At 31.2% G+C, this 57,671-nt stretch carries 48 protein-coding genes (1 of these 48 running past the window's edge); 40 read left to right on the top strand and 8 right to left on the bottom strand.

Features of this window, described 5'->3' with window-relative positions; genetic code table 11:
- The 4 genes from RDK80_RS13570 to RDK80_RS13555 form a co-directional block, all read left to right on the top strand.
- Positions 1-194: the 3' end of an ABC transporter ATP-binding protein gene (locus tag RDK80_RS13570; protein ID WP_201259809.1), read on the top strand. It extends 787 nt beyond the left edge of the window; the window shows 194 of its 981 coding nt (coding positions 788-981); the start codon falls outside the window, past its left edge; its stop codon occupies positions 192-194.
- Position 195: 1 nt separating this feature from the next.
- Positions 196-1,179: a dipeptide ABC transporter ATP-binding protein gene (locus RDK80_RS13565; protein ID WP_308524557.1), complete on the top strand. Its 984-nt coding sequence runs from the start codon at positions 196-198 to the stop codon at positions 1,177-1,179.
- Between the two features lie 94 nt (positions 1,180-1,273).
- Positions 1,274-3,106 (top strand): ABC transporter substrate-binding protein, encoded by a 1,833-nt coding sequence (locus tag RDK80_RS13560; protein ID WP_308524556.1) that lies wholly within the window; start codon positions 1,274-1,276, stop codon positions 3,104-3,106.
- An 88-nt stretch (positions 3,107-3,194) separates the two neighbouring features.
- Complete coding sequence (locus tag RDK80_RS13555; RefSeq protein ID WP_308524555.1) at positions 3,195-4,493, top strand: L-serine ammonia-lyase, iron-sulfur-dependent, subunit alpha; 1,299 nt, start codon at positions 3,195-3,197, stop codon at positions 4,491-4,493.
- 266 nt (positions 4,494-4,759) lie between these two features.
- On the opposite strand, the gene RDK80_RS13550 is transcribed toward RDK80_RS13555, so the two are convergent.
- Entirely contained in the window at positions 4,760-5,992 is a 1,233-nt protein-coding gene (locus tag RDK80_RS13550; protein WP_256311089.1) for a PocR ligand-binding domain-containing protein, read from the bottom strand.
- Positions 5,982-7,070: a response regulator gene (locus RDK80_RS13545; RefSeq protein WP_308524554.1), complete on the bottom strand. Its 1,089-nt coding sequence runs from the start codon at positions 7,068-7,070 to the stop codon at positions 5,982-5,984. Before RDK80_RS13545 ends, RDK80_RS13550 begins: the two co-directional genes overlap by 11 nt.
- A gap of 418 nt (positions 7,071-7,488) precedes the next feature.
- Between RDK80_RS13545 and RDK80_RS13540 the strand changes: the two genes are divergently transcribed.
- From RDK80_RS13540 to RDK80_RS13520, 5 genes are all read left to right on the top strand, one after another.
- Positions 7,489-8,859 carry an APC family permease gene (locus RDK80_RS13540; protein ID WP_256311092.1) on the top strand — a complete coding sequence of 457 codons (1,371 nt, stop codon included), beginning with the start codon at positions 7,489-7,491 and terminating at the stop codon, positions 8,857-8,859.
- A gap of 83 nt (positions 8,860-8,942) precedes the next feature.
- On the top strand, positions 8,943-9,848 hold the full coding sequence (locus tag RDK80_RS13535; protein ID WP_308524553.1) for an acetamidase/formamidase family protein: 906 nt from the start codon (positions 8,943-8,945) through the stop codon (positions 9,846-9,848).
- 192 nt (positions 9,849-10,040) lie between these two features.
- Positions 10,041-11,255: a Tm-1-like ATP-binding domain-containing protein gene (locus RDK80_RS13530; protein WP_216560303.1), complete on the top strand. Its 1,215-nt coding sequence runs from the start codon at positions 10,041-10,043 to the stop codon at positions 11,253-11,255.
- Positions 11,256-11,281: 26 nt separating this feature from the next.
- On the top strand, positions 11,282-12,103 hold the full coding sequence (locus RDK80_RS13525; RefSeq protein ID WP_216560299.1) for a phosphoenolpyruvate hydrolase family protein: 822 nt from the start codon (positions 11,282-11,284) through the stop codon (positions 12,101-12,103).
- Between the two features lie 219 nt (positions 12,104-12,322).
- On the top strand, positions 12,323-13,300 hold the full coding sequence (locus tag RDK80_RS13520; RefSeq protein ID WP_308524552.1) for a stalk domain-containing protein: 978 nt from the start codon (positions 12,323-12,325) through the stop codon (positions 13,298-13,300).
- An 86-nt stretch (positions 13,301-13,386) separates the two neighbouring features.
- Here the strand turns inward: RDK80_RS13520 and RDK80_RS13515 are convergent, their stop codons facing one another.
- Complete coding sequence (locus RDK80_RS13515) at positions 13,387-13,944, bottom strand: cupin domain-containing protein (RefSeq protein WP_308524551.1); 558 nt, start codon at positions 13,942-13,944, stop codon at positions 13,387-13,389.
- Between the two features lie 115 nt (positions 13,945-14,059).
- Between RDK80_RS13515 and RDK80_RS13510 the strand changes: the two genes are divergently transcribed.
- From RDK80_RS13510 to RDK80_RS13495, 4 genes are all read left to right on the top strand, one after another.
- Positions 14,060-15,271: a DUF819 domain-containing protein gene (locus tag RDK80_RS13510; RefSeq protein ID WP_094901118.1), complete on the top strand. Its 1,212-nt coding sequence runs from the start codon at positions 14,060-14,062 to the stop codon at positions 15,269-15,271.
- 44 nt (positions 15,272-15,315) lie between these two features.
- Positions 15,316-16,287, top strand: a complete 972-nt coding sequence (locus RDK80_RS13505; RefSeq protein ID WP_308524550.1) for a membrane dipeptidase — start codon at positions 15,316-15,318, stop codon at positions 16,285-16,287.
- Positions 16,288-16,422: 135 nt separating this feature from the next.
- Positions 16,423-16,980 carry a sigma-70 family RNA polymerase sigma factor gene (locus RDK80_RS13500; protein WP_308524549.1) on the top strand — a complete coding sequence of 186 codons (558 nt, stop codon included), beginning with the start codon at positions 16,423-16,425 and terminating at the stop codon, positions 16,978-16,980.
- Positions 16,970-17,896 carry a DUF4179 domain-containing protein gene (locus RDK80_RS13495; RefSeq protein WP_094901124.1) on the top strand — a complete coding sequence of 309 codons (927 nt, stop codon included), beginning with the start codon at positions 16,970-16,972 and terminating at the stop codon, positions 17,894-17,896. The genes RDK80_RS13500 and RDK80_RS13495 overlap by 11 nt, the downstream gene beginning before the upstream one ends.
- 222 nt (positions 17,897-18,118) lie before the next feature.
- On the opposite strand, the gene RDK80_RS13490 is transcribed toward RDK80_RS13495, so the two are convergent.
- Positions 18,119-19,699, bottom strand: coding sequence for an IS3 family transposase (locus RDK80_RS13490; RefSeq protein ID WP_308524548.1), 1,581 nt, complete (start codon positions 19,697-19,699; stop codon positions 18,119-18,121).
- A 151-nt stretch (positions 19,700-19,850) separates the two neighbouring features.
- On the opposite strand from RDK80_RS13490, the gene RDK80_RS13485 reads away from it, so the two are divergent.
- The 23 genes from RDK80_RS13485 to RDK80_RS13375 all read left to right on the top strand — a co-directional run bounded on the left by RDK80_RS13485 (position 19,851) and on the right by RDK80_RS13375 (position 43,806).
- On the top strand, positions 19,851-20,147 hold the full coding sequence (locus RDK80_RS13485) for an ATP-binding cassette domain-containing protein (RefSeq protein ID WP_201259812.1): 297 nt from the start codon (positions 19,851-19,853) through the stop codon (positions 20,145-20,147).
- A gap of 839 nt (positions 20,148-20,986) precedes the next feature.
- Positions 20,987-21,823 (top strand): hypothetical protein, encoded by an 837-nt coding sequence (locus RDK80_RS13480; protein ID WP_094901130.1) that lies wholly within the window; start codon positions 20,987-20,989, stop codon positions 21,821-21,823.
- 1 nt (position 21,824) lies between these two features.
- Positions 21,825-25,229, top strand: a complete 3,405-nt coding sequence (locus tag RDK80_RS13475; protein WP_308524547.1) for a DEAD/DEAH box helicase — start codon at positions 21,825-21,827, stop codon at positions 25,227-25,229.
- Between the two features lie 267 nt (positions 25,230-25,496).
- The gene (locus RDK80_RS13470; RefSeq protein WP_308524546.1) at positions 25,497-26,267 is read left to right on the top strand and encodes a 5-oxoprolinase subunit PxpA; all 771 of its coding nucleotides are present in this window, start codon (positions 25,497-25,499) and stop codon (positions 26,265-26,267) included.
- A gap of 15 nt (positions 26,268-26,282) precedes the next feature.
- Positions 26,283-27,032: a 5-oxoprolinase subunit PxpB gene (pxpB, locus tag RDK80_RS13465; RefSeq protein ID WP_308524545.1), complete on the top strand. Its 750-nt coding sequence runs from the start codon at positions 26,283-26,285 to the stop codon at positions 27,030-27,032.
- Positions 27,019-28,047, top strand: a complete 1,029-nt coding sequence (locus tag RDK80_RS13460; protein WP_308524544.1) for a biotin-dependent carboxyltransferase family protein — start codon at positions 27,019-27,021, stop codon at positions 28,045-28,047. Before pxpB ends, RDK80_RS13460 begins: the two co-directional genes overlap by 14 nt.
- Positions 28,048-28,062: 15 nt before the next feature.
- The gene (pcp, locus tag RDK80_RS13455; protein WP_308524543.1) at positions 28,063-28,668 is read left to right on the top strand and encodes a pyroglutamyl-peptidase I; all 606 of its coding nucleotides are present in this window, start codon (positions 28,063-28,065) and stop codon (positions 28,666-28,668) included.
- Between the two features lie 300 nt (positions 28,669-28,968).
- Entirely contained in the window at positions 28,969-30,099 is a 1,131-nt protein-coding gene (locus RDK80_RS13450) for a glycosyltransferase (RefSeq protein ID WP_256311108.1), read from the top strand.
- Positions 30,089-31,195, top strand: a complete 1,107-nt coding sequence (locus tag RDK80_RS13445; protein ID WP_308524542.1) for a glycosyltransferase — start codon at positions 30,089-30,091, stop codon at positions 31,193-31,195. The genes RDK80_RS13450 and RDK80_RS13445 overlap by 11 nt, the downstream gene beginning before the upstream one ends.
- 22 nt (positions 31,196-31,217) lie before the next feature.
- The gene (locus RDK80_RS13440) at positions 31,218-31,955 is read left to right on the top strand and encodes a polysaccharide deacetylase family protein (RefSeq protein WP_308524541.1); all 738 of its coding nucleotides are present in this window, start codon (positions 31,218-31,220) and stop codon (positions 31,953-31,955) included.
- Positions 31,927-32,469 carry a hypothetical protein gene (locus RDK80_RS13435; protein ID WP_216560256.1) on the top strand — a complete coding sequence of 181 codons (543 nt, stop codon included), beginning with the start codon at positions 31,927-31,929 and terminating at the stop codon, positions 32,467-32,469. Before RDK80_RS13440 ends, RDK80_RS13435 begins: the two co-directional genes overlap by 29 nt.
- Complete coding sequence (locus RDK80_RS13430) at positions 32,466-33,491, top strand: lysylphosphatidylglycerol synthase transmembrane domain-containing protein (protein WP_308524540.1); 1,026 nt, start codon at positions 32,466-32,468, stop codon at positions 33,489-33,491. Before RDK80_RS13435 ends, RDK80_RS13430 begins: the two co-directional genes overlap by 4 nt.
- A gap of 249 nt (positions 33,492-33,740) precedes the next feature.
- Positions 33,741-34,748: a LacI family DNA-binding transcriptional regulator gene (locus RDK80_RS13425; RefSeq protein WP_308524539.1), complete on the top strand. Its 1,008-nt coding sequence runs from the start codon at positions 33,741-33,743 to the stop codon at positions 34,746-34,748.
- A 67-nt stretch (positions 34,749-34,815) separates the two neighbouring features.
- Positions 34,816-35,850 carry an autoinducer 2 ABC transporter substrate-binding protein gene (locus tag RDK80_RS13420; protein WP_308524538.1) on the top strand — a complete coding sequence of 345 codons (1,035 nt, stop codon included), beginning with the start codon at positions 34,816-34,818 and terminating at the stop codon, positions 35,848-35,850.
- 73 nt (positions 35,851-35,923) lie between these two features.
- Positions 35,924-37,444 carry a sugar ABC transporter ATP-binding protein gene (locus RDK80_RS13415; protein WP_308524537.1) on the top strand — a complete coding sequence of 507 codons (1,521 nt, stop codon included), beginning with the start codon at positions 35,924-35,926 and terminating at the stop codon, positions 37,442-37,444.
- Positions 37,437-38,444: an ABC transporter permease gene (locus RDK80_RS13410; protein ID WP_256311115.1), complete on the top strand. Its 1,008-nt coding sequence runs from the start codon at positions 37,437-37,439 to the stop codon at positions 38,442-38,444. Before RDK80_RS13415 ends, RDK80_RS13410 begins: the two co-directional genes overlap by 8 nt.
- Before the next feature lie 20 nt (positions 38,445-38,464).
- The gene (locus RDK80_RS13405) at positions 38,465-39,499 is read left to right on the top strand and encodes an ABC transporter permease (RefSeq protein ID WP_216560238.1); all 1,035 of its coding nucleotides are present in this window, start codon (positions 38,465-38,467) and stop codon (positions 39,497-39,499) included.
- A 16-nt stretch (positions 39,500-39,515) separates the two neighbouring features.
- Positions 39,516-40,073: a 6-phospho-3-hexuloisomerase gene (gene hxlB / locus RDK80_RS13400; protein WP_256311116.1), complete on the top strand. Its 558-nt coding sequence runs from the start codon at positions 39,516-39,518 to the stop codon at positions 40,071-40,073.
- A gap of 34 nt (positions 40,074-40,107) precedes the next feature.
- The gene (xylB, locus tag RDK80_RS13395) at positions 40,108-41,580 is read left to right on the top strand and encodes a xylulokinase (RefSeq protein ID WP_216560232.1); all 1,473 of its coding nucleotides are present in this window, start codon (positions 40,108-40,110) and stop codon (positions 41,578-41,580) included.
- 149 nt (positions 41,581-41,729) lie between these two features.
- Positions 41,730-41,909 carry a hypothetical protein gene (locus RDK80_RS13390; protein WP_216560228.1) on the top strand — a complete coding sequence of 60 codons (180 nt, stop codon included), beginning with the start codon at positions 41,730-41,732 and terminating at the stop codon, positions 41,907-41,909.
- Between the two features lie 161 nt (positions 41,910-42,070).
- Positions 42,071-42,412 carry a zinc ribbon domain-containing protein YjdM gene (locus RDK80_RS13385; protein WP_216560226.1) on the top strand — a complete coding sequence of 114 codons (342 nt, stop codon included), beginning with the start codon at positions 42,071-42,073 and terminating at the stop codon, positions 42,410-42,412.
- A 100-nt stretch (positions 42,413-42,512) separates the two neighbouring features.
- Entirely contained in the window at positions 42,513-42,659 is a 147-nt protein-coding gene (locus tag RDK80_RS13380) for a hypothetical protein (protein ID WP_201259814.1), read from the top strand.
- 199 nt (positions 42,660-42,858) lie between these two features.
- Positions 42,859-43,806: an ROK family protein gene (locus tag RDK80_RS13375; protein ID WP_216560224.1), complete on the top strand. Its 948-nt coding sequence runs from the start codon at positions 42,859-42,861 to the stop codon at positions 43,804-43,806.
- A gap of 279 nt (positions 43,807-44,085) precedes the next feature.
- On the opposite strand, the gene RDK80_RS13370 is transcribed toward RDK80_RS13375, so the two are convergent.
- Positions 44,086-45,267: a DHHW family protein gene (locus tag RDK80_RS13370; RefSeq protein WP_216560222.1), complete on the bottom strand. Its 1,182-nt coding sequence runs from the start codon at positions 45,265-45,267 to the stop codon at positions 44,086-44,088.
- 171 nt (positions 45,268-45,438) lie between these two features.
- Here RDK80_RS13370 and RDK80_RS13365 point away from each other — a divergent pair, with 171 nt between their 5' ends.
- The gene (locus tag RDK80_RS13365) at positions 45,439-47,193 is read left to right on the top strand and encodes a methyl-accepting chemotaxis protein (protein ID WP_216560220.1); all 1,755 of its coding nucleotides are present in this window, start codon (positions 45,439-45,441) and stop codon (positions 47,191-47,193) included.
- A gap of 46 nt (positions 47,194-47,239) precedes the next feature.
- Here the strand turns inward: RDK80_RS13365 and RDK80_RS13360 are convergent, their stop codons facing one another.
- The 3 genes from RDK80_RS13360 to RDK80_RS13350 form a co-directional block, all read right to left on the bottom strand.
- Positions 47,240-47,383, bottom strand: a complete 144-nt coding sequence (locus RDK80_RS13360; RefSeq protein WP_094901170.1) for a YvrJ family protein — start codon at positions 47,381-47,383, stop codon at positions 47,240-47,242.
- A 98-nt stretch (positions 47,384-47,481) separates the two neighbouring features.
- Positions 47,482-47,700 carry a DUF2922 domain-containing protein gene (locus RDK80_RS13355; protein ID WP_094901172.1) on the bottom strand — a complete coding sequence of 73 codons (219 nt, stop codon included), beginning with the start codon at positions 47,698-47,700 and terminating at the stop codon, positions 47,482-47,484.
- 47 nt (positions 47,701-47,747) lie between these two features.
- Positions 47,748-47,969 (bottom strand): DUF1659 domain-containing protein, encoded by a 222-nt coding sequence (locus RDK80_RS13350; RefSeq protein ID WP_216560217.1) that lies wholly within the window; start codon positions 47,967-47,969, stop codon positions 47,748-47,750.
- A gap of 777 nt (positions 47,970-48,746) precedes the next feature.
- Here RDK80_RS13350 and RDK80_RS13345 point away from each other — a divergent pair.
- The 3 genes from RDK80_RS13345 to RDK80_RS13335 all read left to right on the top strand — a co-directional run.
- Entirely contained in the window at positions 48,747-51,743 is a 2,997-nt protein-coding gene (locus tag RDK80_RS13345; protein ID WP_216560214.1) for an S-layer homology domain-containing protein, read from the top strand.
- Positions 51,744-51,833: 90 nt separating this feature from the next.
- Positions 51,834-56,099: a S8 family serine peptidase gene (locus RDK80_RS13340; RefSeq protein WP_308524560.1), complete on the top strand. Its 4,266-nt coding sequence runs from the start codon at positions 51,834-51,836 to the stop codon at positions 56,097-56,099.
- 324 nt (positions 56,100-56,423) lie between these two features.
- Positions 56,424-57,671, top strand: a 1,248-nt coding sequence (locus tag RDK80_RS13335) for a S8 family serine peptidase (protein WP_308524536.1), incomplete at its 3' end; no start/stop codon positions are given.

Below are 57,671 nucleotides of genomic sequence, written 5' to 3'. Positions count from 1 at the left end.
ACGAAGATAGTGAAAAGCTCATTCCGATTCCTGGCTCTGCTCCTAACTCTGCTGATTTACCAACGGGATGTCCATTTCATCCGAGATGTAAGTACAAACAAGATATATGTGCAGAATTAGCTCCAACGGTTAAAGGCAAGGAGCATCAATATAAATGCCATTTTTCATTATTTGAAAATGGGGAGGGCAACTAAGATGAAACATATACTGGAAGTAAATAATTTAAAAAAATATTTTAGTGTACCTAATGGAAATCTTCATGCAGTTGATAATGTAAGTTTCACCATAGATAAAGGCGAAACCTTAGGTATAGTTGGAGAATCAGGATGTGGAAAAAGTACTTTGGGGAGAGTGATACTTAGACTTCACGAACCCACTGCTGGAAGCGTCCTCTATGATGGCATAGATATTACAACCTTTGATAATGAAGAGATGCGTCAAATGAGAAAATATATGCAGATTATCTTTCAAGATCCATATGCTTCATTAAATCCTAGGTTTACTATATCACAGATTATTGAAGAGCCACTTAAGCTTCATAACATATATAAGAATGAGAAGGAAAGAAGAGAAAAGGTAGAATACCTCATGGAGCAGGTAGGATTATCCAAAAGGGCATATAATCTTTATCCTCATGAATTTGATGGAGGCAGACGTCAAAGAGTAGTTATAGCAAGGGCCTTATCTGTAGATCCATCATTTATAGTATGTGATGAGCCAGTATCTGCATTAGATGTTTCTGTACAAGCTCAAATTTTAAACTTATTAATGGAACTTCAACAGAAGTTAGGATTAACCTATATATTTATTTCCCATGATTTATCAGTAGTAAAACATATATCTGATAATATTGGTGTTATGTATTTAGGACAACTTATTGAAAAAGCTCCGAAGAAAGAAATATTTAGGCAGCCATTACACCCATATACTGTAGCTTTATTATCGGCAATACCATCTATAAATATAGAGGCTAAAAAGAAAAAGATTATTCTTGCTGGAGAAATAGTTTCACCTATTAATCCACAGCCTGGATGTAGATTTGCCGCTAGGTGTCCTTTTGCAATAGAACAATGCAGAAATGAGAATCCATCCTTAAATGAAGTTGAAAAGGATCATCATGTAGCTTGTTTTAGATATAAAGAAATTCAAGATGGTACTCTATGCTTTGAGACAAAATAATGAGTTCTGTTTTGTTTTAACTAAAGGAGGGGGTATCGGAAATAATAGATGTTAATAGGAAATGATATTAATTATATAAAAGGAGAGATGAATAATGAAAAGATTTATATCTATACTGTTAATTTTAGTGATGGTATTAGGTGTTGCAGGATGTAATGTAAAGACTAAGGATGATGTAAAAAACAACACTCAGGATACAGCAGCTTCTGGAGATTCATCAGTTAAACCAGTAGATATTCAGATATTATCTATGAGCTCAAATGAAAAAGATGTAAATATAGTAAGAGATCAACTTGCAAAGGCAGGTTTCAATGTTAAACTAAATATTCAACCTGATTATGGTAGCTTTACAGGACAAAAGGAAGCAGGAAACTATGATATAGCAATCTCTGGATGGACAACTGTTACAGGAAACCCTGATTATGCAGTAAGATCTATATTTACAACAGGTGGAGACTATAATGATTATGGATTATCAAATCCTGAGCTTGATAAATTAGTTGAAGAAGCTGCTTCTGAAACACCAGAACAATATAAAGAAACTTATAAAGAATTTGAAAAGGTTCTTGTAGAGGATAATGCATATATAATTCCACTTTATTCCAGTCTTAAGAGTCAAGCTATAAATAAAGATGTATTAAAAGCTGATAGTGTTAGATTGAGTAAATCTCGTTCATTGCCTTGGGAAGAAATTGATTTTGTAGACCAAAGTAAAAGAACTTCTTCACCATTTATAATGAGCCAGACACTATCATCATTAACATCCATGGACCCTATCAAGGGAAATGACGGTTCAATCAATATAATAAATACAAATATGCATGTAAGATTAGTTAATTTAACAGACGATGATGAAGTAACCTCTAAGGGTTCTCTATCTTATAATTATGTTATTGAAGAAGGAAATCAAGAGTATTACTTTATACTAAGAGATAATGTAAAGTTTGCTAAAGTTGTTGATAAAAAGGCTGTAGATACTGGAGAATTAGTAGCTGCAGAAGATGTTGTATTTTCCATGAATAGAGCAAAGGACAAGAATTCAGTTCCAGACCATAGAACTTATAGTTTGCACTCAAGTATGGATAAAATCGAAATTATTACAGACTTAGCATCATTAGAAAGCTTCAAGGAGTCAGGAAAAGAAACATCAGTAAAGTCTGCACTAGAAGCAGGTTTACCAAGTGAAATTAAAGAACTTGTTGCAGATAAAAAAGATGTAAATAATGCAGCTGGAAAATACCAGGTAGTTAAAGTTACAACAACTCATCCTTTCCCACAGGTATTAAATTATTTAGCACATCAATCAGCAGGTATTGTTTCAAAGAAACAAGTAGAAGCAATTAATACTTATGATGTTGCAAAATATGATAAGAATAAAGATATAGCTTATGGAGATCAATCAACTGTAACTGAGGGTGCAACATATAATAACACTCTTGCAGTTAGTGGACCATATATTATGCTTTACAAAAATGACTATGAAGTAGTATTTGAAAAGAATCCTGGATATATGGCAGGAACAGAACACGAGCCAAGAATAAATAGAGTAGAAGTTAAATTTATAAAAGACCTAGACAGCTCACTTTCAGCACTTAGAAGTGGTGAGATTCATTTATTATATAGTGTACCAGAAGATAAATATCCATTAGTAGAAGGAGATTCTAAGCTTACTCTACAAAAAAGACCAAGTAATGCAGTATCCTATGCATTCTTTAATCTACTAGGAAATAGTGAGTTTTCAGATGAAAACTTAAGAAAAGCAGTATTAAATGCAATAGATCAAGATCAAATCTTAGCAGTATACAATAATTTAAAGATCAAGGCTTATTCAACAATTAGTACATTAGTAGATACTGGAAATGTTCATAAGGCTGATCCAGCAAAAGCAAAAGAGTATATACAAAAATATTGGGATTCAAAGAAATAATAGTATAACAAGATGGAATTCATCCTTTACACCTTATAAGTAAGGGATGAATTTTATCTTTGCTAAGGCAGATAAGGAGGGGACATATATGGATATTAAAAGACATATTATCGAAATATTAAATAGAGAAATTAAACCTGCTATCGGATGTACTGAACCTGTAGCTGTTGCATTAAATACAGCCTATGGAGTATCAATATTACCTAATGATTCCAAAGAAATTTCAAAAATCACAGTAGAAGTAAGTAAAGGAATATATAAAAATGGTATGGATGTAGGAATACCAAATACCAATAAGATAGGCTTACATATTGCTGCATCATTAGGGGCATCAATAGGAGATCCAAAATGTGGATTAGAGATATTGGGGAAGATTACGAATGAAGAATTAAAATACTCGGAGAAAATATTAGAGTCTTGCGAAATTAATGTTAAGGTTGATAAAGATAATAATAAGCCGGTTTATATAAAGACCACTATAGAAAACAAAGATCATGTTTCAATTGCCATAACAGAAGATAAACATGATAATATTGTCTTATTATCAATAGATGGTAATGAAATATTGAATAAGAGAAATGGGGCAAACAAGGAAAATAATAATGATAATGAGGAGCAAAACTTCTATAATCTACCGATAAATACTATAGTAGAAGAAATTGAAAAATTAGATTATGAAGATATTAAGTTTTTATTAGACGGTATGGAAATGAATATGAATATAGCTAAAGAAGGATTAGACAAAAAGCATGGCTTAGGGGTAGGATATAGTTATAATAGCAATATGAAAAATGGTTTAATCTCAAAAGATTTTGTGAATTTGGCATATGCTTTAACTGCGGCTGCATCAGATGTTAGAATGTCAGGATATTCTATGCCAGTTATGAGTTCAAGTGGAAGTGGAAATAATGGATTAACTGCTATATTGCCTTTAGCTGCATATAAAGAGATTATGAAGATAAGTGATGAAGATTTAGTAAAGGCGTTAGCAATTAGTCATATAATCACATCTTATGTAAAAAGATATATAGGAAGATTATCTAATTTATGTGGGTGTAGTATAGCTGCATCTATAGGATCAGGAGCAGCTATTGCTTGGTTGTTAGGAGATAAAAATGCTATAACATCTACAATTAACAATATTATAGCAAATCAAGCAGGTGTAATATGCGATGGTGCAAAACCAAGTTGTGCATTAAAATTAGGTACAGCAGCTTCTACAGCTGTGCAGTCTGCTTTATTAGCTATTGAAGGAATAACAATTAAAGATTTTAATGGAATAGTAGATAATCAGGTAGAAAAAAGCATTAGAAATCTTGCAAAACTTAGCGGTGAAGGGATGAAAAATATTGACGATACAGTCATAGAAATAATGTTAAATAGATAAAAGAATAGTATTTTTTATTGATTAATACTATTTAGTTTACTAAGACCCAATGGATATGACAGATTAAATCCATGGGTCTTTTTCACATCATTGTATAGCTATTTATCCTAGAATTATTAAAGATAATATATTAATATTAAAAATCTGATATAATTATTTTGAGGTGTTGATAATGAATGATAATGAAATAAAAATAAGTATTCTTGCACCTTATTAATATGCATTTAGCAATATCTAATTATATTAGAAAGACTTAAATAAGAGTGTCAGTTTATGATATCAGCGTTCCTTGAGATTGTAATATATATCCTTGTACCTTCATTGGGTTTACTATCTATATTAAATGTTGCATTTTCACCATACATAAGTTTAAATCTTCTATAGCAATTTTTAAGACCTATATGATTTGTTGAGCAAGTATCTCTATCAATTTGTAAGATCTTTTTAACTTCTTCTAATTTTTTATCATTCATTCCAATTCCGTTATCTATTATTTCAATACAGTAGAGAGAAGATGTTGTTGAAAAATTTAATTTCAATTTACCACCATTTTCCAATGGGAGAAGGCCATGTTCAATAGCATTTTCTGCTAAAGGCTGCAAAGAGAAATAGGGTATCATTAGTGAGAGTATTTCATTGTCTGCCATAATTTCATAGTCTATTCTTTCAGAAAAACGATTTTTCTGTATAACTAAATAGTTTTGAATATAGTTGAGTTCTTGTTCTAAAGTAATCTTTGATCGTATATTTGACAAACTATAACGTAGCATTTGTGAAAAAGAATTTAGCATATTTGAAGCAGATGAATATTCCTCCATAGAAATTAATCGAGATATAGAGCTGATTACATTAAAAATAAAATGTGGAGTAACTTGTTTTTGGAGTGCATCTAATTCTGCTAGTTTTAGATGATGCTCCATCTCGATTTGTTTTTTCTCATATTCCAAAGTTTTTTGTCGTTCCTCTGCTAATTTTTCCTGAAGCTTGTTATACATAGTATTTTGAATAATATAATTGGCTATATTTTCTAGGGATACTGCTGTAGCTTCAATTTCTTGTCTGGTAAGTATTTTTATATTACTGAAATATTCGGCGGCTTCTTCTGTATCCAGCCAAGGTAGTGGTTTAAACTCTGTATCTTTTGGATAGGTATCCATATCTGAACATAAAACTTGTCCGGCAGTAATTGCTCCTATATATTCTCCTTCATAAGTTAAAGGGATTTCTATATTTATAAGACCTGCATGACATACATATATACTGGCCTTTTTTGTTTTGATAGCTAAATTTATTGCCTTCCGATTAGTTAATGCACAGTAAGAAGCTCCTTCTTCTGTCTTATTAATTGCACTACAAAATTTGGAAAAATTACTTCCTTCTCCTATATGATTACCGTCTAAATCTACAAAAACAACACCAAAACCTGTAGCAAAAGCAAAGGAATCCTGAAATTTTTCTAGAAACTCTTCTGTTAATATATCTGTCAGTTTAATGTCCATTTTCCACGTTTCCCTCCAGTCTGACTTGAGAAGGCTGCTTACCTGTAACCTTTTTAAAACTACGATTAAAGTGTGATACATTTGTGAATCCACAATTTCTTGAAATATCTTTTACTAAAAGAGAAGAATTTTTTAATAAGTAAATAGCATAGTCAATTCGTTTTTGATTCAGAAAATCATTTATAGTGTAACCTTTATCCTGATAAAATTTTCTTGATAGGTATGTGGGATTAAAATGAAATATTTCTGCAAGCATATCTAATGAGATCTGTTTCTCAAAGTTTTCTTCTATGTATTTTTCAACCATATCAGTAAAATTAGAAGATAAAGATAGATTTCCACTGAATAAAAATAAGAATTGCCTAAAGAAATCTTCAGTGACAGCCAGTATATCATACCAATATTGGGATTTGCTTATTTTTTGAAGATACTCATCACCATTTAATAATGATTGTATATCATCAGGTAAAACTTTTTTTAATGATCTCATTATTGAAAAAATAGTATTTACTATATGTAATCTGTATTCTTCTAAATTATGTTGCTGAGAATTTAAAAAGTCAAGATAGTTAAGAGTGTTAAACCTAATAAGTTCAAAATCTCCTGTGAAGATAGAATTGATTAATCTGTCTACTAGTGTATAAGGATATTTATTGTTTAAAGTATTTGAGACATTACAATAGTCACCAATGACTTGTCCTTTCAGACATTTTCTGTGAAGAGAATTAATCATTGTATCAAGTATTTCTTTTTCACTAGCAGGTTTCAATAAATAGGCATCAAGATCATAATGGATGGCTTGCTGTGCAAATTTAAATTCTGAGTAAGCACTATTTAAGATGATAATGGTGTTATGGAACTTTGTCTTTATAGTTTTGGCAGCAATTAGCCCACTTTGAAGAGGCATATTAATATCCATAATTATAATATTAGGTTTCTTTTGAAAGGCTATATTGATAACTTGCTCCCCATTAGTTGCTTCTCCAACTAGAGTAAATTCGTCAGAGTGTTTTTTGAGAACGCTTTTTAGATAATTTCGTTCAATAATTTCATCATCTGCTATTAATACTGTATACATTATGTTTGTCCCTCCTTGAAGAAGATATATTTAACAGATAAAGTCTCTAATTATAGATTATCATTTGCTTATATACATATCAACATATTATAGATTTGCTATTTCATACTTTTGATTTGCAAAATATGATATTAAGATATAAAAAAGAAAATATATGTAAAGGATTTATCGACACTAGAGATGTTACAATATATTTAGAATAATAAAAAAATTCAATTATGTATTCAACAAAGCATCAACAATTTGCAATTGTTTAGGTAGTAATTATATTAAAATAAAGGGAGGAATTATCTATGAGGGTAAATGATAGGCATGTATCTTTTTATTATGAGATGGAAATCTTGAATAATATTTACTGCCATGTTATTAACACAGACGAGCGATTAGAAGTTATTAAATAATTATAGGGGGTATTAATATGTCAGATGTAAAATTAAAAAGAAATCTATCTTTTATGCAAATGATAGCTATAGCTTCAGGAGCAGTAATCGGCGGTTGGCTTGCTGAAGCTCCTTATTGGTTCTCTGTAACTGGAGCAGGAGCAGCAATTATATTTCCTATTCTCGCTGTACTGTTAATACCTGTAGGTCTAACTTTTGCGGAGCTTACTGCAATGTTACCATTTTCATCTGCAGTTGATATCTGGACTACCAATGCATTTGGTCATAAAGCAGGTTGGGCAGCTCAATGGATGATGTTTTTAATACAAGTCGTGGAGCCACCTATGATGGCATTTATTTTTATAACAGCACTTAATTTTTTTATTCCTATTCCGGCTGATATGGTAGTTTGGGTTGCTATTGGAATAATAGTTTTATGGTATATACTATCTAATTTTAACATAGGATTTACAGGAAGATTGGCTAGTATATTTTTCTTCACAATGGTAGTTATATCATTAATTGTTGCTGGAACTTTTTTCTTTAGTGGAAACTGGTCATTTGATAATATTTCTTCTCATGGTGGTATGTTTCCTAGGGGATTCAATGGGATATTTATAGCATTTGCAGTATTTTCCTTGAAGTTTATAGGCTTCGAAATGACTCCCACAATGATAGAAGAAACAAACTTTCCACCAGAGAAAATATGGAAGATTATTCTGTCATCATTGTTTGTTCCTGCGATTCTATATTTTATCATTGTATTAGCAATAGGTGGTATGGCTCCTTGGAAAGAAATAGCAAGTATGAATCTACCAGAACCAGAGCTTGTAGCTAAATTTGGATTACCTAAAATAGTTGGTATAGCAGCTATAGTTTCAGGTATACTACATGCATTTACTACATTGATGGGATTTTGGGTATCATCAGCAAGAGTATTATATGGAGCTGCTCAGCTAAATCAGTTACCTAAAGCTTTTATGAAACTAAACAAGCATGGACAACCGATAGTGGCAAATTTTGTAGTATTATTATTTTCAGTTTTCTTCTGTCTCTTTACTGGAGATAACTGGGTTCAATATATTTATGCAGTTTCCTGTATAGCAGCTGGGTTGGTATACTTTATATGTTGTTTGGATGCAATGGTTCTAAGGAAGAAGTTTCCTGAATGGGAAAGACCTTATAAGGCACCAGGAGGTAATCTATTATTCATTCTAGGAATGATAGTATCTGTATGGATAATCATAGGATCATCTTTGGAATTAGCAATAGGTGGATATATCTCACTTATCATATATAGTTTTATTGGAGTTGTATTATACTTATTGATGGAATCCTATAGAAAGAAACATCCTAATAAGCACGAATTAATTACACTAACACCTGATGATATCAATAGCCTTGAGTAAATAAGAGCTAAGACAGGGGGAGTTTCTCCTGTCTTTTTGAAGTAATAAATATAAATTTCGATATAGATGTGGAGGAGATAAAGATGAAGATAATTTCAGGAAACAAAGTTATTTACAAATTTACAAATTTAATGGATCATGTGGAGGTAATTTCCTCTGGGGATGTAATCAAGGTAAAGACAAATGACTGCTTCTTTCAACAAATCTATAATGAAGAGCAAGTTTTAACAGAAATTGACTATGATAGATTGAATCCTGCTACAGGACCTATTTATGTAGAAGGTGCAGAACAAGGGGATTTACTTCAAGTAAAAGTTATTAGCATTGATGTTGCTAACAAAGGAGTAGCTGCAGTAGTACCTAATGAAGGTGTACTTGGGGATCAAGTTAGTAAACCAATGATTAGAGTTGTGGATATTATAGATGGATATGCAATATTCCATGGAATAAAACTACCTATAAGACCTATGATAGGAGTAATCGGAGTAGCACCAGCTAAAGAAGATGGGGAATGGGCAACTGATAGTCCATGGAAGCATGGTGGAAATATGGATACTAATGATATTACAGCTGGGTCTACATTATATTTTCCTGTAAATCAAAAGGGTGCTTTGCTGGCATTAGGTGATTGTCATGCAATTATGGGAGACGGAGAGATTTGCTTTACTGGATTAGAAGTGCCAGCAGAAGTTACCCTTGAAATCAATTTGATTAAGGACAAAAAAATAAAGTGGCCTTTACTTGAAACAGATGGATATACTATGGTTATTGCTTCCGGTAATAATTTAGACTCTGCTCTATATGAGGCTACTAGTGAAACGGTAAAATATCTTGAGGGTGCTCTAGGATTAGAATGGGAAGATGCTTATATTTTAACTAGTTTGGCTGTAGATTTAAAAATATCTCAAGTTGTAGATCCTAAAAAAACCATAAGAGCTGCTATACCAAAATATATTATATCAACAGAAAGATTGATTCAATCATTATAGTTTTGAGAAATTAAGGGAGCAATTGTAGAAAGTAATTAATAGAGCTAAATAAAAAAGCTTAAAGTAAAAAACATGGGACAAGGTCTAACCTTATCCCATGTTTTTTAGGTAGATTTTCAGAATAATGCAAAAAAATATGTATTTAGGGTATAATTTATTATACTGAATCTAAATAAGAAAGGGGTTTTTTAGATGAAAACCATTGCTATTGCAGGAACCTTTGATTCTAAAGGAAAGGAATTTTCCTATGTAAAGAATATTTTAGAAGGATTAGGTTTAAAGACTCTTACAATACACTGTGGCGTATTTGAGCCTATGTTCGAAACAGATGTATCAAATGAAGAGGTTGCAAGAGAGGTAGGTGCTGATATTAAAGAAATTGCAGCCAAAAGGGATAGGGCATTAGGGACTGAAATATTATCAAAGGGAATGGAAAAGTTAATACCAAGGTTATATGCAGAGGGTAAATTCCATGGAATAATTTCTTTTGGAGGAAGTGGAGGGACTTCTTTAGTTACGCCTGGTATGAGGGCTTTGCCAATAGGAGTACCTAAGGTTATGGTATCTACAGTTGCTTCAGGGAATACCCAGCAATATGTGGGCACTAGTGATATTATGATGTATCCGTCGATTGTTGATGTATCTGGTCTAAACTCAATTTCCACTAAGATTTTTACAAATGCTGCCTTTGCAATTGCAGGAATGGTAAAGTTTGAACATGAGGAAAAGATAGGGAAAAAACCTTTGGTTGCTGCAACTATGTTTGGTGTAACCACCCCTTGTGTAGATAAGGCTAGGGAATATCTGGAAGAGCAAGGTTATGAGGTATTGGTATTCCATGCAACTGGTACAGGCGGAAAGACTATGGAGAGACTTATAGAGGACGGATTCTTTGATGGTGTACTTGATTTAACTACAACTGAGTGGTGTGATGAATTGGTTGGAGGAGTTCTAGCTGCAGGGACTCATAGATTAGAAGCAGCGGGAAAACATAAAGTTCCACAGGTCGTATCTCTTGGAGCTTTGGATATGGTAAACTTTGGTCCTATAGATACTGTTCCTAAAGAATTTGCTGGAAGAAAATTATATAAACATAATCCTACTGTAACCTTGATGCGTACTACTGTAGAAGAAAATAAAAAATTAGGTGAAATAATTTCTGAAAAGCTAAATAGTGCAAAGGGTTCAACTGCTTTAATAGTTCCACTTAGAGGTGTTTCTATGATTGATGTAGAAGGGCAACCATTCTATGGGCCAGAGGAAGATAAGATATTGTTTGATACTATTAGAAAAAATATTGATCAAAATAAAGTAGAGTTAATTGAGATAGATTTAGACATTAATGATAAAGAATTTGCAGTAACAGCTGCGAAAAAACTAGTTGAGTTTATGAAGGCTAATAATTAATTATATAAGATAGGAGGAATAAGATAATGGCTAGAGCTGAAGTACTTAAAAGGTTAAGAGATGAAGTAGCAAAAGGAAATATTATCTTAGGGGCAGGTGCTGGAACAGGTATATCGGCAAAAAGCGGGGAAGCAGGTGGCGTAGATTTAATTATTATCTACAATTCTGGTAGATATAGAATGGCAGGACGTGGATCATTAGCAGGACTTCTTTCATATGGTGATGCAAATCAAATTGTAGTAGATATGGGAAATGAGGTTTTACCTGTAGTTAAGCACACTCCTGTACTTGCTGGAGTTTGCGGTACTGATCCATTCCGAATTATGGATGTTTTTTTGAAACAGTTAAAGGAGCAGGGTTTTGCAGGAGTACAAAATTTTCCAACTGTAGGATTAATAGATGGAGTATTTAGACAGAATCTAGAGGAAACCGGTATGGGTTATGATCTTGAAGTGGATATGATAAGAAAGGCTCACGAATTAGATATGCTTACTACTCCATATGTATTTGACACTGAACAGGCTAAGAAAATGGCAGAAGCTGGCGCAGATATTTTAGTTGCCCATATGGGACTTACTACAAAGGGAACTATTGGAGCAAAGACAGCTTTAACTTTAGATGATTCGGTAAAGAAGGTTCAAGAGATTTGCGATGCTGGTAAATCTATAAACCCTGATATTATGATACTTTGTCATGGTGGACCTATTGCTGAGCCAGAGGATGCAGCTTATGTGCTTCAAAGGACTAAAGGTGTAGACGGTTTCTTTGGTGCATCTAGTATTGAGCGTTTTGCTACTGAAGTAGGAATCAAGAAACAGGCAGAGATGTTTAAGGAAATTAAGAAATAACGAAAAGAAAATAGAGTAGAAGGTAATCGTTAATTTTAATTACTTTCTACTCTATTTTCATTATTTTCTTTTCAGGGATAACCTTTATAATTATGTAAAAGGCTATAGATGAATTTCCCACTTTAGTACTATATCATAGAAACAATATATTTGATATTATCTATATTAAACATAAGTACTAATTTACATTAGTGCATAAAAATAAAGGGAGGAATTGAAGTGAAAAAATTAAAACCAATCCTATCAATAATTGCTCTAACAGCCCTTATCGCTGCGACACCAGTGTTTGGACAAGCAAATAATGGGAAAAACAATTCTAATAATGGTAAGCAACCTGTAAAAGAAGAAAAAGTAAAAGACGAAAAGATAAAAGAGGAAAAAGAAAAAAATAATAATGACAACAATGGGGATAATAACAAAGCCAATCCAGGGAAAGGACAAGATAAGTCTTGGAAAGAGGCAAAGGATTTAGTAGAAGCAGAAAAAGATGCTTTAGAAGTTAAAAAGGATGAACTTGAAACTGAAAAAGATGAGCTTGAAAAACAACTTGAGGAAGCTGAAACTAATGGGAATAAAGAGCTTGCAGAGCAGCTTAAAACTCAAATTAGTGAGATAGAAAAACAAAGATTAGAGATTAAGTCAGAAATGAAAAACACTATAAATTTAATGAAAGAAGTAGTCAAAAATAGATATAGTATTGAAGAACTTGAGGAACTTAGAAAAATTAGTGATGAGCTAAAAGAACAAAATGAAGATATCATAGTTATACCAGTAGAAAATATCAGTATCAATAAAGATATTAAATTCGATACGCCACCAGTAATAAAAGAAGGAAGAACTTTAATTCCTGTCAGAGCATTAACTCAGGGATTTGGAGCTGAAGTAGAGTGGAAATCCGAAGAAAAGAAAGTAACTATTACAAAGGGAGATAAGGAGATAGTATTATATCTTGATAATAAAACTGCCACAGTAAATGGAGAGAAAGTTGAATTAGAAGTTCCTTCAACAGCATATAATAATCGTACTTATGTACCTCTAAGATTTATTATAGAAAATTTAGGGCTAAAAATTGATTATGATGAAGATACAGGATTAATAGAAATAGACGATGAAGATGATAAAGATATTGATAATAAAGACAACGATGATGATGTTGATAATGTAGAAGATATAAAAGAAGATGATTCCCAGGAATAAATTCAATCAAGGACGGACAAGATGAAATCTTGTCCGTTTTTTAGGTATATGAAATTAAATTTTGGATATAAATTGATATGACACTCCTAAAAACTTGGTGGTGTCATAGCCCAAATAGATTCGCAGACTTCGTCACCTACGTTAATATATCTATGTGGAATAGTACTGTCAAAATAAATACTATCTCCTTCTTCTAAGATATATTCTTCATTTTCCATTTTAACCATTAATTTTCCTTTGATTACAAGACCACATTCTTCTCCTTCGTGGGTTACAAAATCCTTAGAAGAGTAGTCTCCAACTTTAATAGTAATATATAGAAACTCAATTTTTCTATTGAGATCAGCAGATAATAACTCATAAATAGCATTGTTGTTGGAAGCTATTATACGTTTTCTGCTATTTTTTTTCACTACAGGACTAGTATTGATTTTAGCTTCTTCTTCAAAAAAATATCCTACAGAAACACCAAGAGATTGTGCAATTTTCCACAAGGAAACTATAGAGGGAGTAACAATGTTCCTTTCTATCTGACTAATTAAACCAGGGCTTAGCTCTGCATTATCGGCCAAATCAGAGATATTCATTTTTTTTAACTTTCTTAATTCTTTTATTTTTGTACCTATGTCTATATCTATGTTCAAAGTTAAAAACCCCCCATTGTTAATTTTATCTATATTTTAACATAAAAAAACTTATAAATAAATTGTATTATATGACAAGAAAGAAATTTCTAAAAATTAAATTAGGGGGAATAATATGGGTACATTAATTAATGCAGATAACACTTGGGCTCTATGGACAATATTAGTTGGTATAGCAGCCATAAGTATTTATCTTGAACAAACCTATAAGTGGGCGTCTAAAGTAACAGGAGCAATAATTGGATTAATAATTGCTATGGTATTAGCTAATTTCAAAGTAATTCCTACAGATGCACCTACATATGATGCTGTATGGGGGTATGTAGTTCCTCTAGGGATACCTCTACTATTATTTAATGCCAATATAAAGAAAATCTGGCGTGAAAGTGGAAGAATTATGATTATATTTTTACTTAGTTCTATAGGCACTCTTTTAGGAACTTTTGTATCTTTTATGCTTTTAAGAAATCATATACCTGACCTATATAAAATGGCTGCAATGATGACAGGATCTTATATTGGTGGGGGAGTAAATTTTGCGGCAATGGCTGAGTCCTTTGGAACATCTGGAGACTGGATTTCTGCCCTGACAGTAGCTGATAACCTATTAATGGCAGTATATTTCTTTGTATTGTTAGCAATACCATCAATTTCATTCTTCCAAAAGAAATTTAAACACCCTCATATGGATGAGGTAGAAGGTAATGTAGATACTGCTGAAGGTGAGACACTAGCAGCTAAATATTGGGGAAGAAAAGAAATATCATTAAAAGATATAGCTTTTGCAGTAGCTATTTCCTTCGCTATAGTATGGGTTTCCACTGAATTAGCAAGTATTTTAGGCAGAGTAATACCCACTGGTAATTTTATTTATAATTTATTTAATGGATTTTTGGGTAATAAATATTTACTTATAACTACTTTCACCATGCTCTTAGCTACTTATATGCCTAATTTTATGTCTAGTATTCATGGTGCACAAGAAATAGGAACATTTTTAATCTATATCTTCTTAGTTGTTATAGGAGTGCCAGCTTCACTACAATTAATACTCACTAGATCACCTCTACTTCTTGTATTTACAGGAATTATAGTTCTTGTAAATATGATAGTTACTTTATTATTAGGGAAATTATTTAAGTTTAATTTAGAAGAAATTCTTCTTGCATCCAATGCTAATATTGGTGGACCTACTACGGCAGTTGCTATGGCCATTGCTAAGGGTTGGAATAAGCTAATAGGGCCTATTATGTTAGCAGGTGTATTTGGATATATTATAGGAAATTATTTAGGAATATTCATGGGCAATTTATTACAATATCTATAAACTAGTACACGGGGCTTCCTGTGCACTATCTTAGGAGGAAACTTATGTTATTTGACATACACGGAGACATATGGACTGATGTAACTGTAAAAAGACAAATGGGTTTAAAAAATATTATTAGAGATTATCATTTAGAAAGATTTAGAAAAGGGAACATGGCTGGAGGCATCTTTGTTATATGGATCGATCCTCCCCATGATGAAAGACCAGAGGAAAGACTTTTAGAAAGCATCAAAGCTATGAGCAGTGAAATATGGGAAAACCAAGATATATTGAAAGTCATATATGATAGCGATGATTTTTATCAAGCTGCTAATGAAAATAAACTTGCAATATTATTAGGATTAGAAGGTTTAAATGCTATTGGTGAGGATGTAGAATCTATTTATACTCTATATCAATTAGGGTTTAGACATACCAGTTTAACATGGAATGAACAAAATGCTTTAGCAACAGGTGCCAGAGGAGACATAAGTAGAGGACTTACAATCTTGGGCAAAGATGCTATTAAGATAATGGAGTCATTAGGAATTATTTTAGATGTATCTCATGCTAATGATAAGACCTTTTGGGATATTTACAATGTGACAACAAAGCCTTTTATTGCATCACATTCTAACTCAAGAGCATTGTGTAATGTTCCAAGAAATCTCACTGACGATCAGATAAAAGCTATTGGAGAAAAAGGCGGTATTGTAGGTATCAATGCCTTCAATGAGTTTGTACATCCAGATCGTGAGAAGAGAACAGTTGATTATTTAATAAATCATATAGAGCATATTGCAAATCTCATAGGAATTGATCACATTGCTTTGGGTTTTGATTTCTTTGAGTATATTGGAAATGATACTTCAGATACCTTTATTGAAGACCCTTATGTAGGTACTGTAGGCATAGAAGATATTTCTAAAGGTAATAATTTAGTACTCAAGCTTCAAGAAAGAGGTTTTTCAAAAGAAGATATAGAAAAGATAGGATATAAAAACTTCTTGAATTTAATGGATAAGGTATTATAACAGACAGGTTTTCCTGTCTGTTTTATTTTTTGCTTTACAAGAATCACCTATACATATATAAGAGTAATAATATGGAAAATATAATTTAATAAAACTTTTTCGGATATATAGTTGTCTAATAAGTAGATAATAAAAATGAGCTCATATTTTATTTGCAAGGAGGAGGTTTCACTGGAAAAATTAGTTCTTAAAGCAATAAAGGGAGATGATGAAAGCTTCGGTCTCCTTATAAATAGCAAAAAAGAAGATTTATATAGAATGGCGTACAGTTATGTGCACAATGAACAGGATGCACTTGATATAGTAGGAGAGTCAGTATATAAAGCTTATATATCAATAAGCAAGTTAAAACAACCAGAATATTTTAACACATGGCTTGTTCGTATAGTTATTAATTGTTCAATAAACTTTATAAAGAAATCTAAGAAAATTTTATATATGGATAATGAGACTATGGAAAATATTTATCATAATAAAAATGATGTTTTGGAAAACATAGATTTAAAAGAAGCCCTAGAAAAGTTGGACTATAACCATAAGGCTGTGATAGTACTAAGATATTCTCAAGACTTGAAACTGAAGGAGATAGCCGAAATTCTAGATATTCCTTTAAGCACAGTAAAAACTCGACTTTATAAGGCAATTGAACTTTTAAAAATAGAACTTAAGGAGGGCGAAAATTTTGAAGAATAACACAGATGATTTAAAAAAGGTTTATTCAGATATAAAAATACCTAATGCTTTAGATGATACAATTAGCAATTCAATATTAAGGGGGAAGAATTATATGAAAAAAAATAATAGAAATAAGAAAAGAATAATTAATAGTTTTATATCAGTAGCTGCGGCAGTTGGAATATTTACTTTAAGCGTAAATATTTCCCCATCCTTTGCAAATAGCCTTGAAGGGATTCCTGTTTTGGGAACATTAGTTAATATCCTTCAATTTAATAATGGGAGTTCTCAAGGCGGCGAAATAACCGATGGAATTGATGTTGATTTTATATCTCTAGACCAAGAAAAAGATTCTGATGTTATCATAATAAATTTTAGTGGATTTGGTGAAGAAAACCAAGAAATAGCCCCATCTTTCAATATAGACTATAAGGAATCGCCTTATACAATGACATTTTCTATATCTGGTGCAAGAGGTCTTTCAGCTAGTGAATATTTTGAAGAACTAAAAAAGAGTAAATATATCCAAGATGTTTATGAATTGATGACTTTAGATGATTCCGCACAAAGATTTAACATAGTATTTAATCAACCAGTTGATTTCAAAGTAGAGGAATATAAGAATCCTGCTTATTTGAAAGTACAAATTTCAAGGGATACAGAAAAAGTTTCAGAACAAAAAATATATTCAATAAGAACTGGCTCTTATGAAAGAGGAGAGGAATTTGCTATTCTTGAAGAAATATTATTTGAAATAGAAGATCTTAGAGTATTGAAGGATAGCAACGGGACATATTTATATGAACTAGGTCAATACAATTCAGAAAAAGAAGCACAAGAAAAGTTAGAAGAGTACAAAGATATTTTTAAAGACAGCGTGAATTTATATGTTGAAGAAAGAACTATGGATGAAGTTCCACAAAGCATGAAATAGGAAAATAATAGTTATATTAATATTTTAAATATATAAATAAGGATGAAGTCTAACTAAACTTCATCCTTATTTGTGCTTGTATATTATTAGAGATGGGATATGAATATGATAAAATGTTAAAATAATATTTGGCATATAAAAAAAGGATGTTATTATCAAAACATAGCACCCCTCCAGTTTGAACTGACCCATGTCAAGTAGGCAGATAATTTAATTAAAATATTATGCACATGTGGATGCATGGTTTCGATATTCTAAAGGAGCCATGCATCCTAGTCTTTTTTGAAATCTTTTTTCATTGTAAAATTTAATATATTCAACTATTTTGCCTCTTAATTCTTCAAGTGTTTTAAACTTTTTTCCATAATACATTTCAGTTTTTAAAGTACCAAAAAATCCTTCCATAGGCCCATTATCTATACATTTACCGACTCTAGACATACTTTGAGTCATTCCAGCTTCATCAATTTTACTTTTAAAGGCATTTCCTGTATATTGAAACCCTCTATCACTGTGAAATATTGGTTTTGCATCAGGATATTTTTTTATTGCTTTATCAAACATGCTAAATATAAGATGATTATTGTTCTTAAAGGAAAGTTTATATTCAATAATACTATTATCATAAAGATCCATAATTGAACTTAAATAAAGCTTTCTTGTGTCTCCAAGAACTGAGACTTCAGTTACATCTGTAAGCCATTTCTCATTAGGAGCCTTAGCGGTAAAATCTCTTGATAAAATATTTTCTTTTGTATATTCCGGTTTTATTTTCTTACGATTAACCTTCTTTCTTCTAATTCTGGCTGTAATACCTAAAATATTCATAAGTCTATGGATATATCCTTCTGAAAATGATTTATGATTTAGTTTGTTAATGAACATGGTCATCCTTCTATACCCTAAAATTCCGTCAAAAGTTGAATGATATTCATTGATTAGTGAACATAGCAATTCATCTTGCTTTTCTTTTTCAGGTTTAACCCTATTTTTATGTTTGTAGTATCCGCTTCTTGAAACATCTAGAATTTCACATAACTTGGCTACTGAACAGCCTTTATCTTTAAAAAAGTCTACTGTTTTGTATTCTGCTTCCTGTCTTACTTTCGAGAGCGAAGTTTCTTTTCGAATTCCTCTTTTTTTAAGAACTTCAAGTTCAAATTCTCTTCTTTTTCTTAATGATTTTTCTTTTTCAAGCTCTAGCTTTAACTTCTCTATTTCTGTTAAATTGCTTTCATCAATTTCAGACTTTGCCTTTGGTCCACGTTTTTGATACTTTAGTGCTTCTGATCCCTTGTCTATATATGCCCTTGTCCATTTGTATACGAGTGCATAAGTAATTGAATACTTATCAGCTGCATCTTTGTAGCTCATATCATTTTCAATAACCCATTTTACTATTTCTAATCTCTCTTCAAATGTAGTTTTTCTAGACTTCATGGTATAGACATCTCCTTTAGGATCATAATCCTTTATTTCTATACCATTATACCATTTATTAACCCAGTTACCGATAACTCCTACGGAAATATTATATTTAGCAGCTAAGTTTGCCATTGAGTATTTGCATAAAGTATATTCCTCTATTACTGACAACTTAAACTCTTTACCATACGAATTATTTTTATTTGAGGTTTCAAATGCACTAGATCCATGTTCTTTATATCTTAGATACCATCTACGGACTACTGACTTTTCGGTTCCAATCATTTCAGCAATATCACTAAAACTACCATGACCTTTCTCATAATCTTCACACGCTTTAATTTTTACTTCTTTACTATACTTCGGTTTTCTTCCCATAAAAAAATACCTCCAAGTAGATAATCTAATTTTAATTAATTAAACTGTCTACTTTGGAAGTATCATATCAGTTTTGGTGGGGCGCTAAGCAATTAAAATTACTACAAAACTTAAATTGTGAAATAAATCTAATCAAGAAAGGAGCTAGATGATGTCAAAAAATATTTTAGAAGTAATAAAATTAAAGAAAGAATTCACATTAGATAAAGGTCGAAAGATCAAAGTTGTAAAAGGAATAAACTTTAATGTAAGGCAAGAAGAGATGTTTGGATTTTTAGGAGCAAATGGTGCAGGTAAAAGTACTACTATCAGTATGCTTACGACACAGAAGAGATCTACCTCTGGTGAGATTTTAATCGCTGGGGAATCTCTTGTAAAAAAACCTGCTAAGGCTCGTAGAAAGATCGGTGTAGTAGCGGTTAAAGATTGCAATAGCAATTATGTATAATCCTGGTATTTTATTCTTAGATGAACCAACTATTTTTTAAATATGAAAGCTCGGTTTTTCCTATAATAAGTTTCGGGACATTTGATTCTATAATTTAATTAGCTCTGATTTTTTAACTATAAGATGGACTAATTATTTGTATATAAGTCGAAGAAGTTACTTGAATATTTTGTATACTTAAGTCGTTTTGTTGGATATATTGTAAAGATATGGTATCCTGATATTAGTGGTATATAACTTGAAATAAAATGATAAATTTAAGCTGATATAAAAAAATAGTATTGGCATTATATATAAGGGGGTTATAATTAAAATCAAATACAATAAAATTTATTACGCTGATAGTTAATCTATAGTAAATAGAAAAAGGTGCAGATTTATAACGTCAGAATAATTATTTAAAATTGAATTATCTAATTTTAAAATTATATTTAATAAATTTTTATAATTGTTTTTATTGTAAGATTTTTAAGTATGTTTCTAAAATTGATGTACATTTGTAAGAACACCTATATGATCACAGGAAATCGGATTTACTGAGTACATAAAATTAATTTTAATGGTTAACTATCAAAGAAATTATAAGTTAGAAAAGAAAAAAATGCAAATGTAAATTAAAAAATCTAGCAAAACGTAATGATTCTATAATAATAGAGACTTATGCGCTTTGACTGATATCCAGGGAGGAATATTATTAAATTAATTAATTGAATAGAATATCAGAAAAGGCGAATATGAATCGTATAGTTATATTAAAAGATGAAATCATAGTTTAATTTAAATGGCATCAATAAAGCTAATGTTCATATAAACTTATGACAAACTAAGGGGGAATTGGTTTGGATAACTGGTTAGAACCACATATAAAAGATGAATTAAAAGAATATTATATTAGATTTGACTACTTAATAAAAAGTTCAGATAAAGAAAAGATACAGAAGATGGAAGAATTTAAAGAAGCATTAAATAAATATTTTATTGAAAAACATGTAGGTAGGGATTTATTAATAGATAGTACAAAAGATATTACCATAGGGAATATAATACCTGAGTTTAGAAAAACTGTAAATGAAATATTTGATTCAATATGGAATAACTCTAATAAAGATAATAATATAAAGGGACTTTTAGGAGAGACCATTGCCACATGGTTATGTGAAACTTTTGATGCTAGTCCTATTTATTTTTTGCCTTTAAAAAGAGGTAATTCATCAGAACAAGGGCCTGATAGATGGGAATTAAGAAATGAATCTGGAGATAAAGTAATATTAAGGATCTGGAGCTCAAAATGTACTACAGATAGACCATCCTCAAGAGCTGATGAGGTCAGAAATAATGATTTTTCAAACATAGAAGTGCATGGTATATTGCAACAACTATCAGATATAGCTGAACATAATAAATATTCTTTTATAGATAAAGAAAGAATAAAAGAAATAAAACTCTCAACAGTTAAAAAAGATTCTCTTTTATCATTTGGTGTAGTAATGACATTTGATTTAGATATATATAATAAAATGTATAAAGATAATTCAGGTAGACCACTAAATTTATTTACTGCTCAGCCATATGCAGAAAATGCTGAAAAAATTGTAAGATTTGTACCAGTTAGTGATTTAGATAACTACATAAAGCAGTTTGAAATAAGTACTAACAACATACTAGGGAGAGAGTAAAATGAGGGATTTAATTACAATTGATAATATATGCAAAAGCTTACATAAATATCAAGGTAGAATAGAGTTAATTAATAAAATTAATAATATTCATTTTTTACTTCTCAAATATTATCTTCAAGTGGAAGATAAAGAAGCTTTCACTATAGATGAAGATGAAATAAAGAAGCTAAAAGAAATAGGGCTGTTTTTATTTGATTTAGCTACTGATGAAATGTTTGAAAAAGCTATAGATTCTCAAACAAAACGGGATTTATTTGATATTAGCTTAAATTTATTTGAACAATTGTGTAAAATTTATAAATTGAGATTTGAAGAATTTAAGAACGGATATTTAGAATTGCTACTAATAGCCATAAGTTGTGCAGCATTAGGAGATAATCCTTCTAAAGCATATGTGATCTTTCGTAAATATCATCTTAATATTGAAGATCTTTATGGTGAAGAAATATACTTTTATGCAATATTAGCTTTTCTTTCTAAAAATTATGGAGTCTTAAGCATTGATGAAAAGGAAATTGCCAGAAGAATGATAGTTAATACAAAGAATATTAAATATCATATTTTAAATAATATTATCAAAGAGATATATAGAACTATTATATATCTCAATACAGGCGAAGAAAAAATTATCGAAGATATAAAACTTAATTTAGAAAAAACATATGAGTTGGCCTTAACAAATAACTACTATAGAGAAATATGGATCATCAAAAAAATTCAAGAGTGCATACATATGACAATAAATAAATCATTATGGTATGTTTTGGGAGAGCATCTACGAGAGGATTCAATAAAGTCATTAATCGGAAGCAAACGTAAACCAACTTATGAGTTATGGTCTCATCAAATTGAAATCATTAACAACAATCTATTAGATATTAATACAAATAATATTGTAAATATACCTACAAGCTCAGGAAAGAGTTTAATTGCTCAGATATGCATTCTAAAAGTATTGCAAGAATATAAAGATAATACTTGTATATATGTTGTACCAACAAATGCGCTATTAAGTCAGGTTAAGCAAGATTTAAGTTCAATGTTTAAAAGATTAAATATTGATGTAGATGCTTTAGTGTCAGGATATGATGTCTTAAGTCCTGATATTGAAAAAAATAAGATTGAAGATTCTAAGGTATTGATTATAACACAAGAAAAGCTCGATTCCCTAATAAGAAAAGAAGACGATTATATTAAAAGATGTAAACTTTTTGTATTTGACGAATTCCATAACATTTCATCAGGATCTAGAGGACTATTATTAGAATTTGTAGTAGCAAAAATAAAGTTGATGAATTTAGGAAATGAGCCTAAGATGTTATTTCTATCAGCAGTACTACCTAATGTATTGAAGTTTAAGGAATGGATAGGAACAGATATCACAAGAGAATATTCTAATACTGACTGCAGACCAACGAAACAAATAAAGATAATTGGTCATTATTTAAATAATTATGAAAGCCCCAAACGAGGACATTATGATGAATTAATAGAAAGTGGAATAAGAATATTTTATCCAAATAATAGGCATGGAAATATAAAATTTCCTAGCATAACAAGACATGTAACATGCAAAAGCAAATTATATAAAAATCTGAATTTTTGTGCTGATTTAGCAGAGAAGTTTTCTAATATTGGCAATGTTCTGGTATATATACCAAATACTAGTTGGTTCAAATCGTTTTGTTTAAATATGTTTGAAAGAAAGATATTATTGTCTGGTTATGAAAAAGAAAAGTTGAATGATATCGCTAACTATGTAGCCCTAACAATAGGATATGATCATTATTTAGTTGAATCTATAAGATTGGGTTTTGCTTTTCATCATAAAAGACTACCTAATAATGTGAAAAGAATTATAGAAATAGCATTTAAAGATGGTATTATAAAAGTGCTTGCAGCTACATCTACTTTAGCGCAAGGATTAAATTTTCCAATATCAGCTATCATATTAGGGAGTTTATATGCAGGAAGTAATGAAATGAACTTAGAAGAGATAGAGAATTTAGTTGGTAGAGCGGGTAGGGCTATGAGAGAAACTGAAGGGTATGTAGTATTACCAATTAAATTAAATCCTGTATATGATGTTAAAAGTCATGAAAAACGTATTTTTCGTATGAGAGATAATTACTTGTATAAAGATTTAAGTTCTATTATTATAGATAGTTCAGTGAAAAAATTGTTAGAAGTGTTGGAAAAGGAAGAGAGCGAATTAGATGAAAGTGAAAAGGAAATTATTAGGATATATAACTCCGTTATTTTTGATTTAACTGAAAATAACTTACTTCAAACTGATGAGGACTATTTAAAGATAATAGAATCACTATTTTATAGTGTAGATGCTAGACATGAAGAAAAAGAAAAGTTAATATTCCATACAAAAGAAATGGTTGTTAATATAAGGAATAAGATTGATTTAGTCGATAATATTACTATTAAGAAAATATTGAAAAACTCAGGATTGAGTATTGACACTGCTATTGGTATATATTATGCGGTTATTAATAATTTAGATGAAGAATTAGATTATGTATTTGAAAATAGAAAACTGAATCCTAAATTTATTCAATTAATTAATGAAATAATAGAATTGCCAGAATTCAAAACTAATTATAATGGAGAATTTATATATAATTGTTTAAATAGTTGGATTTTTATGGACAATTATGCAACAATATGTAATAAGTTTTTCAATGGAAATTTCGATAAATGTGTAGACTTCATAGACCAAGAAATTATTTATAAAGGGGCTTGGTATTTTAGTTTAGTTTATCAGTTATATGATGCTTTATTTGTAGAAAACCTAGAAACTATAACTAAATGGAATAGCTTTAGAATATTTGATGATTTTTGCAACATCCCAGCTTATTGTAAGTTTGGAGTAGAAGATAAGGGGATGGTTGAAATAATGGAGAGTGGTCTTTATGAAAGAGAACTTTTAATAAAGGCTGTGAAAACTTTCAGTCTGCATAGCAAAATGGATATAGTTATTCCTGAATATTTTTATGAATGGACAAAATATGCAAATCTTGTTAACATAGAAAATTTAGGTATATTAATAAGTTCTCACGAATTGGAGCAGTGGAAGATATTTAAGAATTTATTCTTACAAGATGTTAATGAATATACCCAGATATTGTCAATCAGTATTAAAGGATATGGACTATATGAGACAATAAAGTTAATAGAAGGTGATCCTTTATTAATTAAACATGAAAGAGACAATCTACATGATGAATTCGCTATAGGAATATTTACACTAGAAGATAAAAAGATAGGATACATAGATAGGGAGTATTCAAAGTATATTTACGAGATATTAGAAGCCAAAGGTAATGTTGTTTGGGTGTTTATAGAAAATGAATATGGCAGTAGCATGAGTTGTAAAGTAATTATTGTTTAAAAATGGGATTAGGAAAACTACTAGCAGTGATGAAAGAAAGAATAGAGGAATAAGAGTTGTGTCTCTTAAAGGACATAGGATAAAGCTACGGAAACATTAAGAAGTGGATTTAAACTGATATAAAATATTGAGAATTTTGCAGTGGTTTGAGTGATATAAAAATACCATCCCAGATCTACGGGGCTATATTGAAAATACTAAAGCCTTCTGTTACTATAAAACAGAGGGTTTTTAATTGTGATATCAAGTTAATGAGGAGATGTTATTATGAATGGTATTGTAGATTTAAACTCTGATATTGGTGAAAGCTTTGGCTCTTACAATTTAGGTATGGATGAAGAGGTAATTAAATATGTGACTTCTGTTAATATTGCCTGCGGATGGCATGCAGGTGATCCATTGATTATGGAACACACTGTAAGGGAGGCCATAAATAATAATGTAGCCATAGGAGCACATCCGGGTTATCCTGATTTAATGGGGTTTGGCAGGAGAAATATGGATATTAGTCCAAAGGAAGCCAGAGCTTATATGATTTATCAGTTAGGGGCATTAAGTGCTTTTGCTAGGGCAAATGGCGGTAAGATTCAACATATGAAGCTTCATGGGGCATTTTATAATACAGCATCCGTCAAGGAGGAAATAGCGGAGGCAATAATTAAGGGTATTCTAGATGTGGACAAGGATATTATACTTCTTGCTCTAAGTGGTAGTTATATAGCTAAACTTGCTGAAGAAAATGGCCTAAGGGTTGCTCAAGAAGTGTTTGCCGATAGGGGTTATAATGATGATGGTACCTTAGTTAATAGAAAATTACCCGGTGCTTTTATCCATGATAAGGAAGAGGCTTTTAGAAGAATAAAAGATATGGTTTTAGAAGGAAAGGTTACTACAATAAGCGGCAAGAAAATATCTATAGTTGCAGATTCCATATGTGTTCATGGTGATAATCCAATGGCTGTTGATTTTGTAAGATATATTAGAGAGAGTTTAATTAAAGATGGAATTCAAATTAAAAGTCTAAGTGAATTTATATAAAAGTTGGTGGAGCTTATGTATGAAAATGTAAGGTATATTATTGCAGGGGACAGGGCTATAATAGTCGAATTTGGGAACAGTATCAGCCCAGAGATTAATGCTAAGGTTCGTAGTATGGTTAAGGCTATTGATGAGTCAAATATAATAGGAATTATTGATATAGTTCCTACCTATAGATCAATACAGATAATATATGATCCTATGGTGATAGATTATAAGGATTTTATCGATAGCTTAAAGGAAATAGACAAGTCTTTAAGTAATATTGATTCGGAAGAAGCTAGAATTGTTGAAATTCCTACTGTTTATGGTGGAGAATATGGTCCAGATATTGAATTCGTAGCAAATCATAATAATCTTACTGTAGAGGAAGTTATTAAAATACACAGTTCTATAGATTATCTTGTATATATGCTGGGATTCACCCCTGGATTTGGATATCTAGGGGGGATGGATGAAAGAATAGAGACCCCAAGGCTTCAGGTTCCAAGGACTAAAATACCTGCTGGCTCCACTGGCATAGCAGGTAAGCAAACGGGAATTTATCCTATAGATAGTCCTGGAGGATGGCAGCTTATAGGACGTACCCCTATAAAACTCTATGATCCATTAGAAAGTCCTCCTGTATTATTAAATGCGGGAGATTATTTAAGATTTGTCCCTATTGGAGAAGAAGAATATATAAGGATACAAGATTTGATTAAAAGAAATCAGTACAAGGTGAATATTATCGTTAAAGAAGGTAGTAATCATGGAAAAAATTAAGATTATAAAACCCGGACTTTTCACTACAATTCAGGATAAAGGAAGATGGGGGTACGAAAGATTTGGCATACCTGTAGCTGGAGTTATGGATGATTTTGCTGCTAGAGCTGCTAATATCTTGGTGGGAAATCATCAGTATTCGGAAATTCTAGAAATCACTTTCTCAGGACCGGAGATTATTTTTTATTGTAATGAAATAATTAGTATTACTGGTGCAGATATGAATCCAAAGATTAATGGAGAAAGTGTACCTATGTGGACTAGTCTTTTAATTAAGGCTGGAGATATTCTTAGTTTTTCTGGATTAGTCAGTGGTGTAAGAACTTATATTGCTTTTAGTAGAGGAATTGATGTTCCAGATATAATGGGGAGTAAATCTACTTTTACTAGAGGTGGATTAGGAGGATATAAAGGAAGAAAGCTAGTTAGTGGAGATGAGATAAAACTAGGCTCTAGAGATTTACATAATTCAGGAAGTTATCTACCTCAAAAATTTCTTCCTATATATAAAAAAGAAGAAACCATTAGAGTGATTATGGGGCCACAGGATAATTATTTCACTGATGATGCTATAGGAACTTTCCTTAATTCAAAATATACTATTACTTCTGAAGCTGATAGGATGGGTTATAGATTAGATGGACCTAAGATCATTCATAAAAAGGATGCGGATATTATTTCTGATGGCATAGTCTTCGGCTCTATTCAGGTCCCAGGTCATGGATCTCCAATAATTATGATGGCTGATAGAGCTACTACTGGAGGATATACTAAGATAGCAACAGTAATAACTCCAGACCTATCAAAACTGGGTCAGATGGGAACAGGGAATTTAATTAGATTTAAAAAAGTATCTCTTGAAGAAGCTCATCAGATCTATAAAGAATATGAAAATACATTTAATAAAATCAAAGATATAATAGATAGTAATAGATTTGAATTTAATAAGATAAGAAAATTTAACCTAAAAATAGATAGAAAAAGTTATAATATTAGTATTAGGGAGATAAAATGAAAGGCGGGAGATATTTTGAAAGTGCTAGTTACAGGATTTGAACCATTTGGAGGAGAAACAATAAATCCAGCTCTTGAAGGAGTTAAGATGCTAAAAGATAAGATATTAGGTGCTGAAATAGTTAAATTAGAACTACCTACTGTATTTATGAAATCTAAAGAAATATTAGAAATGGCGTTGGAAGAAGATAGACCAGATATAGTTATTTGCGTTGGTCAAGCAGGTGGAAGAGATAAGATAAGTGTTGAGAGGGTAGCTATAAATATTGATGATGCTGGTATACCAGATAATGAAGGAAATCAGCCTATAGATAAACCTATATTTGAAGGTAGTGATGCAGCTTATTTTTCAACATTACCAATAAAGGAAATAGTGAATAAACTAAAAGAAAATAAAATCCCAGCAGAAATATCTAATTCAGCAGGTACTTATGTATGTAATCATATTATGTATAGCTTACTCTATAATATAGACAAGAAATACAAAAATATAAAAGGTGGATTCATTCATATACCATATATACCAGAACAGGTTATAGATAAGAGGATGGCACCTAGTATGTCATTGGATTATATTGTAAAGGCACTTACTATTGCAATTGAAGTTAGTATTGGAAATTAAAGAAAACAGGAGAGGTCCCCTTAGAGAATAGGAGTTTCTCCTGTTTTTTGATTGATAAAAATTATTTGAGAATTTATTAAATCCCTACAATATATTTTAATAGTTGACAAACATTGCAGTGCTGGTGTACTATGAAGATAGTACACTGATACATAAAGAAAATAAAAAATATATAAAGAATTAGGAAGTTTTAATCTATAATTAACGTTATATTAATATAGGCGTGATATTGTAAAATTAAATGATGATTTAAAAATATCTCGAAAAATGACTTAAAACATCTAAATAGGGGGATTAATTATGGATAAGGTTTTAATATTTACTGCTGCTACAGGTGGCGGTCATAATGAAGCTGCATCATCTTTAGAGGGAGAATTTACAAAGAGAGGTTATAAAGTAAAAAAAGTAGATATATTAAAGGAGATAAATAAAGTATCAGAGACTATTTTTATGGATTTTTATAAAATTCTTATTAATAAATTTCCTAATTTTTACGGTAGTATTTATGAAATTAGTAATAATGAAATTATCAATAAGTTTGTCACAAAATCTTTTACTAAAATAGCGGCACAAAAAATCTATCATACTATCTTGCAAGAGGATCCAGATTTAATTATAGGAACTCATGCTTTTGTAGTAAGTGTTATAGGACATTTGAAAGACAATAAAATGATTAATATTCCTTTTATTTCTGTGGTTACAGATTATGAAGCACACTATATTTATATAAATTCAAATGTAGATGCCTACATTACTGGAAGTGCCTATACAAATAAAACTTTAGAAAGAAGGGGGATGTCGAGAGATAAAATTTATTCTTATGGCATACCTATTAAAAGGGAATTCTTTAAAGACTCTAGGAATGAGCAAATTAAAAAAGAAAACTTTCAAGTTTTATTAATGGCAGGCAGTTTGGGACTAAAAAATATGAAAACAGTATTACAAAATATCGTATCTTTAGAAAGAAATTTTCATATTGTAGTGGTTTGTGGAAATAATAATCAATTAAGAAACTCAATAGAAAATCATTATCTTGATTTAATTAATGCTGGAAGGATTGAGTTATATGGATTTACAAATGAAATTCCTTACTTAATGGAAACTTCTGATGTTATTATAACTAAACCTGGAGGGCTAACAATATCTGAAGCCATAGCAAAAAGACTTCCTATAATATCACCATATTATATACCAGGGCAGGAAAAAGAAAATTTAAACTTCTTAGTAAAAGAAGGCTTGGCAATCTATGTAGAAGAAAATAATATAAAGGCAACTATAGAAACTGTTATGGATAATCCTGAGATTTTAGAAGCTATGAGAAAAAGAATGGAAAAGCTATCTCAACAATTTTCCCTAGATAAGGTTTTTAAACTAGGAGAAAAGCTGATACAAGACTACAACTATAGATTAGGTACTGTCTATGGAGGGTAATATAGATATATTAATCTTGACGTCAAAGTTTGGACTAGGTCACATAAGTGTAGCCAAAGGAATTAAAGAACATATATTAGATATGGATTCTTCCATAAACATAGAAATTGTAGATGTTTTTCAAATTTTGATGCCTAAGCTATCTAAGAATATGTATAAATTTTATATAGATTTAGTAAAGAAAAGTCCTGAGATATATAATCGTTTTTACTATAAAAAAAGTCAAAATGAACATTTATATACAGATAAATTTTTTTATAAGTATAATTTAAATAGATTAAAAAAATATTTATTAGATGTTAAGCCTAAAATGATAATTTCAACTTTTCCTACGGCCTCACACTATATTTCAAATTTGAAAGAAAAAGATTTTTTTTCTATGCCATTAATTACATGTATTACAGATGTAGTTCATGGATGGGAATGGATTGCACCTAACTGTTCTAAATATTTTGTAGCTACAGAATATGTGAAAAATAAGATGATAGAAAAGGGTATTGAGAAGCAAAAGATAATTGTAACGGGTATACCCCTTAGAAAAGAGTTTTTAATAAAGGAAAAAGGTATACCATCATTAAACCTACCAAAGGATCATTTAATTATTATGGTCATGGGTGGAGGGGTGGGGCTATTACCAGAAGATGAAGAATTTTATCGTAGATTCAATGAACTTGGTAAAGTAACTACTATAGTATTAACGGGGAAAAATAGAGAATTATTAGCAAAACTATTAGAGATGAACATGGAAAGAGTTATACCTATTGGCTATACTGATGAAATAGCTTCTTTAATGGCTCAATCAGATATATTAGTAACTAAACCTGGTGGAATCACTGTGTTTGAGGCTATTGCTTCAGAACTTCCACTAGTTGTTTACAATCCTAAGTTAGGGCAGGAGCTAGAGAATGCTAAATTTATAGTTAAAAAATCTATTGGTATTATTGCTTTAGATATGGATAGCTTATATTCTATTATAAAAGATTTAGCTGATAATACAGGAGAAATTGGTATATATAAGAAAAATATAGGTGCTTTAAAACAAAAGATAAATATGAGAGTTTTAGGAGAAGAGGCTATAAAATTACTTCATAAATAGCTATATCTTTAAAGTAAAGAAGGTGATTCAAATAAATCTTTTCATTGCAGTAAAAGCTTTAGGGCTTGGATTCACTGCCTATAATATTTTACCTAATATATATTTTAGAAACAAATGCAGATATATAATTAAAAAAATTGATAATGAGGATAGTATTTTTTTAACCTTTGATGATGGTCCAGATCCTAGATATACATTAAGGATACTAAAAATTTTGGAAAGATACGAAATAAAAGCAACATTTTTTGTAGTGGCTAATAAGGCTAAGAAACATCCAGATATAATTAATAAGATGATTGAAGATGGACATGGATTAGGCCTACATTCTTATAGTCATAGGAGCTTTTGGCTATCTCTTTTCTGGAAAACTAAAAGGGATTTTGAAAAATCCATGGAAATTTTTAATGATCTTAATTATTCATTAGAGTACTTTAGACCACCTTGGGGTACGTTCAATCTATTTACTTCATATTTTTCAAGAAAGAATAAACTAGAGACAATACTATGGAGTCTAAATGCCCAAGATTGGAGTAAGAAAACTACTGTGGAACATATAATTAATAAAATTGTCGATAATACAAAGTCAGGAGATATAATAGTATTACATGATAGCAATGGGGCAGAGAATGCACCTGAAAATACTATTAAGGCTTTAGAAATAATTATTCCCAAATTAATAGAAAAAGGATTTAAATTTAAAACAATAGATGAGAGTAAGAGGGGTAATAAGTATGAGAAAATTGTTTCTAAAGATAGTTGAATTAATAGATAAGAAAATAGTAAGACATAGTAATTGGCTATATATTCCACATGCTAAAGAACAAGTACTATATGTTGCTCCTCATATCTATAGAGGTAAGGAAAAAGGTCTTCCTGATGGAACTATTATTAAAAGAGGAGATTTTCTAGCTGAAATTCATATAGATAATCAAAAAATAAGGAATATGGATCTAAGTTTTAAAGATATAGTTACAATCTTTAAAGATGAGCTAGACTCTTTGGCCTATGCTGTCGGAAAAGATAGTAAATTTATAGATATAAAGGCTTTTCATGGAAAAACTTTACTTTATCCTTTATTGAAAAGGGAAGGATTTATGATTATAGATATAAATTCTATATTGAATTCATTTTTTGTAGAATTATGGGAACGGATATTAGAGACAGTATATAGCAGAAAATATAGCAACAAGAGGAGGAAGAAAAGAAAAATGAAGGAATTCTGGATAACAAATGATCAATTAGTAGATAGAATGAGAAGCAGGACTAATTTATGAAAAAAGCAATAAATTATGTAATTTTAATATTACTTATAGGAACTACATTATGGATATTAATTGATAGCAATGATTTATCAGATTTACCATCCATAATTAAAAATACAAATAAAATATTTCTAATTATATCTTTTTTATCATTATTATTATTTTGGATTTGTGATGGTTATATAATTTATAAAATGAAAAAAATATTAAGTGTAGATACTAATTTTATATCTTCAATGAAACTTAGTATGATTGGACAATATTATAGTTCTATTACACCCTTTGCTACTGGAGGACAGCCTGCACAGATATATTCTCTAGTGAATGATGGAATCCCCCTAGGGGTAGCTACTTCTTTACTGATAAATAAATTTTTAATTTACCAATTGGTAGTTACATTTTATGCTATAATCATGTTTGTTTTTAAATTTAAATTTTTATATGATAAATCAAGAGTCGCATTGTCATTTATAATATTAGGATGCTTTATAAACTTTCTTGGAATTGTAATAGTAATAGGACTTTTTTTAAATGAAAAACTTATTAAAAATCTTTTAATTAAATTGTTTAAAGTCGGACATAAATTAAAATTAGTAAGTGATATAGATAAGGCAATTGAAAAGTTGAATAATAGCTTAGCAGATTATATGGACAGTATAAAAATTATTAAACAAAATAAAATAACTACTATATATTTAATCTTAATTACTACTTTACAATTAACATTTTATTTTTCCATTACCTATTTCGTATATTTAGCAATAGGTCTGAAAAGGATTTCTTATTTGGATATTATTGCTATTCAATCACTTCATTATATGGCAATTTCTTTTATGCCAACTCCAGGTACAGCAGGTGCTTCAGAAGGTGGATTCTATATTCTGTTTAAGACATTATTTCCTAATAAAATTTTATCATATGCAACTCTATTATGGCGTATAATAGATTATTATCTTAGACTTTTAATAAGTGGAGCAGTTACATTAATAGATTACATTTACCAAAAAAGGAAAAAACTGAAACCAAGTAATTAATTAGAGATTTTTCGGAGTATCCATTCACTTTATCTATTTGTGAAGTGCATGAGAATATAGATAAATAAGGTGTCCCTTTATATATAGAAAGAGGGACACCTTATTTATTTGAATAGTGGGACAAATATTGGACATCGCTATATGACTATGTCCCGCTATTGACGATAGTATTTTATAATGATATAATTATAATCAATCATGTGGAACATGTTTCATACAATTATATAAAGAATATGAGGTTGAAAGATTATGCCAAATATTAGAGAAATCGCCAAAAGGGCGGGAGTAGGAATAGCCACAGTATCGAGATACATAAATAATACAGGATATGTAAGTGAAGAGGTAAAGTTGAAGATTCAAAAGGAAATCGATGAATCTGGATATACACCTAATGCATTGGCAAGAGCAATCTTTACCAAAAACTCTAAAACATTAGGTTTAATGATTCCTAATATTACAAATCCATTTTTTAATCAAATGGCTACTGTAATAGAAGAACATGCTAATAGATTTGGATATACATTGTTTTTATGTAATACGGAAGACAATGAGGAAAAAGAAAAGGAATATTTAGAGGTACTAAAAAGTCATAGAGTAGCAGGTATTATAGCTTCTAGGAGTATGTGCAAGGATGAATATCTGAATATTCAGATTCCAGTTATTTCTTTTGAAAATCATATATCACCGTCTATTCTCACTATATCTTCTGATAACTATAAAGGAGGTAAAATGGCTTTTAATCATTTATATGAAAGAGGATGCAGAAGTATCTTGCATATAAAGGGGCCTAAGACCTTTGATGCTACTGAAATGAGATATCAGGGATTCATAGATGGTGCAAAGGAAAAAAATCTTGAAGTCCATGTTATAGGATTTGAAAGTGACTTTCAAGTTAAAATGCTTGAAGAAAATTTAAATAACATTATAAATATTGAAAAGTATGATGGAATATTTGTTTTTAATGACATTGCTGCAGCTACAGTGATGAAGTATTTAAAGGAAAAAGGTATAAGAATTCCAGATGATATACAAATAATTGGATTTGATAATAGCTTTATATGTGAGTTAGTGCATCCTTCCTTGACGACTATAGAGCAACCTATTAAGGATTTAGGTGCATTGGCAGTAGAATTTCTAATTGATTTAATTAATGGTGAAGACATAGTCATTAAAAATTATTTAGTAGAAACAAAATTAATCCAAAGAGAATCAACTTTTTTATCATCAGAAGTAATGTCTCAATCATTGGTAGACTAGTTAATGTGGTAAATCATTCAGAATAATGCTGAATTTTACAAATAAATATTATTAGGAGGAAAATTTAATGAAGAGATACTCAAGAAGAATATTAGCATTTATCTCACTATTAATGATTTTATCATTAGTAGCAGCATGTAGTCCAAAAGGAAATAATCAATCAGCTAGTGATGGAGAAGATGTATTTGAAATAGTAATGGTAGCAAAACATGAAGGTATTCCATGGTTTGATGATATGAGAAAGGGAGTAGAAGAGTTTAATAATGAATATAAAGGAAAAGTAAAAGCTTGGCAGATTGCTCCTGAAGGTGGAGACCCTGCTAAACAAGTACAAATGGTTGAAGACTTAATAGCACAAGGTGTAGATGCTATAGCTGTTGTTCCAAATGATCCAGATGCTATGAGACCAGTTTTAGAAAGAGCTAAAGAAAAAGGAATAATAATCATTAGTCATGAAGCTGCTGGTTTAGCAGATGTAATAGATTATGATGTTGAAGCTTTTGACAATAAATCCTTCGGAGTACTTATGTTTGATGAGTTGGCAAAGGCTATGGGTGGTAAAGGTAAATTTGCTGCCATGGTTGGTGGATTAACCATGGAAACTCATATGGAGTGGTATAATGCTGGAATGGAACATATTAAAGCCAATTATCCTGAGATGACACCTATATCTGAGCAACCATATGAAGATAAGAATGATGATAAAATTGCTAGAGATAAAGCTCTTGAAATATTAAATGCACATCCTGATTTACAAGGATTTGTAGGAACTTCAGTTTCAGCAGGAAGCAATATGGCTTCTGTTCTAAAGGAAAGAAACAATACTGATGTTAAAGTTGTTAGTTTAGGTATTCCTTCTGTATCAGGTCCTTATCTTGAGGATGGTTTTATGGCACATGCTCAAACTTGGAGACCAGCAGATGCTGGTTATGCAAGTGTGAATCTTGCGTACAAAATTCTTGCTGGAGAAGAAATTAAAGATGGAATAGATTTAGGTAGACCTGGATATGAAAGTATTAAAATCACAGATAAAGTTGTATATGGTAATGCTCCTTTGGAATTAAAAAAAGGAACATTTGAACCTGGAAAATATCCATTCTAATTTGTGCAACATAAAGACAAAGGAATAAAAACTTTTCCTTTGTCTTTATTATCATAAGATGGGAGAGAATTTAATGGGAAACATATTATCAGCAAAGAATATTTCCAAGAGTTTTGATGGAGTTCATGCTCTTAAAAACATTAATGTAGAAATTGAAAAGGGCAATATTAAATGCCTTGCAGGTGAAAATGGTTGTGGTAAGTCAACCCTTGTTAAGATCCTGTCTGGTGTCTATACACCTGATAAAGGGTCAATAAATATTGAAGATAGAAGTTATAGTTGTCTAACTCCAATAACTGCAATAGAAGAAGGCATTCAGGTTATTTACCAAGATTTATCTTTATTTTTGCATATGAGTGTTGCCGAAAATATTGCTATGAATAAAATGATTTACAGCAAAAGTAAATTTATAAATTGGAAAGAAATATATAGAATTGCTGGAGAACAATTAGATAAAATAGGTGCGTTTTTAGATTTAAATGCCCCAATTAGAAATTTATCTATAGCTAATAGACAATTAGTAGCAATTTGTAGGGCTTTAAGTTTAGATGCAAAGGTTTTATTCATGGATGAACCAACTACTGCCTTGACAAAAAAAGAAGTAGATAGATTATTATCTATTGTTTTAGGATTAAAACAAAAGGGTATTTCTGTTGTTTTTATAAGTCATAAATTAAATGAGATTTTTGAAGTATCAGATAGTATAACTGTTATTAGAGATGGTGAAAAGGTAGGAGATTTTACTGCTAATGAGCTTAATCCTAAAAGCTTATCTTATTATATGACTGGAAGAGAGATTGGGTATTCCAGATATAAAAAGACATATTCAAAAGATGATAAAATTTTAGAGGTAAAAAGCCTTACTAAAAAAGGTATGTTTGAAGATATTAATTTTACCCTTAAAAAGGGAGATATTTTGGGGATTACAGGTTTGTTAGGTTCTGGTAGGACGGAAATTGCACTATCATTATTTGGATTAAATCCTTTTGATAGTGGTGAGATTATAATTGACAATAAATCTGTGAATATAGACTCTCCAACTACAGCTATGGAATATGGTATAGCTCTTTTACCTGAGGATAGATTAACTCAGGGTTTATTTCTTGAAAGTAGTGCTAAGTTTAATATAGGTGCTACCATACTGAATCAGCTTAAAAATAATTTTGGAGTAATAGATAAGAATAAGCAAGAAAGAATCTCTACAGAAGTTGTAAATAATATGAATGTAAATAATAAGGATATAGAATTACATGTAAAGAAATTGTCTGGAGGAAATCAACAGAAAATTGTTCTTGGAAAATGGATGGTTACTGATCCTAAGGTATTCATATTAGATACACCTACTGTAGGAGTTGATATAGGTTCAAAATCTGAAATATATGATAAAATTCAAGAAAATGCAAATAAAGGCATGGGAATTATACTTATTTCAGATGAGATAGAAGAAATATTAGCAAACTGTAATAAAGTAATAATAATGCATGAAGGTAAGATTATTAAATATTTAGATGAAGATGATCTTGATAATGATAATGTTCAGGACAAGATTTTTGAAATTATTAACAATCCATTAGGGAGGCTAGAAGATGAATAAAAGGTTTAGAAAACTAAAACCAATGGAGAAATATTTAATAAGTATATTGGCAGTATATATATTAATTGTTAGTACCGTAAGTAAAAACTTTTTGTCTATGAATACGTTATTTGACCTGCTCAGGACATCTTCAGGAACATTAATATTAGCTGCTGGTGCTTTGGTAGTTTTAATATCTGGAGGAATTGATGTTTCTTTTACTGCCATTGCAGTAGTAAGTGGATATTCATCTATACGATTGATGCTTAGCCTGGGAATTGATAATATTTATTTTGCATTATTGTTCTCTGCTTTTATAGGATGTTGTCTAGGAATTATAAATGCTTTAATAATTCATTTTTTCAAATTATCTACATTTATTGTTACCTTAGGGACATCTAGTGTTTTCTATGGATTTATGACTACCTTTATAGGTACAAGCAGTATTTCTGTGGCTGATAAACCACAGTCTTTGTTTAATTTCGGGAAGGCTCGGTTATTTACAATTACCAATGGTTCTGGATCTTATGGAATTCCATTATTCTTTGTAATAGCTGTAGTTATTCTTGCTGTTACTTGGTTTATTTTATATAGAACTATATTGGGACGTAGTATTTTTGCAATTGGAAATTCAGAGGAATCAGCTCTTAGAGCAGGAATAAATATACTTAAAACAAAATTATTTGTTTATACCTATATGGGATTACTATCAGGTATTATGGGTATAGTTTATTTCTCTGAAATAGATTTAATAAATCCTGTATCCTTAGTTGGAAGTGAATTGATGGTTATAGCTGCTGTAGTTATAGGTGGAATACGATTAACTGGTGGTGAAGGTACTATTTTAGGTGCAATTTTGGGAGTAGGAATTATTCAAATATTTAAATCTACTCTTGTATTTTTGGGATTATCAACTTCATGGAATGATTTATTCATTGGAATAATTCTTATAGCAAGTGTTTCTATTATATCTTATCAAGAACGAAAGAATAATAGAAAACAGTTAATATTTACTAAATGATTAAGTAAGAGGTGATTAATTTGAAACCGACACATGAAAAGTATCATAAGTTTAATGGTATCCTAAAAAATGATACAAATATGCTTGTTTTATTGGGAGTATTCACTACAGTAACTTTATTTCTTGGTATTACATTGAAGGGTAAGTTTTTTTCTATAAATAATTTTCAATCTATGGCTTTTCAAATCAGTGAATTTGGATTTTTAGCTATTGCTATGTCACTAGCTATGTTAACTGGAGGAATTGATCTTTCGATAGTAGCAAATGCAGGGCTTTCAGGTATAATAGCAGCTTTTGTACTATCAGGTAAATTTTTTAATATAGAAAGTGTTAGTAGTGGAGTTACTATATTAATTGCAGTTTTAGCTGCATTAGCATGCTCAACTTTATGTGGATTATTCAACGGAATATTAATATCAAAACTATCTATTCCACCAATATTAGCTACCCTTGGGACTATGATATTATATACAGGAATAGGTATGGCCCTAACTAATGGTGAAAGTGTTAGAGTTGGCATAAGAGAATTTTCGAAGCTTAGTTCAAAGACATTATTTGATATTCCATATATATTTATTTTACTGGTTATTACCTTTATTATAGTGTCATTTATATTATCTAAGACAAAGTTTGGAAGTGAAATATATATGGTGGGTCAAAACTCAGTAGCTTTAAGATTTTCAGGAGTTGATGCTGAAAAGGTGCTAATAAAAACCTATGCTATGATTGGATTTTTAGTAGGTATCTCGTCTTTAATTATAATTTCTAGAGTTAACTCTGCTAGAATGGGATTTGGAGATACTTATCAATTACAAACAATTTTAGTAGCTGTATTAGGAGGTATTGATCCAGATGGAGGTAAAGGGAAATTATTTGGCGTTGCCTTAGGAATAACAGTTTTACAATTTCTTCAGAGTGCATTTACAATATTTCAATTTACGCCATATTCCAAAAAGCTGATATGGGGGATATTGTTATTAGCTGTAATGATTACAAACTTTTTCATTGACAATGGAAAATCATTGAAATTATCAAGAAAAATAAAAGCTAATTAAATTGGAGGAATCTAATATGAAATTTAATTTAGTATACAAAACTATTTTAGAAGAATTGGATCAAGTATTTGAAAGAATTGACTACAAAGACATAGAACATCTTATGGATATGATAAATAAATCCGATAGAATATTTTTGATGGGAGTAGGAAGAGAAGGACTTGCGACTCGTGCCTTTGCCATGAGATTAATGCATTATGGAAAAGAAGTGCATTGGTGTTGGGATGATACAACTCCTGCTGTCAGAAAAGATGATCTTTTTATTTTCACGTCAGGGTCTGGAGAAATAGGGCATATCCATTATGTAGTAAATGAAATTAAAAAGGCTGGAGCCAATATAGCTCTTATAACAGGAGTTCCTGATAGGAAGACAGCAGAACTAGCAGATTTTGTTCTATGGGTACCTGCAAGTGTTTATAAAGGAAAAGATAATGTAGTACCGTCCATTCAACCCATGGGAAATTTATTTGAACAATCCTTGTTTATACTATTCGATATGATTATTATGAGTCTTGTAGATAATAGTGAGACTACTTTTGAGGAAATGTCAAATCGTCATAGAAATTTTGAATAATCATTTAAAATAGATATTGAGAGAAGGGATATAGATGTACTTTATTGGAGTTGATGTTGGAACTACATCGGTAAAAATACTTGCTATAGATGAATTAGGTAAAATTATAAAAACCGTTACCAAGGAATATCCTATTTACTTCCCTCAACCAATGTGGTCTGAACAAAATCCAGAGGACTGGTGGCAGCAGACTTTAAAGGGTTTAGATGAATTATTTAGGGGAATTAACAAGGCGGAAGTTAAGGGCATAGGATTAAGTGGTCAAATGCACGGGCTAGTTATCCTTGGTGAGGAAGATGAAGTCATTAGACCAGCCATACTTTGGAATGACCAAAGAACTGAAAAGGAATGTTATTATCTAAATAATATCGTTGGTAAAGCAAAGATTTCAGATTGGACTGGCAATATTGCATTAACAGGCTTTACTGCTCCTAAGATATTATGGGTAAGAGAAAATGAACCAGATAATTTTAATAGGATTAAAAAAATTATGCTGCCAAAGGATTATTTGGCATATAAAATCAGTGGTGAATGTGCAACTGATATGTCCGATGCATCAGGAACTCTATACTTAGATGTTAAAAATAGAAAATGGTCTAATGAGATGTTAAGTGTTTTAGGAATCTCAATAGAACAATTGCCTAGACTTTATGAGTCCTTTGAGGTTATTGGAAATATAAAGGAAGATTTAGCTGAAAGACTAGAATTACCAAAGGATGTAAAGATAGTAATTGGTGGTGGAGATCAGGCAGTTGCAGCCGTTGGTGGTGGAATAGTAGGAGAAAATGCATGCTCAGTATCTTTAGGAACATCTGGCGTGGTTTTCGCAAATTCGGAGGATTTTGTAGTAGATAATAATAACAGACTTCATTCATTCTGTAATGCAAATGGTAAATATCATGTCATGGGAGTTACCTTGGCAGCGGCAGCTTCTCTAAAGTGGTGGGTTGAAAATGTAAATGAATCTGATTTTGATAGTTTATTGGATGAAGCAAAGAATGTAAAAATAGATAATAATATTTTCTTCTTACCCTATTTAATAGGTGAAAGAACTCCTCATAATGATCCAAATGCTAGAGGTACCTTTATAGGGATGAATATGACAACTAAAAGAAAAGATATGACTAGAGCCATTCTAGAGGGTGTAGCATTTTCCCTTCGTGATACCTTTGAAATTATGAGGGATATGGGAATGAATATTGCTGAGATCACCATCAATGGCGGTGGAGGAAGGTCTGATTTGTGGTGCCAAATCATGGCAGATGTATTAAATGTAAAGGTTAACAAAGTAAATTCAGATGACGGCCCTGCATATGGAGCTGCAATTTTAGCTACTGTAGGATATGGATTATTTAAATCTGTAGATGAAGCTTGTAACACTTTTATAAAAATAACTGATACAATTCATCCAAGAGAAGACAGTGTATTGTTCTATGATGAAAAATATAATAAATTCAGGAAAATTTATCCTAATGTAAAGGATTTATTTAAAGAATTAGCTATATAAAACTAACAGAGCTCAAAAAAGAGCTCTGTTTTTAAACCTTATTAAATCCCTTAAAATTATATATTAAGTAAAAGCAAAGGATATGAATATGAATTTCTTTTATCTTTTAGTATATACTAAATATATCTAAAGATGAAAGGAAGGCATTTATGGAACAAAAATATATTGTAATAGCTGAAAATAAATTTTCTCAACCTATGGCAAGAGAAGATGCTATAAAAGCAGTAAAAGCATATGACCAAAAAGGTATAACTGGCTATATTGTATCTGAAGAAGAAGCCAGAAGAATTAAGGATCCTAGTAATTTTAATGAACCTAAATGGGAATAAAATTAAGTCATTACTCCAGAAAGCTTCTGGAGTTTTTTTATTGATTTACCCTAAACTGGACAATACTGGGATATTTGCTATAATTGTGGTATTAGTTAATCAAATTTATTTATAGGGAGATGTAGGATTTACAATAATTAAAATACGGAGGAAATAAAACTATGAGTAATTTACCAAATTGTCCTAAATGTAATTCCGAATACACTTATGAAGATAGAGATCTTTTTGTTTGTCCAGAGTGTGCTTATGAGTGGAATCAAGAATCAGAGGATGAAAATAATGAAAATCAAAAGATTGTAAAAGACGCAAATGGAAATATCTTAAATGATGGAGATACTATAACAGTAATCAAAGACCTTAAAGTAAAGGGAAGTTCATCAGTTGTAAAAATAGGTACTAAAGTCAAAAATATACGTTTAGTTGATGGAGATCATGATATTGATTGTAAAATTGATGGATTTGGAGCTATGAAGCTGAAATCTGAATTCGTTAAAAAACTATAGAATATATAAAACTATATAAGTATCTTAAGGATATCTTACGTTCCAGTCTGAATAAAAAAATCATCACTAACCTATAATAAAATATATGGGAGGTGGTGTGATGGAAGATAAAAATAAGCTTTCTCAAGTAACTTTAGCTAATATAGATAATGAAGAGTTAAAAGAAATACAAAACCTTGAACAAAAACTTGATGATAAATATTATATTCTTGCATTTAAGAAAACGGAAAATGAAACATTTTCTTAATTAGGAAATACCTTCTAGTATTATGCTACTAGAAGGTATTTTTTATAACTCATATTAAATTTCTAGCATATTTTGATTTTTTAAATAGAGTTTAATTTATATGAGTTTCAAGAAATTACTTTATAATTGCTTTAAGACAAATTTTTTATTTGCCGTATTTATAAAATTTGGTATAATCATGGCAAAGGGGGTAATGAACTTGAATATTGGTATTGATATAGGAGGAACTAATATAGGGGCTGGGCTTTTGGATGAAGATTTAAATATAATTTATAGAATAGAAATTCCTACTAGTAAAGATAGGGGTTATGATTTTGTCAAGTCTCAAATCATATCAATTATAGAAGATATGATATCCAAAGCCTCTAAATTAAATCATAAAATAGATTCTATTGGTATTGGTTTACCTGGGATTGTAGATATAGAGGGTAATAATGTTATATATAATGCTAATCTTAATTGGAACAATGTTCCTCTTGGAAAAAATCTAAGACATAGATTTGATATTCCAATAGATATAGAAAATGATGCTACCATTGCTGGAATCGCAGAATCTGCATTGGGGGTTATGAAGGGCTATTCTAATTCAGTTTTTATTACTCTCGGAACTGGAGTAGGTGGAGGAATTATTATCAATCATAAGGTATATACAGGAAGTCATGGTTTAGGCTCTGAAATAGGTCATATGATAGTGGGAGAAAACTTTTACGATTGTAATTGCGGGAATAATGGATGTCTAGAAACCTTTATATCTTCAACAGCAGTACGGAGATATGTCATAAATGAAATAGAGCATGGTTTTATAAATACCAGCATATTGAAAAATGTCAATAGTATTGAAGAAATAGATACTAAGTTAATATTTGAATGTGCAGAATTAGGTGATGAATTATCTAACAAGGCAGTGAATAGGATGGCTAAATACCTTGCTATAGGAATAGCAAATATTATCAATATTATAGATCCAGATATTATAGCCATAGGTGGAGGGGTAGCAAAGGCAGGAGATTTCTTTTTAGATAGAGTAAAGGATCTACTGCCTAGATATATTCTATTTAAAGAATTAGACTTTGGAGAAATTAAACTTGCCAAATTAGGTAATGATGCAGGAATTATAGGTGCAGCTATGTTAAAAGAATATAAATAGTAGGACTAAAATGTATGCTTTTGTAGTATGATATTGAATAATGTAGTCTTTATCCATTTTCATTATGCAAAATTACAGGTGAGTATAGACATAATAGGGTATTTACGATTGTTATATTTCAGTTCCGATAGTTTTATCTAAGTTAATTACTAATCTATAAAAGAGGGCTTAAGTCCCCTTTCATATTTCCAAAAATCTTCCACATACATACAAAAAAACATATATTTCCCGGGAAAAATACAAAAAATATATAAAAAATAGACAAGTGTCAAAACTTGTCTATTGGAATTTACCGTTGCCTTCTGGATTTCCGTAGTTTAAATCATCTCTTATCATGAGTACTACTGTAGGCTTGTGTAAACCTATATATTCATATAAATTCATTTCCTTATAATGTCTTAGATCTAAGATTCTTGTTTCATTAAAATGATAATATAGGAGTGGCTCCAATGCATTGGTGAATGAATCGCCGAATATAAGTAAATTTGGCAAATCCTCTCTATTGGTGTCTATAATTATCTCCTTTTGGTCTCCCCCCATATATATATTATAGGAGGGGTTTTCATCATTATTAATATAATATAATTTAGGATCTAATACTCCGTTGGTATATTTCTCATAGTCTATAGGGGTCCTCGGATATGCAATAGATACTTTTTCATCTGTTGGATGAAGGAAATAAAGTTGTCTATTTCGACTACCAAGTATTGGTTTATCTAAAGTAACTATATCTAATTCTTCTATGTCTAGAGGTTTTCCAATATCTAAGCCAAGGTCATTTCTTAACCTATCTATAATCTCTACATATGTTCTATAGGAACCTTTAAAACTAAAATGATGATCAGTCTTTAAATAATTTTCATTATTTTGGTCTTTTTTGAATACTTCATTCATATTAATATAGTTTATATTATTTTTTTCTAGATTATTAAACATCTTATTTTCATTTTCTACAAAATATCCTTCTTTATTTTCAAAATAGTTTTGGTATCTTGATTTGAAAAAGGATGATTGACCAGGCAATCCTACAAAATAAAATTCTCCGCCATTAGCTTTAATATGATTCTGTAGATTCTTCATATTTTCTGTCATTGCATTTAAGTTGTTTAAGTAATACTCCAAATTATTAGACAGTTCCTCTGTATAAAAAGGAAGTAAAGTATCCTCTTTTCCTATAATTATATTATTTATTTTGTGTTTACCTAAGACTTTCATATTAAGCAGAGTATATGATTTTATTAGATAATCTCTGCCTATTATATGATCTGATATATAGTTTTCCCATTCACTGAAGTATTGTCCATTCAAGAGTCTTTCATTGCTATACTGTGGCAATGGTGCTAGAGTTCTATTCTCTATATTAGAGACATTGACATTATATCTCATAGCTGTTAGTATGGGAATGGCAAATATTACTAGCAGAAATATTAATATTATTTTATATCTTAGAAATTTTTTCATTAGCTTTTCTCCTTAGGTTGAAGTCATTTTAATTATATATTATTGTGTCACTGTTTTCAATATTAGAGATATTTATTAATGAAAGGCCAATGCTAATAGGACTTTTAGTTAGGTTTAATATGTCGAAAAGTGGGTATATTTCCAAAATACAAATGAAAAGGGGTGAGTTTATTGCTTAAAAAAAGGAATTCTATTAAGGGTAAAATACTTACCATGTCAATTTTGGTTCTAATTGTTTCCAATATTGCCATTGGGTTATTGGGATACACTATTTCAAAGAGGCAATTAAATGGAAAAGGGGAAATAATTCTAGAAAATGCTGTAGAAGCGGCCATTCAAATGATTGATCTGGCACAACAAGGTGTAGAGAAAGGTTTATATACTCTTCCACAGGCTCAGGAAATGATAAAAGAGAAATTACTTGGTAAAATAACAGCTGAAGGTACTCGACCTATAGATTCCCCCTTGGATTTAGGAGAAAATGGATACTTTGTTGTATATAGTCAAGAGGGAGATGAGATTGCACATCCTAGCTTAGAAGGTAAAAATGTCTGGGACGTAAAGGATAAGTCTAAGGAAGAAGTTTTACTTGCGCAAGATAGTATAGCTAAGGCTAAAAGTGGCGGAGGTTTTACATACTATGACTGGTTTTTACCTCATAGTGAAAACATAGGAAGAAAGATTGTATATAATAAACTAGATCCTAATTGGGGATGGGTTGTAACAGCGGGAAGCTATGAAATGGATTTTAATAAAGGAGCATTAAATGTCCTTAAATATACAAGTATTGGAGTAGTGATTTTCCTTGTTTTAGTAACTGTAATTATGTATAACTTTTCTCATAAAATGGGTAAGGCATTGGAGACAGTTACAATCCGGGCAGAGAATATTGCTAGCCTAGATGTAAGTGAAAATATATCGGAAGCTTTAATTAATCGAAATGATGAGATTGGAATGTTGGCTAATTCTTTCCAGAGGATTATTGACAATCTTAGAGGCTTTGTGAAGCAGATATCTGATACATCAGAGCACCTTGCAATATCGTCAAAAGAGCTTACTATTTCAAGTGAACAATCAGCAGTATCAGCAAATGAGGTAGCCAGAGCTATTGAAGATATCGCCCAAGGAGCTACCCATCAGGCCATGGATACGGAAAATGGAGCAAAGCATATAAACGATTTAGGAGAGTTAGTGGAAAATAACGAAGAGTTTTTGAGAGAGTTAAATATTTCTACTGGGGAGATAGATAAATTAAAGGATGAAGGATTTGAAATTCTTAGGGAATTAATAAAAAATACTGAATCTAATAATAGAGCAACAATGAATATTCAAGATGTAATCTATAGCACAAATGAGAGTGCAGAGAAAATAGAAAAGGCTAGCAATATGATAAGAAGTATTGCTGAACAAACTAATCTATTGGCTTTAAATGCAGCCATAGAGGCAGCGAGGGCTGGAGAAGCAGGCAGAGGATTTGCAGTTGTAGCAGAGGAGATAAGGAAATTAGCAGAAGAGTCTAATGGATTTACTGAAGATATCACAGCGATTGTCAATGATTTGAGCAGTAAAACTCAAGAAGCTGTAGCTACTATGGATGAAGTAGCTAAAATTGCAGAGCTGCAAAGTGAAAGTGTAAGGGAAACTAATAATAAATTTATTGGAATTGCAAATGCTATTGAAAAGTCCAATGATGTAATTAGTTTTATCAATAAATCTGGAAAAGAGATTATGGACAAGAAGGATATTATTGTTGAAATAATTCAGACCTTATCAGCTATATCAGAGGAAAATGCAGCAGGAACTGAGGAGGCTTCAGCTTCTGTGGAAGAACAGACAGCAACTATGACCCAAATTGCTAATGCTAGTCAAATTTTAGGAGAGTTAGCATTTAGTATGCAGGAGAGTTTATCTAAATTTAAATATTAAGAGATAATATAAACGGATAAGGAAATTTCCTTATCCATTTTATAAATTACTTTGTTGATGCTATAGTCTTAGATAGCTCAATGATGCTTTCTGACAGTTGATTTAGTTTTCCCTCTATCCTAACTAATAGATATATAGATAAGACTATTGGAAAACCAAGGTTAGCTATTCCAGAATATATTTCACTCATTTAATCACCACCCCTTTAACAATTGACAATGTACAATTTACAATTGAAAGAATAAAAGATTAAGAGATTAAAATAAGGGGACATGTTGTCCCCTTATTTTAGATACTTAGCTTATTTACTGTTGTAGTTACTATTCTAGCTTCTTTTGCTTCTACTAGATTGAACATTTTAGAATCAAATATATTGCAAGTTATTATGGTATCCATAGCCTGAGATACTTCTTCAGGGGTTATATCTAGCCTTGGCTGATCGATACTAATCATAAACTTTTTGTTTGTTTCATCAAGAAACTCCATTTCTAATTTAGTCTTTTCCATTAAATCACCACCTTTCCTAAAACTTTTCACTATTGACTGCTTTTCTACTACTCTTCAATTAAACTAGTGGTTTCAATTCTTTGCACTTTCAATAAAGGTCTATTCTGTAGACTAGCTATAGCCTTAGCAGCAGCATGTAGATTTAAATCATCAGCTGTAGTCTTTATTTGTGCAAAGGTCTTAGGATGGACTTTTTGTTTTCCATTTACTACTCCATCATCAAACTCAAGTCTTAATGTTAATTTTTCCTTTAAAACATCAATTGCCATATTTTCACCTCCCTCTAATCAATTCATAGCCAAAGGCCACTTACGCAATTCACAGTTCACAATTAACAATTGAAAAGATAAAGATAGCGATACCAATACCAATTCAATTTATCCTTCATAAAACCTAGCTTTATTTGGATAGTCAACAGTGAATTATGTCTTACAACTATTAAATAGAAATAGAAAAGATAATTTACTATGGGAAATTAAATTTTTAAATAATATATAGCGGAAACACTAGATATAAATCTATGAAATAAGGAAAGCAGAGGATTTGAAGCCGGAGATGAGTTAAATGTCTCTATTGGTATTTTGATTTATATTTCTTTATAAATATAGTGCAGAATTTACAAAATTTTCAAAAAATAGCCACAAAATTCTAAATAAAGCAAAATAATATTAGTAGATTGTTTATCAGCTAATTAGGAGAATAAGACGTTAGCAATAGATATATTTCTGTTTATAGACATAAGAATGTATTTTATGATTAGCAGAAAGAAGTAGATAAAGAGATATTTTGTATGTAATAAAAAATTTTCTTATTAAATATGACAGATATATTTATAGAGTAACAATTATTAATGTTATTGTATATTTTTTAATCTGATAATGATTTAAAGTGGTATACATAAAAGCCCCTTTTTTAAAGGAATAAAAGGGTATTGACAATAATTTACATCTATTAAAGTGTGTCATAACTTGCTCCTAGACTTTGTTTTAAATTAAGTATTATCATATAAAAGAGACAAGTATAACTATTAAAGGAGGGGTATTTGTATGAAAAGACTGTTATCGCTGATTCTTTCTTTAATCATCCTTATGTCTACAGGCATAATTGTATTGGGGCAAGGGAGTGATTATGAAGACAATTGGGCGAAGAGTGAAATCAACTACATGAAAGATAAGGGAATTCTTTCAGGTTATCCAGATGGAACATTTAGACCTACTAACAACATGAGTAAATCAGAATTTTACAAAGTTGTTAATGGTATAATGGGTTTTACTCAAAGATCTGAGGTTAACTTTAATGATGTAAGTCCTACAGATTGGTACTATGATGAGGTACAAAAGGGAGTGGGGGCTAATTATATACTTCCAGGAACATCATTAAATGCTAATGAGAACATTACTAGGGGAGAAGTTGCCAGAATAATTGGCATTATTTTTGGAATAGAAGAGGACAAAGCTGAAGCGTCTAAATTTACAGATAGTTTAACTTTACCTGAGGAACTTAAAGGTGTTGTCGGTGGGTTAAAGAAAAATGGATATATAAATGGTTATCCAGATGGAACTTTTAGAGCAAATGCAGAGATTACAAGAGCTGAAGTAGTTAAGATGCTATATAACATTTCAGGTGAAATAGTTAATGTATCGGGAACTATAAATAAAAATACAAATACAAATCTTATAGTAAATACAAAAGATGTAATGCTGAAGGATATAGTAATCGGAGGAAATTTATACTTAACAGAAGGTATAGGGGAAGGCAATACAATTCTTGATAATGTAGTAGTAAAGGGTAAAGTAATTGTTAATGGAGGAGGATTAAATAGTTTAAGTATTATAAATTCCCAATTAAATTCAGTATCTGTCGATAAAAAGCAAGGGTTAGCAAATGTAGTTCTTTCTAACACAACAGTGGGAGAAGTTAAAATTGTAAAACAAATGAGATTAGAGCTTACTCAAGGAAGCTATATAAAGAAAGCTGAACTAAGGGATAAGGCAGATATTATATTAGCAAATGGCACATCAATAGATGACCTTAATGTAATTGGAGGAGATATAGTTATAGATTCAAAAGGTACAATAAAGTCTCTTAAATCAGGAAATCAAATTAAAGTTAACGGATCAACATTAAAAGCTAATGTAGAGTATAAGGTAGTAAATGGAAAGTTAGAAGAATCTAATCCAACTGTAGCATCGACCAAAAAGTCAACCACTACAAAGCCATCTACAAGACCAGACCCAGTAACATTAAACAGAATTTCGATTAAATCATTACCTGATAAGTTGGTTTATACAGTAGATGATGAGTTGGATATTACAGGTTTAGTTATAGAAGGAATATATAGTGATGGTAGTAGAGAAATAGAGAGAGTAACAAAATCTAGTATAACAGGGTTTGATAGTAGACAGCCAGCAGAAAGACAAGTTTTGACTATAAAAGTTGGGGGGAGAACTGCTACTTATACAATAAAGATTCAAGCAAATGATCCAATAAAACCAGAAGTAAATAAAAGAAAATTGGCAGAAGCAATAGCTGAAGCTAGAAGAAAGGATGAAGAAGATTATACAGAGGAATCTTGGAAACCATTTGAAGTAGCTTTAGATATAGCTATAGAGGTAAATGAAGATAATGAGGCTACACAAAGAGAAATTAATCAAGCATTATCAGAACTAAATGCCAGAATGAATGGATTGGTAAAAAGAGAAGGAGAAAATCCAGATCCAGAGCCTATAGAAGTAGATAAAACTGCATTAATAGCTGCTATAAATAGAGCAGAAGAAAAAAATGAAGAGGATTATACTCCAGAAACATGGGAACCATTTATTGAGGCTCTAGAAGCAGCAATAATAGTAAGAGATAATCCAGAAGCTACTCAAAGGGAAGTTAATGATGCACTATATGAATTAAATGACAAAAGGGATGCATTAGTAGAAGAAGAGCCATCAAATCCAGAACCAGTAGTAAATAAATCAGAATTAATAGCTGCAATAGATAGAGCAGAAAGAATGAATAAAGAAGATTATACAATAGAAACATGGGAGGACCTTGAAATAGCACTGGAAGCAGCTATAGAAGTTATAGAAGATTTAGAAGCTACTCAAAGTGAGGTAGATCGAGCATTAGAAAATTTAAATGCAGCAATAGAAGGCTTAAAAATGAAAGAAAATCCAGTAGAACCATCCATTACAAACATCCTACCAGATCAAGATATATCCCTTAAAGCTGGTGATGCATTAGAGGTCAGCTTTAATGCACCAGAAGGTGGTAGAGCTTACTTCAGATTACTTCTTCCATCTGATACGCATAGAAATAGAATGGCTGATGAAAAGGCTAATGAATATGAAATGGAAATGATAGAAACAAAGCCGGGATATTATTTAGGAACTTGGGTGGTAGGAGAAGAGATAAACGCATTGAATCTGGAAGTTGAAGTAAACTTTGTAAGTGCTGAAGGAGATAGAATAAGAGAGATAGCAGAAGGAAGAGTAAATATAACAATGGAAGATCCAGAGCCGGAAGTAGATAAAAGAGCATTGGAAGAAGCAATAGCAGAAGCTATGGCAAAGAAAGAAGATGATTATACGGAAGAATCTTGGAGAGACTTTGCAGAAGCTTTACAAGAGGCTATAGAGATAAATGAAAATGATGAAGCTACTCAGGAAGAAGTTAATATGGTATTAACTAGATTAAATACTTGTATGAGTGAATTGGTAGAGAAAGAAGGTCCTGTAGATCCAGTGGAAGAACCAAGAATAATGGTAGAGGTTCGTAATTCATCACCTAATTTTTTCCCAGCCTTAATTCAGATAAAGGTAGCGGTTGAAAATATAGCTAATGCTGGAAAGTATGATGTAGAATATCAGTTATCTGGAGGAGAAAATTCGAATACTTCTATATTTGATTTAGGTACATGGTCTACAGAATCATTTTTCTTCAATCCAAAAACTATAACGGATAAGGTAACTATTAGAATTTATGATGTTGAGAAGAATTTATTATACACATTTGCAGATGTAGTGTTAGTAAATCCAATGATTCCAAAATAATCATCCACAGTAATTCAAAATTACCTTGGATCAATCATTTTTTAAATGAATGATTAAATAAAATTTAAAGGGGGAAGCGATTTGAAGAGGATGAATAGGATTTTAGCATTATTACTTGTACTAACTCTGATAATACCAGGGTTCACCTTTGCAGAAAGTGAAAATTCAACTCAGGGGGAAACATTAACAAGAGCAATAGAAAAGTTTAAGGCTGATGAAAACGCTGAAAAGATTAAACTAGAGGACGAATTAGGAGAATTTTTTGAAGATGAGGATGAGGTCAGGATTATTGTGGAATTAAAATCTGATCCATCAATAGTTTACGCTACAGAAAGAAATTTAAGATATGAAGAAATGTCAAAATCTTCAATCAAAGAAATCGAAAGAAGAATAGATGATGAACAAACGCAGGTCAAGAAAAACATTGAATCCAGCAGAGTGGATATGAAGTTTATAAATAGCTTCAATACAACATTTAATGGATTCAGTGGTATGGTCAAATTTGGAGATATTAAGGTTATTGAAGGTTTGCCTCAAGTCAACAAAGTATATATATCTAATGAATATGAAAGACCAGAAATAAAACCTGATATGGATACATCCAAGGATATGATTGGAACACTTCCAACTTGGGACATAGGATATAAGGGTGAAGGTACTGTTGTGGCTATTATAGACTCTGGTATTGATCCAAGCCATAGAGATATGGTACTTAGTGAAGGAACTAATCCAAAGATCACTAGAGAAACATTGGAAGGAAAGAATTTGCTTGGTAAATATTATACTGAGAAGGTTCCTTATGGATATAACTATTATGACTTAAATAGCGAAATATTAGATTTAGGTCCAGATGCATCAATGCATGGCATGCATGTAGCTGGTACAGCAGGAGCAAATGGTGATATCGATAATGGAGGAATCAAAGGAGTAGCTCCAGAATGTCAATTACTTGCTATGAAGGTATTTTCCAATGATCCAATTTATTCAACTACATTCAGTGATATATATCTAGTAGCCATAGATGAGGCCATAAGACTTGGTGCTGATGTTTTAAATATGAGTCTAGGTTCAACAGCATCTTTCTATGTTCCAGAATCGGCAGAAGATGTTGCAATAACCAATGCTACAAATAATGGAATAGTATGCTCAGTTTCGGCAGGAAATTCTGGTTCAATGACCTATGGATGGACGGGAAACAGCGGATATCCATGGAAACAAAATCCTGACATAGGTGTAGTAGGTGCCCCAGGACTCAATAAAGATACTATACAGGTAGCATCAATTGAAAATACTCATCGAAAAGTAAATGGATTGACTTATATAAAAGATGATGAGGAACACAAGGTTCCAATGGCAATAGCAGGGAATATTAATCCAGCAACAGTACTCTCTGGGACTCAAGAGTTTATAGATGGTGGTTCAGGTCATCCGTCAGAACTTACTAATGTAGCTGGTAAAATAGCCCTAGTGGTTCGTGGTGGATTAACACCTAACTTTACTGAAAAAATAGAGAATGCTCAGAATGCAGGTGCAGTAGGTATTATAGTACGTAACCATGAAACTGGTGGAGAAGACTTAGTAAATATGGCTATACCAGATTCTCACACCATACCAGCAGTATTTATAGGTTATAACGGTGGGATAGCTTTATTAGAATTAGAAAATAAGGAAGTATTGTTTACAGATGAAATAATGACTATACCCAATATTAATGCAGGAAAAATGGCAGAATCTACATCATGGGGAGTTACTCCCTCATTAGATTTTAAGCCTGAAATAACAGCACCAGGTGCACAGATATATTCTACATTAAATGATAATGAATATGGAACAATGAGTGGTACTTCAATGGCAGCGCCTCATGTGGCAGGCGGCTCTGCTCTTGTTATGGAGTACATTAAAGAACATGAAATCTATGGTGAATTAGATTTATCAGAGCAAACTAGACTTGCTAAGGTACTATTGATGAATACAGCTATACCAGCATTGGATCAATATGAAACTGAATATTCACCTAGAAGACAAGGGGCAGGTATAATGGACCTTTATGGTGCAGTATCTACTCCAGTGAGAGTAGTAGATGACAGAACTAATGAAGCAAAGGTAGAATTAAAGGATTTTGAAGATACAGAGTTTACTATGAGATTTAAAGCTATAAATGATTCAAATACAGATGTAACATACAATGTAGATGTTACAGTTTTAGCAGATTATATTCATCCGTCAGGTTTGAATCTATTGCTATCTGATTATATCTACGATGCAGATATAGATAAACCAGATTCAGTTACTATTCCAGCAAATGGAGAATATGTATTTGAAGTGACTGTAGATATAGGAACAGATTCTACAGTTTATAGAAATATGTTTGTCGAAGGTTTTGTTACTTTGGTTGACCCTACCGATGAAAAACCAACACTTTCAGTTCCATATGTAGGATTTTATGGCGACTGGGGAGAACCTGCTATTCTTGATGGTATGAGATTTATTGATCCTACAGGAAGCTCTTATTTCAATGCATCAGGTATGTTATATTGGGATGCTAAAGATAATGGATATTTCTATACTACACCACATATATTCATGAATCCGGGAACAGTAGCTGGACGTGAGAGAGGTACTGGCAATATAATGCCGTATTTATCATTTATGAGAAATGCGGAATCAGTTAATTATAATATATTAGATAGTGAAGGTAATCTATTGAGAACTATCTTGATGCAGCAATACAAGAGAAAGAATTATATTAATGGAGGCATAAATCAACCTGTTGGAATGATTACTGCTGCACAGTGGGATGGAATAGTAAATGGTGAAGTTGTACCAGATGGAAACTATTTCTATGAAATCGCTGCTAAAATCCATTATGGCGGAGCAGAAGTACAATCTAAGAAGATTCCAATAACTATTGATACAATTGGACCAGAAATAAGCAATTTATTATATAATCCACAGACAAATAAGCTTACTTGGAATTCAGTGGACAAAGGCACAGGTATATTAGGATTCATGTTTAATATAAATGGACAGGAAATAGAAGCAGTTGTTCTTGGAGAAGAAGGAAAGACTTCATATGAATTAGATATGAAATCATATATAACTGATGCAAAAGAATATAATATAGAAGTAATATCCGTGGATAAATTATATAACACGAATCTTGCTGAACTTACTTTTAATATAGATAACACTCATCCATATATATATATCTACGAGCCTAAACTACTTGAAATGTATACTACGAATGATATATTATTTGAAGGCTATGTTGCAAATTTCTCATTATTAGATAAGGTACTCGTGAATAATGTTGAAGCTGATATTGAGTTTAAAGACCATGTGGATTTATATCACCCAGATGATCCAAGTACACGCATTTACTCAGGACCGGCATTTAAGTTTACAAAAACTTTAGCCATGGAAGATGGCTATCAAGAAGCTAAGATAGAGGCTGTATCCAAGACTGGAGCATCCAGTAGTTTAGTGAGAAGATTTTATGTAGACACTACTGATCCAGAGCTAAATATAGATATATTAAATATCGATGAAGAATCAAAAACAGCAGAACTAGAAATTACAATGATGGATAATTTGGGATATCTAGAGTTATTCCTAGGTGACAGTCAGATATATGTTTATGACTATCCTCTTGTTATAGTTGAGCCTGCTAATGAAACAATAAACCACACCATAAATCTTGTAGAAGGAGAGAATTATTTCCTATTTACTTTAAAGGACGGAGCAGGGCATAGTACAGTTAAATCTATAATTGTTAATCTAGAATCAGGAGAAGGACCACAAGAGCCATCTATTAGAAATATTAAACCATCAAGAGATGTTGAACTTGAAGCTGGCGGCTCTTTAAATATAAGCTTCAATGCTCCAACTGGCGGATCTGCATATTATAGAATACTGCTTCCACTTGAAGTAAGCAGAAGCAGCTATGGAACTCCAATGACTGAAGAATCATCCGGACTATATACAGCTACTTGGACAGCTCCAGATGGATTTATAGCATCAAATTTAGCAATAGAAGTAGTATATGTTGCTGAAGATGGCACTGAAATATTTGAAACAGCAGAAGGAAAAGTAACTGTGAAAGGGGCTATGAAGAATATCCCTGCAAACTCCATTATATTAGGGGATGAGGCATTTGATATGGACTTTTTAGATAATGATGCAAGTGCACAGAGAAAGTTAACTGAATGGTATAATGCTGGAAAGCCAGCTTATATCAAGCTTGGATCCAATACTATAGTGGATGAAGATGGTAATCTAGTAGATTTAGATATTTTACCAAATAGATTGATTCATAAAGATGCATTTGGAACCATAAGGATATTTGAGAGATATTAAAGTAAATAGAAATGTTACCCCTAAAAGATGTTTAGGGGTAACTTTCTTATTTAACTAGATATTGACAAATTATTGGAAAATAATATAAAAAAGTCAAGAAACTATAAGCACTTGCCATACTTTGATAAATATTAACAATATCTCAGAATATTAAGTAAATCATGACAATGAATGGAATAATTAAGGGGCGGTGATAAATTACTCCTTATGACATATATATAGAAATTAAAATAGTTTGCTAAAGTTTTACTTTTACATAATTAAAAAAAGGAGGTGTAAAAGAGATTAAATATTTTGCAAAAAACTAAAGGGGGGAATTGTTGAATGTCAAAGAACAAACAAGTAAGAAAAGTATTATCCCTAATAATAAGCCTTATTATGGTAATGGGATATTTTACATCCTTTGTTTATGCAGAGAACAACCAACTTAGTTCAGCAAAAGAAGATTTATATGAATTAGCTGCAAATAAGATTTCAGCTGAGGTAAAGGAAGACATAGATAATGAACATCTAGTGGAAATACTCATATATATGGCGGAACAAGTGGATACAGAAAGAGTAGCCCATGCTACAAGATCAGCTGTATCATCAGCTATGACGCCATATCAAACTAAGCTGGAAGTAAGAAGTGCCGTAGTGGAATCTCTAAAAGATACTGCAGAAATGACTCAAGCTAATGTTCTAAAATATTTAGAACAAGAGATGGAAAACGGAAATGTAGTAGAATTTACACCTTATCATATAGTTAATATGGTATATGTAAAAGCTACAAAGGAAGTAATAGAAAATCTTTCCTATATGCCAGAAGTAGATAAAATCTACAAAAATAAAACCCATACATTAGAAAACCCAGAGATGAGTAATGAAATAGAACCTACAGCTAATGGAGTAGAGTGGAATGTTGAAAAAGTAAAGGCGGATCAAGCATGGGATCTAGGATACGATGGAACAGGAGTAGTAGTAGCAAATATAGACTCAGGAGTAGATTGGACTCATCCAGCACTTAAGAATAAATGGAGAGGCTATGACCCAACTACAGGAGCTACAAGTGCTAATGGAAACTGGTTTGACCCTGTATACAACGCAGCATTACCAGCAGATTCAGACGACCATGGAACTCACGTAATGGGAACAATGGTTGGGCAAGAACCAGATGGATCTAATAAAATAGGTATGGCACCAGGGGCAAAATGGATAGCAGCAAGAGTATTTAATACTGCTGGTTCTACAACAGATGCTATATTATTATCAGCAGCACAATGGATGTTAGCACCAGGTGGAAATCCAGATAATGCTCCAGATGTGGTTAATAACTCATGGGGTGGAGGGGCTGGAATAGATGATTGGTACAGAGAGGCTGTTAGAAACTGGAGAGCAGCAGAGATATTTCCAGCATTTGCAGCAGGAAACCAAAGATTAGGGGAACCGGCGCCTTGGCCAGGATCTATATCATGCCCAGCTAACTATCCCGAATCCTTTGCAGTAGCTGCAACTGATAGAAATGATATAAGAGCATATTTCTCAAAACTTGGACCATCACCATATGATGAATCCTTAATTAAACCAAATATA

This window comes from uncultured Tissierella sp., from assembly GCF_902479755.1.
Classification (GTDB): Bacteria; Bacillota; Clostridia; order Tissierellales; family Tissierellaceae; genus Tissierella; species Tissierella carlieri.
The sequence above is the reverse complement of the archived record's forward strand: the minus strand, read 5'-3'. Positions and strand labels throughout refer to the sequence as shown.

Coding starts and splice junctions, on each gene's coding strand:
- RDK80_RS13565 (WP_308524557.1), top strand. CDS start 196: ATGAAACATATACTGGAAGTAAATAATTTAAAAAAATATTTTAGTGTA.
- RDK80_RS13560 (WP_308524556.1), top strand. CDS start 1,274: ATGAAAAGATTTATATCTATACTGTTAATTTTAGTGATGGTATTAGGT.
- RDK80_RS13555 (WP_308524555.1), top strand. CDS start 3,195: ATGGATATTAAAAGACATATTATCGAAATATTAAATAGAGAAATTAAA.
- RDK80_RS13550 (WP_256311089.1), bottom strand. CDS start 5,992: ATGGACATTAAACTGACAGATATATTAACAGAAGAGTTTCTAGAAAAA.
- RDK80_RS13545 (WP_308524554.1), bottom strand. CDS start 7,070: ATGTATACAGTATTAATAGCAGATGATGAAATTATTGAACGAAATTAT.
- RDK80_RS13540 (WP_256311092.1), top strand. CDS start 7,489: ATGTCAGATGTAAAATTAAAAAGAAATCTATCTTTTATGCAAATGATA.
- RDK80_RS13535 (WP_308524553.1), top strand. CDS start 8,943: ATGAAGATAATTTCAGGAAACAAAGTTATTTACAAATTTACAAATTTA.
- RDK80_RS13530 (WP_216560303.1), top strand. CDS start 10,041: ATGAAAACCATTGCTATTGCAGGAACCTTTGATTCTAAAGGAAAGGAA.
- RDK80_RS13525 (WP_216560299.1), top strand. CDS start 11,282: ATGGCTAGAGCTGAAGTACTTAAAAGGTTAAGAGATGAAGTAGCAAAA.
- RDK80_RS13510 (WP_094901118.1), top strand. CDS start 14,060: ATGGGTACATTAATTAATGCAGATAACACTTGGGCTCTATGGACAATA.
- RDK80_RS13505 (WP_308524550.1), top strand. CDS start 15,316: ATGTTATTTGACATACACGGAGACATATGGACTGATGTAACTGTAAAA.
- RDK80_RS13500 (WP_308524549.1), top strand. CDS start 16,423: ATGAGCTCATATTTTATTTGCAAGGAGGAGGTTTCACTGGAAAAATTA.
- RDK80_RS13490 (WP_308524548.1), bottom strand. CDS start 19,699: ATGGGAAGAAAACCGAAGTATAGTAAAGAAGTAAAAATTAAAGCGTGT.
- RDK80_RS13485 (WP_201259812.1), top strand. CDS start 19,851: ATGTCAAAAAATATTTTAGAAGTAATAAAATTAAAGAAAGAATTCACA.
- RDK80_RS13475 (WP_308524547.1), top strand. CDS start 21,825: ATGAGGGATTTAATTACAATTGATAATATATGCAAAAGCTTACATAAA.
- RDK80_RS13470 (WP_308524546.1), top strand. CDS start 25,497: ATGAATGGTATTGTAGATTTAAACTCTGATATTGGTGAAAGCTTTGGC.
- pxpB (WP_308524545.1), top strand. CDS start 26,283: ATGTATGAAAATGTAAGGTATATTATTGCAGGGGACAGGGCTATAATA.
- RDK80_RS13460 (WP_308524544.1), top strand. CDS start 27,019: ATGGAAAAAATTAAGATTATAAAACCCGGACTTTTCACTACAATTCAG.
- RDK80_RS13450 (WP_256311108.1), top strand. CDS start 28,969: ATGGATAAGGTTTTAATATTTACTGCTGCTACAGGTGGCGGTCATAAT.
- RDK80_RS13445 (WP_308524542.1), top strand. CDS start 30,089: ATGGAGGGTAATATAGATATATTAATCTTGACGTCAAAGTTTGGACTA.
- RDK80_RS13435 (WP_216560256.1), top strand. CDS start 31,927: ATGAGAAAATTGTTTCTAAAGATAGTTGAATTAATAGATAAGAAAATA.
- RDK80_RS13430 (WP_308524540.1), top strand. CDS start 32,466: ATGAAAAAAGCAATAAATTATGTAATTTTAATATTACTTATAGGAACT.
- RDK80_RS13425 (WP_308524539.1), top strand. CDS start 33,741: ATGCCAAATATTAGAGAAATCGCCAAAAGGGCGGGAGTAGGAATAGCC.
- RDK80_RS13420 (WP_308524538.1), top strand. CDS start 34,816: ATGAAGAGATACTCAAGAAGAATATTAGCATTTATCTCACTATTAATG.
- RDK80_RS13415 (WP_308524537.1), top strand. CDS start 35,924: ATGGGAAACATATTATCAGCAAAGAATATTTCCAAGAGTTTTGATGGA.
- RDK80_RS13410 (WP_256311115.1), top strand. CDS start 37,437: ATGAATAAAAGGTTTAGAAAACTAAAACCAATGGAGAAATATTTAATA.
- hxlB (WP_256311116.1), top strand. CDS start 39,516: ATGAAATTTAATTTAGTATACAAAACTATTTTAGAAGAATTGGATCAA.
- xylB (WP_216560232.1), top strand. CDS start 40,108: ATGTACTTTATTGGAGTTGATGTTGGAACTACATCGGTAAAAATACTT.
- RDK80_RS13390 (WP_216560228.1), top strand. CDS start 41,730: ATGGAACAAAAATATATTGTAATAGCTGAAAATAAATTTTCTCAACCT.
- RDK80_RS13385 (WP_216560226.1), top strand. CDS start 42,071: ATGAGTAATTTACCAAATTGTCCTAAATGTAATTCCGAATACACTTAT.
- RDK80_RS13380 (WP_201259814.1), top strand. CDS start 42,513: ATGGAAGATAAAAATAAGCTTTCTCAAGTAACTTTAGCTAATATAGAT.
- RDK80_RS13370 (WP_216560222.1), bottom strand. CDS start 45,267: ATGAAAAAATTTCTAAGATATAAAATAATATTAATATTTCTGCTAGTA.
- RDK80_RS13360 (WP_094901170.1), bottom strand. CDS start 47,383: ATGAGTGAAATATATTCTGGAATAGCTAACCTTGGTTTTCCAATAGTC.
- RDK80_RS13355 (WP_094901172.1), bottom strand. CDS start 47,700: ATGGAAAAGACTAAATTAGAAATGGAGTTTCTTGATGAAACAAACAAA.
- RDK80_RS13350 (WP_216560217.1), bottom strand. CDS start 47,969: ATGGCAATTGATGTTTTAAAGGAAAAATTAACATTAAGACTTGAGTTT.
- RDK80_RS13345 (WP_216560214.1), top strand. CDS start 48,747: ATGAAAAGACTGTTATCGCTGATTCTTTCTTTAATCATCCTTATGTCT.
- RDK80_RS13340 (WP_308524560.1), top strand. CDS start 51,834: ATGAATAGGATTTTAGCATTATTACTTGTACTAACTCTGATAATACCA.